Origin of the sequence: Streptomyces sp. MA5143a, assembly GCF_900290235.1 — a bacterium.
GTDB lineage: Bacteria > Actinomycetota > Actinomycetes > Streptomycetales > Streptomycetaceae > Streptomyces.
Map to the genome: position 1 here is coordinate 1 of NZ_OLMK01000098.1, position 57218 is coordinate 57218.

Annotated in this window: 46 protein-coding genes, 1 other RNA gene and 4 pseudogenes; 23 read left to right on the plus strand and 28 right to left on the minus strand. The window is 72.2% G+C overall.

Going from position 1 to position 57218, the window contains the following annotated elements; genetic code table 11:
* Positions 1-62 precede the first annotated feature (62 nt).
* From SMA5143A_RS34840 to SMA5143A_RS34855, 4 genes are all read right to left on the minus strand, one after another.
* Positions 63-350 carry a hypothetical protein gene (locus SMA5143A_RS34840; RefSeq protein WP_055542949.1) on the minus strand — a complete coding sequence of 96 codons (288 nt, stop codon included), beginning with the start codon at positions 348-350 and terminating at the stop codon, positions 63-65.
* 35 nt (positions 351-385) lie between these two features.
* Entirely contained in the window at positions 386-1396 is a 1011-nt protein-coding gene (locus SMA5143A_RS34845; RefSeq protein WP_107466826.1) for an LLM class F420-dependent oxidoreductase, read from the minus strand.
* Positions 1397-1511: 115 nt separating this feature from the next.
* A complete protein-coding gene (locus SMA5143A_RS34850) occupies positions 1512-2348 on the minus strand; it encodes a hypothetical protein (RefSeq protein ID WP_107466827.1) in 837 nt (278 codons plus the stop codon).
* Positions 2349-2520: 172 nt separating this feature from the next.
* Positions 2521-3516: an N-acetylmuramoyl-L-alanine amidase gene (locus SMA5143A_RS34855; protein ID WP_107466828.1), complete on the minus strand. Its 996-nt coding sequence runs from the start codon at positions 3514-3516 to the stop codon at positions 2521-2523.
* Positions 3517-3750: 234 nt separating this feature from the next.
* Here SMA5143A_RS34855 and SMA5143A_RS34860 point away from each other — a divergent pair, with 234 nt between their 5' ends.
* A complete protein-coding gene (locus tag SMA5143A_RS34860; protein ID WP_181362160.1) occupies positions 3751-5868 on the plus strand; it encodes a restriction endonuclease in 2118 nt (705 codons plus the stop codon).
* Between the two features lie 212 nt (positions 5869-6080).
* On the opposite strand, the gene SMA5143A_RS34865 is transcribed toward SMA5143A_RS34860, so the two are convergent.
* Entirely contained in the window at positions 6081-6731 is a 651-nt protein-coding gene (locus tag SMA5143A_RS34865) for a class I SAM-dependent methyltransferase (protein WP_055717311.1), read from the minus strand.
* Positions 6732-6857: 126 nt separating this feature from the next.
* Positions 6858-8345 (minus strand): MFS transporter, encoded by a 1488-nt coding sequence (locus SMA5143A_RS34870; protein ID WP_107466830.1) that lies wholly within the window; start codon positions 8343-8345, stop codon positions 6858-6860.
* A gap of 264 nt (positions 8346-8609) precedes the next feature.
* Here SMA5143A_RS34870 and SMA5143A_RS34875 point away from each other — a divergent pair, with 264 nt between their 5' ends.
* From SMA5143A_RS34875 to SMA5143A_RS34895, 5 genes are all read left to right on the plus strand, one after another.
* Positions 8610-9149 carry a SigE family RNA polymerase sigma factor gene (locus SMA5143A_RS34875; RefSeq protein WP_107466831.1) on the plus strand — a complete coding sequence of 180 codons (540 nt, stop codon included), beginning with the start codon at positions 8610-8612 and terminating at the stop codon, positions 9147-9149.
* Complete coding sequence (locus SMA5143A_RS34880) at positions 9146-10093, plus strand: hypothetical protein (RefSeq protein ID WP_107466832.1); 948 nt, start codon at positions 9146-9148, stop codon at positions 10091-10093. The genes SMA5143A_RS34875 and SMA5143A_RS34880 overlap by 4 nt, the downstream gene beginning before the upstream one ends.
* A 320-nt stretch (positions 10094-10413) precedes the next feature.
* On the plus strand, positions 10414-11274 hold the full coding sequence (locus SMA5143A_RS34885) for a MaoC/PaaZ C-terminal domain-containing protein (protein ID WP_107466833.1): 861 nt from the start codon (positions 10414-10416) through the stop codon (positions 11272-11274).
* A 93-nt stretch (positions 11275-11367) separates the two neighbouring features.
* On the plus strand, positions 11368-12444 hold the full coding sequence (locus SMA5143A_RS34890; RefSeq protein ID WP_107466834.1) for a Zn-dependent alcohol dehydrogenase: 1077 nt from the start codon (positions 11368-11370) through the stop codon (positions 12442-12444).
* Between the two features lie 94 nt (positions 12445-12538).
* A complete protein-coding gene (locus SMA5143A_RS34895) occupies positions 12539-13489 on the plus strand; it encodes a 3-oxoacyl-ACP reductase (protein WP_107466835.1) in 951 nt (316 codons plus the stop codon).
* Between the two features lie 146 nt (positions 13490-13635).
* On the opposite strand, the gene SMA5143A_RS43230 is transcribed toward SMA5143A_RS34895, so the two are convergent.
* Both SMA5143A_RS43230 and SMA5143A_RS34900 read right to left on the minus strand, forming a co-directional pair.
* Entirely contained in the window at positions 13636-13797 is a 162-nt protein-coding gene (locus SMA5143A_RS43230; RefSeq protein ID WP_181362161.1) for a hypothetical protein, read from the minus strand.
* Positions 13798-13940: 143 nt separating this feature from the next.
* On the minus strand, positions 13941-15491 hold the full coding sequence (locus tag SMA5143A_RS34900) for a hypothetical protein (RefSeq protein WP_181362162.1): 1551 nt from the start codon (positions 15489-15491) through the stop codon (positions 13941-13943).
* A 321-nt stretch (positions 15492-15812) separates the two neighbouring features.
* On the opposite strand from SMA5143A_RS34900, the gene SMA5143A_RS34905 reads away from it, so the two are divergent.
* From SMA5143A_RS34905 to SMA5143A_RS34915, 3 genes are read left to right on the plus strand one after another with little or no spacing between them, the layout of a single operon-like run.
* A complete protein-coding gene (locus SMA5143A_RS34905) occupies positions 15813-16688 on the plus strand; it encodes a Nif3-like dinuclear metal center hexameric protein (protein WP_107466837.1) in 876 nt (291 codons plus the stop codon).
* Entirely contained in the window at positions 16685-17428 is a 744-nt protein-coding gene (locus SMA5143A_RS34910; protein ID WP_107466864.1) for a zinc ribbon domain-containing protein, read from the plus strand. The genes SMA5143A_RS34905 and SMA5143A_RS34910 overlap by 4 nt, the downstream gene beginning before the upstream one ends.
* A gap of 47 nt (positions 17429-17475) precedes the next feature.
* Positions 17476-18939 (plus strand): bifunctional RNase H/acid phosphatase, encoded by a 1464-nt coding sequence (locus tag SMA5143A_RS34915; RefSeq protein WP_107466863.1) that lies wholly within the window; start codon positions 17476-17478, stop codon positions 18937-18939.
* Between the two features lie 18 nt (positions 18940-18957).
* Here SMA5143A_RS34915 and eda read toward each other — a convergent pair whose 3' ends face one another.
* Both eda and yaaA read right to left on the minus strand, forming a co-directional pair.
* Positions 18958-19605: a bifunctional 4-hydroxy-2-oxoglutarate aldolase/2-dehydro-3-deoxy-phosphogluconate aldolase gene (eda, locus tag SMA5143A_RS34920; RefSeq protein WP_107466838.1), complete on the minus strand. Its 648-nt coding sequence runs from the start codon at positions 19603-19605 to the stop codon at positions 18958-18960.
* 105 nt (positions 19606-19710) lie between these two features.
* On the minus strand, positions 19711-20493 hold the full coding sequence (gene yaaA / locus SMA5143A_RS34925) for a peroxide stress protein YaaA (protein WP_107466839.1): 783 nt from the start codon (positions 20491-20493) through the stop codon (positions 19711-19713).
* A 242-nt stretch (positions 20494-20735) separates the two neighbouring features.
* Here yaaA and SMA5143A_RS34930 point away from each other — a divergent pair.
* Positions 20736-22237 (plus strand): annotated as a pseudogene (locus SMA5143A_RS34930) (RNB domain-containing ribonuclease).
* Here the strand turns inward: SMA5143A_RS34930 and SMA5143A_RS34935 are convergent.
* Both SMA5143A_RS34935 and SMA5143A_RS34940 read right to left on the minus strand, forming a co-directional pair.
* On the minus strand, positions 22188-22913 hold the full coding sequence (locus tag SMA5143A_RS34935; RefSeq protein WP_258193910.1) for a hypothetical protein: 726 nt from the start codon (positions 22911-22913) through the stop codon (positions 22188-22190). The pseudogene SMA5143A_RS34930 and the gene SMA5143A_RS34935 sit on opposite strands and share 50 nt — an antisense overlap.
* Positions 22910-23719 (minus strand): MerR family transcriptional regulator, encoded by an 810-nt coding sequence (locus tag SMA5143A_RS34940; protein ID WP_107466840.1) that lies wholly within the window; start codon positions 23717-23719, stop codon positions 22910-22912. The genes SMA5143A_RS34935 and SMA5143A_RS34940 overlap by 4 nt, the downstream gene beginning before the upstream one ends.
* Before the next feature lie 342 nt (positions 23720-24061).
* Between SMA5143A_RS34940 and lanKC the strand changes: the two genes are divergently transcribed.
* The 4 genes from lanKC (at position 24062) to SMA5143A_RS34960 (ending at position 30723) form a co-directional block, all read left to right on the plus strand.
* Entirely contained in the window at positions 24062-26701 is a 2640-nt protein-coding gene (lanKC, locus tag SMA5143A_RS34945) for a class III lanthionine synthetase LanKC (protein ID WP_107466841.1), read from the plus strand.
* 6 nt (positions 26702-26707) lie between these two features.
* Positions 26708-26839, plus strand: a complete 132-nt coding sequence (locus SMA5143A_RS34950; protein WP_107466842.1) for a SapB/AmfS family lanthipeptide — start codon at positions 26708-26710, stop codon at positions 26837-26839.
* Positions 26840-26923: 84 nt separating this feature from the next.
* Positions 26924-28906 (plus strand): ABC transporter ATP-binding protein, encoded by a 1983-nt coding sequence (locus tag SMA5143A_RS34955; RefSeq protein ID WP_258193911.1) that lies wholly within the window; start codon positions 26924-26926, stop codon positions 28904-28906.
* Positions 28903-30723 carry an ATP-binding cassette domain-containing protein gene (locus SMA5143A_RS34960; protein ID WP_107466867.1) on the plus strand — a complete coding sequence of 607 codons (1821 nt, stop codon included), beginning with the start codon at positions 28903-28905 and terminating at the stop codon, positions 30721-30723. The genes SMA5143A_RS34955 and SMA5143A_RS34960 overlap by 4 nt, the downstream gene beginning before the upstream one ends.
* A 21-nt stretch (positions 30724-30744) precedes the next feature.
* On the opposite strand, the gene SMA5143A_RS34965 is transcribed toward SMA5143A_RS34960, so the two are convergent.
* The 3 genes from SMA5143A_RS34965 to SMA5143A_RS34975 form a co-directional block, all read right to left on the minus strand.
* A complete protein-coding gene (locus SMA5143A_RS34965) occupies positions 30745-31350 on the minus strand; it encodes a response regulator transcription factor (protein WP_107466843.1) in 606 nt (201 codons plus the stop codon).
* A 168-nt stretch (positions 31351-31518) separates the two neighbouring features.
* Complete coding sequence (locus SMA5143A_RS34970; RefSeq protein ID WP_107466844.1) at positions 31519-32397, minus strand: DUF6924 domain-containing protein; 879 nt, start codon at positions 32395-32397, stop codon at positions 31519-31521.
* An 82-nt stretch (positions 32398-32479) separates the two neighbouring features.
* On the minus strand, positions 32480-33499 hold the full coding sequence (locus tag SMA5143A_RS34975; protein ID WP_181362163.1) for a NucA/NucB deoxyribonuclease domain-containing protein: 1020 nt from the start codon (positions 33497-33499) through the stop codon (positions 32480-32482).
* 306 nt (positions 33500-33805) lie between these two features.
* Here SMA5143A_RS34975 and SMA5143A_RS34980 point away from each other — a divergent pair, with 306 nt between their 5' ends.
* From SMA5143A_RS34980 to rnpB, 3 genes and pseudogenes are all read left to right on the plus strand, one after another.
* Positions 33806-34723: a helix-turn-helix domain-containing protein gene (locus tag SMA5143A_RS34980; protein ID WP_258193912.1), complete on the plus strand. Its 918-nt coding sequence runs from the start codon at positions 33806-33808 to the stop codon at positions 34721-34723.
* A 155-nt stretch (positions 34724-34878) separates the two neighbouring features.
* Positions 34879-35595, plus strand: a pseudogene (locus SMA5143A_RS44850) (DMT family transporter); the annotation flags it as partial.
* A gap of 196 nt (positions 35596-35791) precedes the next feature.
* Positions 35792-36197: RNase P RNA component class A (gene rnpB, locus SMA5143A_RS34995), an RNA gene on the plus strand.
* 72 nt (positions 36198-36269) lie between these two features.
* On the opposite strand, the gene SMA5143A_RS35000 is transcribed toward rnpB, so the two are convergent.
* The 7 genes and pseudogenes from SMA5143A_RS35000 to SMA5143A_RS44855 all read right to left on the minus strand — a co-directional run bounded on the left by SMA5143A_RS35000 (position 36270) and on the right by SMA5143A_RS44855 (position 44284).
* The gene (locus tag SMA5143A_RS35000; RefSeq protein ID WP_181362164.1) at positions 36270-38072 is read right to left on the minus strand and encodes an FAD-dependent monooxygenase; all 1803 of its coding nucleotides are present in this window, start codon (positions 38070-38072) and stop codon (positions 36270-36272) included.
* A 100-nt stretch (positions 38073-38172) separates the two neighbouring features.
* Positions 38173-38841, minus strand: a complete 669-nt coding sequence (locus SMA5143A_RS35005; RefSeq protein ID WP_107466847.1) for a response regulator — start codon at positions 38839-38841, stop codon at positions 38173-38175.
* On the minus strand, positions 38838-40160 hold the full coding sequence (locus SMA5143A_RS35010) for a sensor histidine kinase (RefSeq protein WP_107466868.1): 1323 nt from the start codon (positions 40158-40160) through the stop codon (positions 38838-38840). Before SMA5143A_RS35010 ends, SMA5143A_RS35005 begins: the two co-directional genes overlap by 4 nt.
* A gap of 25 nt (positions 40161-40185) precedes the next feature.
* A complete protein-coding gene (locus SMA5143A_RS35015) occupies positions 40186-41019 on the minus strand; it encodes a hypothetical protein (RefSeq protein WP_107466848.1) in 834 nt (277 codons plus the stop codon).
* Positions 41019-41948: an ATP-binding cassette domain-containing protein gene (locus tag SMA5143A_RS35020; protein WP_107466849.1), complete on the minus strand. Its 930-nt coding sequence runs from the start codon at positions 41946-41948 to the stop codon at positions 41019-41021. The genes SMA5143A_RS35015 and SMA5143A_RS35020 overlap by 1 nt, the downstream gene beginning before the upstream one ends.
* Before the next feature lie 705 nt (positions 41949-42653).
* Entirely contained in the window at positions 42654-43496 is an 843-nt protein-coding gene (locus SMA5143A_RS35030; RefSeq protein ID WP_107466850.1) for a MerR family transcriptional regulator, read from the minus strand.
* Positions 43497-43546: 50 nt separating this feature from the next.
* Positions 43547-44284, minus strand: a pseudogene (locus SMA5143A_RS44855) (putative T7SS-secreted protein).
* A 717-nt stretch (positions 44285-45001) separates the two neighbouring features.
* Here SMA5143A_RS44855 and SMA5143A_RS35050 point away from each other — a divergent pair.
* Both SMA5143A_RS35050 and SMA5143A_RS35055 read left to right on the plus strand, forming a co-directional pair.
* Positions 45002-45697 (plus strand): YeeE/YedE family protein, encoded by a 696-nt coding sequence (locus SMA5143A_RS35050; RefSeq protein WP_107466854.1) that lies wholly within the window; start codon positions 45002-45004, stop codon positions 45695-45697.
* On the plus strand, positions 45697-46113 hold the full coding sequence (locus tag SMA5143A_RS35055) for a YeeE/YedE thiosulfate transporter family protein (RefSeq protein WP_107466855.1): 417 nt from the start codon (positions 45697-45699) through the stop codon (positions 46111-46113). The genes SMA5143A_RS35050 and SMA5143A_RS35055 overlap by 1 nt, the downstream gene beginning before the upstream one ends.
* 425 nt (positions 46114-46538) lie before the next feature.
* On the opposite strand, the pseudogene SMA5143A_RS44280 reads toward SMA5143A_RS35055, so the two are convergent.
* Positions 46539-46724 (minus strand): annotated as a pseudogene (locus SMA5143A_RS44280) (LLM class F420-dependent oxidoreductase); the annotation flags it as partial.
* Positions 46725-46902: 178 nt separating this feature from the next.
* Here SMA5143A_RS44280 and SMA5143A_RS35065 point away from each other — a divergent pair.
* Positions 46903-48405, plus strand: coding sequence for a family 43 glycosylhydrolase (locus SMA5143A_RS35065; RefSeq protein WP_107466856.1), 1503 nt, complete (start codon positions 46903-46905; stop codon positions 48403-48405).
* A 141-nt stretch (positions 48406-48546) separates the two neighbouring features.
* Positions 48547-49992, plus strand: coding sequence for a family 43 glycosylhydrolase (locus tag SMA5143A_RS35070; protein ID WP_181362166.1), 1446 nt, complete (start codon positions 48547-48549; stop codon positions 49990-49992).
* Positions 49993-50072: 80 nt separating this feature from the next.
* Here the strand turns inward: SMA5143A_RS35070 and SMA5143A_RS35075 are convergent, their stop codons facing one another.
* The 5 genes from SMA5143A_RS35075 to SMA5143A_RS35095 form a co-directional block, all read right to left on the minus strand.
* A complete protein-coding gene (locus SMA5143A_RS35075) occupies positions 50073-50750 on the minus strand; it encodes a response regulator transcription factor (protein WP_107466857.1) in 678 nt (225 codons plus the stop codon).
* Between the two features lie 20 nt (positions 50751-50770).
* The gene (locus SMA5143A_RS35080) at positions 50771-52024 is read right to left on the minus strand and encodes a sensor histidine kinase (protein ID WP_107466858.1); all 1254 of its coding nucleotides are present in this window, start codon (positions 52022-52024) and stop codon (positions 50771-50773) included.
* Between the two features lie 116 nt (positions 52025-52140).
* Positions 52141-54348, minus strand: a complete 2208-nt coding sequence (locus SMA5143A_RS35085) for an MMPL family transporter (protein WP_107466859.1) — start codon at positions 54346-54348, stop codon at positions 52141-52143.
* A gap of 238 nt (positions 54349-54586) precedes the next feature.
* Positions 54587-54961, minus strand: coding sequence for a MazG-like family protein (locus SMA5143A_RS35090; protein ID WP_107466860.1), 375 nt, complete (start codon positions 54959-54961; stop codon positions 54587-54589).
* Positions 54962-54997: 36 nt separating this feature from the next.
* Positions 54998-55543 carry a DoxX family membrane protein gene (locus SMA5143A_RS35095; RefSeq protein WP_099964022.1) on the minus strand — a complete coding sequence of 182 codons (546 nt, stop codon included), beginning with the start codon at positions 55541-55543 and terminating at the stop codon, positions 54998-55000.
* A gap of 206 nt (positions 55544-55749) precedes the next feature.
* Between SMA5143A_RS35095 and SMA5143A_RS35100 the strand changes: the two genes are divergently transcribed.
* Together SMA5143A_RS35100 and SMA5143A_RS35105 are read left to right on the plus strand one after the other, a co-directional pair.
* Positions 55750-56076, plus strand: a complete 327-nt coding sequence (locus SMA5143A_RS35100) for a nuclear transport factor 2 family protein (protein ID WP_107466861.1) — start codon at positions 55750-55752, stop codon at positions 56074-56076.
* Between the two features lie 66 nt (positions 56077-56142).
* A complete protein-coding gene (locus SMA5143A_RS35105) occupies positions 56143-57138 on the plus strand; it encodes an aldo/keto reductase (protein WP_107466862.1) in 996 nt (331 codons plus the stop codon).
* Positions 57139-57218: the final 80 nt, after the last annotated feature.

Sequence of the window (57218 nt, forward strand, 5' to 3'; positions counted from 1 at the left end):
ACTCAGCCGCAGTCATCCAGCGGCCGTAACCCGCCCGCGCCCGCTCCGCGAAGCCCTCGCGCTCAGTGTCGGTGCATGCGGTTCGCGATGGCGTGGCCCACGAACAGGTAGACCACGGCGGCGAGCCCGTACCCCGCGACGACCCGCGCCCACTGCTCGTCGAAGGTGAACAGGTCGTGGGACCAGCCGGCGAGCCAGCGGGCCGCGTCATGGACGAACTGCACGAAGTCGTTCGCGCCGTTCGCACCGAGCAGATACATCAGGATCCACAGGGCCAGAATGAAGGCCATCACGTCCGCGACGATCGCGATGACCCGGCCCGCCTGGTTGGAGCCGCTATATCGAGACATGCTTGACGGGTTGCCGCTCACTCGTGGCTGAAACCCTAGGAGTTCAGCTCGGCGAGCACCCGCAGCGTCGGCCGGTCCGGTGACACGACGAGCAGATCCGTCACCGGCCCCTTCCGCCACACCTCCAGCCGCTCGGCGATCCGCTCCCTCGGCCCCACCAGCGAGATCTCGTCGGCGAACGCGTCCGGCACCGCGGCCACGGCCTCCTCGCGACGGCCGTCGAGGAACAACGCCTGGATCCGCCGGGCCTCTTCCTCGTACCCCATGCGTGCCATGAGGTCGGCGTGGAAGTTGCGCTTCGCGTGCCCCATCCCGCCGATGTAGAAGCCGAGCATGATCTTCACGGGCAGCAGCCCCTCGGCGACGTCGTCGCAGAGCTGCGCCCGAGCCATGGGAGCGACGAGGAACCCCTCGCGCGGCTCGCCCAACGACGCCTCGTACACGTCCGTCCGCGTCGGCGACCAGTACAACGGCAGCCAGCCGTCCGCGATCCGCGTGGTCTGCGCGATGTTCCTCGGCCCCTCGGCGCCCAGCAGGACGGGCAGATCGGACCGGAGGGGATGGGTGATGGACTTCAGCGGCTTGCCCACGCCACTGCCGTCCGGACCGCGGTACGGCACCGCGTGGAAGCTCCCGTCCAGTTCGACCGGGGCCTCCCGCCGCAGCACTTGCCGTACGACGTCGACGTACTCCCGCGTCGCGGTCAGCGGCGACCTCGGGAACGGCCGCCCGTACCAGCCCTCCACGACCTGCGGACCGGACAGCCCGAGCCCCAGGAGCATCCGCCCGCCGGAGAGATGGTCGAGGGTGAGCGCGTGCATGGCGGTGGTCGTCGGTGACCGCGCCGCCATCTGCGCCACGGCCGTACCGAGCTTGATCCGCGACGTGTGCGCCGCGATCCAGGTGAGCGGCGTGAACGCGTCCGACCCCCACGACTCGGCGGTCCACACCGAGTCGTACCCGAGCCGCTCCGCCTCCTGGACGAGCGGCACATGATCCGCGGACGGACCACGCCCCCAGTACCCCAGTGCCAGACCGAGCCGCATACGCCGCCTCCTGACGCTCCGTCAGTTCCGCTGACCAGGAGGGCGACTGTACGACAACGGCCCCCCGCTCGGAAGAGCGAGGGGCCGGTCGTACGGCGAGGGTGCGGCGTCGCGCTCAGCCGCGCTGGATGCCGGTGGTGTCCTGGAGGACACCGCGGCGGCCGTCCTGGGTCTGGGCGACCAGGTTGGCGCCGCGCTGCTCGACCGCCAGGTACCAGGTACCGGGGGCCAGTTCGGCGATCGTCGACTGCGAGCCGTCCTCGGCGAACAGGGGACGCGCGACGGGCACGGCGAACCAGAACGGGGAGAAGTCACCCGCGGGCGGCTGCGGAGCGGCCTGCGCCTGCTGCGGCTGCTGCGGCTGACCCCCACCGAACGGCGCGCCCGGCTGCCCCGGCTGGGGCTGGCTCGCACCGAACGGCGCCTGGGCACCGGCACCCGGGTAGCCGTAACCACCGGGAGGCTGGGCGCCGTAGGGCTGCGGGGCCGCCGGACGCGGGGCGCCGACGAGGGCGGCCTTGAGCGCGGGGACGAGGGGGGTGGCGAGGGCCGCGGCGGCCAGGAGCAAGGCTGCGATCAGGCCGAGGATGAGACCGGCCCCGGCGTCGGGCTCCGAACTCCCGAAGGCGCCGAAGAGCTCCTCAACTGCTCCCAGGGGGTCGATGATCGACCAGAACGAGGTCCACGCGGCGAAGATCGTCAGACCCACTCCGAGCTGAGCCACGTCGAGACCGATGAGCTTGGGCGGCTGCGGCAGCGCACGGGAGATGACGATCAGCACCGCACCGATGATGCCGCCGACGTACATGCTCATCACCAGGCCAAGGTTGTCCCAGGCGTTGGGGATGTCGTCTCCGGAGCCGTCGAACGTGTCGAGGAACGACGCGATGAACAGCAATACCGCTGCTCCGATCACGACGCCGTCGCCTCTGGTGAGGGAGCGGATATTCACTTCAGGTCCTTCGTCAGTCGTCTCGTCATCGGTGTGGAGGCGTCGCTGTTCACCGTGGCGCCGTCAGGCTCTGGTGGGAAGCGCGGGGGTGGCCCCTCATCGTAGGGATGACCATATCGTCCACCCGACGTAGGTGTACGTCGGGATTGCCACGATGATCACGACCCTCCCCCTACCCGCGCAGGAAACTCACGATTCCCTCAGAGATCCCCCGCGCGGCCTTCTGCCGCCATGTGCCGGTGGTCAACAGTGCCGCGTCCTTGCTATCGCGCATATTGCCGCACTCGATGAACACCTTGGGAACCGTTGACAGATTGAGACCGCCCAGGTCCTGACGTGTGACGAGACCGGTACCTCCGCCCACGTAGTTGGAGGGAGCGCTGCCCGTCTCGCGGACGAACTTGCCCGCGATGCGCTCCCCGAGGTCACGGGAGGGACCGACGATGGGCCGGGTGTCGGCGGCGCCCTCGTGGACCGCGCCCGGCAGGATGACGTGGAAGCCGCGGTTGCCGGCCGCCGAGCCGTCCGCGTGGATCGACACCACCGCGTCGGCCTCCGCCGCGTTGCCGATACGGGCCCGCTCGTCGATGCAGGGGCCCCACTCCCGGTTGCCGTCCTGCGTGAACTTCACGGTGGCGCCCTGCTGTTCGAGGAGCGCCCGGACCCGGCGCGACACGTCCAGCGTGAACTCGGCCTCCGTGTACCCGTCGTTGGTCGACGTCCCCGTGGTGTCGCACTCCTTCATCCCGGTGCCGATGTTCACCTTGCGGTTGATCTCGGCGGTGTGCCGGAAGTTCCCGGAGTTGTGGCCGGGGTCGATGACGACGACCTTGCCCTTCAGGGGGCCGTCGGCGGCGGCACCGGAGGAGGCCGTAGGGCTCGCCTTCTCGCCGTCGTCCCCCTTCTTCCCGCCCTTGCCCTCGCCGTCCTCGGAGGCGGTCGGCTCGGTTGAGGGCGTCGGCGACGCCGGGGGAGCGGTTCTCGGCTGGTTGCGCGCGGCCGCCCGGTTCGACCCGTCGTCCCCGCCGCCGGGGTCGCCGACGGCCTGCCACACCCCCCAACCGGCCACCGACCCCACCACGACGGCGGCGACGGCCACGGTCAGCGGGCGGCGGAGAGGCGAACGGCGGGGCTGGGGCGGCTCGAAGTCCGGTCCTACGTACGACACGCCTGCCACCATACGGGGCGGGCCGGCGCCGGCGGCTTCACGACGCCGTACCGCCACGCCTCGCGCCCTCCCGCCGCCCCCCTTTCCCCCGTGCGGGGGCGCGGCCCCGAGACAGGGCGTGACCAGCGGATGGGCGGACGCCCGGTCGCACGGTAGAGTCGGCCAATTACTGCTTGTCGTGGGGCAGGGCTCGGCCGGGCGGTGGCAGGGCCCTGGGGGGAGGGCCTGCAAGGGATGAGTCGTCGCTCCAACGGGTTGGTCGGGGTCTGGGCCGAGGCACAGCGCCAGCAACAGCGTCAGCTGGAGGCGCGAGCCAGGCAGCAACGGGAGTACGAGCGCCAGCAGCGCGCGTACCAGCGGGAGGTGGCCCGCAGCCACCGCGAGCAGCAGCAGGCGTACCGGCAGCAGCGTGAGGCGGAGGCCCGGCGGCGTACCGAGGAACTGGACGCGCAGGTCGCCGCCCTCCAGGGACTGCTGGCCGCCGGCTGCCGGGCCCCGGCGTTCCGCGCCGCCTCCCTCACCCGCTCCGAGCGGCTGGAGCCCTTCGCGCCCGGCGCGCTCGCCCAGCCGGTACCCATGCCGGACCCCGGCCAGTACCAGGCCCAGGGCGGCTGGACCGCCGCCCGGCGGGCCCAGGCGCAGGCCGAGGCAAGGGCCCGCTTCGAGCAGGACTGGCACGCGGCACAGGCGGCGGAGGCGCAGCGGCAGCGGCAACTCGACCAGTACCAGCGGCAGTACCAGCAGTGGGCCGACGGGCAACTGGCCGACATCCGGCGCCACAACGCGGGCGTCGCCGAGATGACGACGGCCCTGCGCGCCGGCAGCGACCCGGAGGCCGCCGTCGAGTACTTCTCCGCCGCGCTCTACGCCTCCGCCGCCTGGCCCGAGGGCTTCCCCCGCCAGGTCTCCGCCGCGTACGACGCGGCCGCCCGCGAACTCGTCCTCGACTGGGAACTGCCCCGCTTCGACGTCGTCCCCGAGGCGAAGTCCGTGCGCTACCAGTCCGGCGTCGACCAGGACAAGGAGACGGCCCGGCCCGTCACCCAGCGGCGCGCCCTCTACCGGGACGTCCTCGCCCAGTGTGTCCTGCTCGTGCTGCACGACCTCTTCGCGGCCGACGAGTTCGGCGCCCTGGAGGCGGTCACGCTGAACGGGTTCGTCGACGACCACGACCCGGCGACCGGCCGACGCGCGCAGATCGTCCTCGCGAGCGTCATGGCGCCGCGCGCGGTGTTCACCGGCCTGAACCTGGAGCAGGTCAGCGCCGTCGACTGCCTGCTCGACGGGCTGCGCGGCCAGCTGTCCGCCAAGCCCGACCAGCGCACCGCCGTACGGCCCGGCCGTCGGCCCGCCGACGTCGGCAACGGTGTCGTCACCCACGGCGGCGACGAGGAGCCCGACCTGCTGGAGATGGACCCCGTCGCCTTCGAGGCGTTGGTCGCCGAACTCTTCCAGGCCATGGGGATGCAGGCGGTCACCACCCAGCGTTCCAACGACGGCGGGGTGGACGTCGACGCCCTCGACCCGGCGCCGATCCGCGGCGGCAAGATCGTCGTGCAGGTCAAGCGGTACCGCAACACCGTCCCGCCGACGGCCGTCCGGGACCTCTACGGCACCGTCCAGCACGCGGGCGCCAACAAGGGCGTCCTCGTGACGACGTCCAAGTTCGGACCCGGCTCGCACACCTTCGCCAACGGAAAGCCGCTCGAACTCGTCTCCGGCAGCGAACTCGTCGACCTGCTGCACCGGCACGGGCTGCGCGGCCGCCTGGGCACGGGCGGCGGGCGCGCCGTCCCCGCCCAGCGGACGGCACCCGACCCCCGCCAGGCACTGGCCACGGCCCCGGACTCGCCGCCGGGCGACGCCGACGACCACAGCGTGCTGGGCATGGGCTGGAGCGGCACCGTCGCCCTGGACGTGTGCGCGCTCGTCTGCCACGGCAACCGGGTGCTCAGCGACGACCACTTCGTCTTCTACAACAACCTGCGCACCCCCGACGGCACGGTTCGCGCGCTTCCCCCGGCGGCACCGGACAAGGCCGCGATCCGGGTCTCCTTCGACGCGCTGCCCGCCGAGGCCGACCGGCTCGTCCTCGTGGCGGCGATCGACCCGGCCGTCAACCCCGAGGCCGACCTGTCCGGTTTCACCGACGCCTGCATCCGGCTCCTGGACCCGTCGCGCACCGAACAGGGCCGCCTCGACGTCTCCGACGGCCGCCCCGGCGAGACCGCCCTGGTCCTCGGCTCCTTCCGCCGCCGTACCAACGGAGACTGGGACTTCGTCCTCGGCGGCAAGGGTTACCGCGGGGGCCTGGAGGAACTGGTCCAGGACTACGGGATAGAGGTGGCGTAGGCGTAGGCGTAGGCGACGGGGGCGGGGCCGGCGCGGGGTGCCGGTGCCGGTGCCGACGCGGGACGCTGTGCCGGGTGCCGGGCTCGCGGGGCGCGGCAGGCGCGGGCAGGGCTGAACGGTGCTGTGCGAGCGACGCGGGTCCGCGCCGGTTCGCGGGGTGGCGCGGACGTTGCCGACGGCCAGCCGGTGCCGGGGGCGGCGCGCGTAGGCCGTCAGATGCCGGCGGCCACGCGGCGCAGCACCCGCAGTGAGTCCGTCGCCGAGACCTCCGTGAAGGCGCCGGAGGCGAGGGCGCGCAGGTAGACGCGGTACGGGGCCTGGCCGGTGAACTCGTCGACCGGGTCGGGGAACACGTCGTGGATGACGAGCAGGCCGCCCTCGGCGACATGCGGGGCCCAGCCCTCGTAGTCGGCGGTGGCGTGCTCGTCGGTGTGGCCGCCGTCGACGAAGACGAGACCGAGGGGGGAGTTCCAGACCTTCGCCACCTGCGGGGACCGGCCCACCAGGGCGATCACATGCTCCTCCAGACCCGCCCGGTGCAGGGTGCGGCGGAACGTGGGCAGCGTGTCCATCAGCCCGATCTCGGGGTCGACGGTCTCCGGGTCGTGGTACTCCCAGCCCGGCTGCTGCTCCTCGCTGCCCCGGTGGTGGTCGACCGTGATCGCCGTGACGCCCGCCTCGCGCGCCGCGTCCGCGAGGAGGATCGTCGAGCGGCCGCAGTACGTGCCGACCTCCAGCAGCGGGAGCCCCAGGCGCCCCGCCTCCACGGCCGCCGCGTACAGGGCCAGCCCCTCGCCCACGGGCATGAACCCCTTGGCCGACTCGAACGCGGCGAGGATCTCCGGCTTGGGGGCCGCGGGCATGGGGTCCTCCGTGGTGGCGTAGACGGGTGCGGGTGTCGTACGGGCGTTGCGGGGCCGTACGCACCGGGGGCGCCCCATGCTGCCATGCGGCCCGTCGGCGGTGTCAGGACACCCGGCGGCTCGGCGTCAGGACACCCGCTCGACCGAGCGTTCGACGGTCGCCTTGTCGTCCGCGCTGCTCGCGAGGAGGGTCGGGCCGTTCGCGGGACGGCGGCCGGGGAGGAACACGGCGAGGAGGATGCCGACGGCGACCGCGGCGGTGGCGATCAGGAACGAGACCCGGAAGCCGTGCATGGTGGGGATCGCGACCCCGCCGACGTGGTGCGCGGTGTTGGCGAGCACCATCCCGATGACGGCGCTGGACACGGACGTGCCGATGGAGCGCATGAGGGTGTTGAGGCCGTTCGCGGCGCCCGTCTCGGACGGGTCGACGGCGCCGACGATCAGTGCGGGCAGCGAGGAGTAGGCGAGGCCGATGCCCGTGCCGAGGACCACCGACACCACCACGGTCTGCCAGGCGGCGCTCATCAGGCCGAGGCCCGCGCCGTAGCCGACCGCGATGATCAGCAGACCGAGGATGAGGGTGCTCTTGGGGCCGTACTTGGCGGACAGCCGGGCGTAGACGGGCGCGGTGAACATCATCGTCAGGCCGAGCGGCGCCACGCACAGGCCCGCGACGACCATCGACTGGCCGAGGCCGTAGCCGGTGGCGGTGGGCAACTGGAGGAGCTGCGGCAGGACGAGGGAGACGACGTAGAAGGAGACGCCGACCATGATCGAGGCGAGGTTGGTGAGGAGCACCTCGCGGCGGGCGGTCGTGCGCAGGTCCACCAGGGGCGCGGGGATGCGCAGCTCCAGGACGCCCCACAGCAGCAGCACCAGGGCCGACGCGGCGAACAGGCCGAGCGTGGTCACGGAGGTCCAGCCCCAGTCGCTGCCCTTGGTGATCGGCAGGAGGAAGAGGACCAGGCCGAGGGAGAGGCCGAGGGCGCCGAGGAGGTCGAAGGAGCCCTGCGCCCGTGTCTTCGTCTCGGGCACGGCGACGAGGGTGAGGACGATGGAGAGGACGCCGAGGCCGGCCGCGCCGAAGAAGAGGACGTGCCAGTCGGTGTTCTGGGCGACGGCCGCGGCCAGCGGCAGGGCGAGTCCGCCGCCGACGCCGATGGACGAGCTCATCAGGGCCATCGCGGAGCCGAGGCGTTCGCGGGGCAGCTCGTCCCGCATCAGGCCGATGCCCAGCGGGATCGCGCCCATGGCGAAGCCCTGGAGGGTGCGGCCCACGATCATCGGGATCAGGGCACTGGTGAAGCCGCTGATCAGCGCGCCGACCACCATCACGGCCAGGCTGGCGAGCAGCATGCGGCGCTTGCCGTAGAGGTCGCCGAGGCGGCCCATGATCGGGGTGGCCACCGCGCCCGAGAGGAGCGTGGAGGTCAGGACCCAGGTGGCGTTGCTGGGGGTGGTGTCGAGGAGCTGGGGGAGATCCTTGATCACCGGGACCAGCAGGGTCTGCATCACCGCGACCACGATGCCCGCGAAGGCCAGCACGGGGACGATCCCGCCGTTCGTTCTCGTGGCGGGTTCGTGGGCGACGGGTGTGTGCGGGTGCGTCATTGAGGGGGGCCTCCTGGCCGGACGAAGGTGCGTGACAGGCCAACCTCGTCGACCAGGGCAACTATTCCGATGGTTCGAGTGGCTAATGAATTCTTGACCAGACCATGGGAATGTGATCATCCGTCAGGTTTCGGGACGCCGCCGACCTGCCGCCGCACGGGCCCAGCGCACACACGGACCCGGCGAAGCCGTCCGAAGTTCTCCGCCGGACGAGGCAACGGATCCGGGCCCTCGTGGACTGTTAAAGACATCTAGGAGGTGCTCATGGGGGATCGGAAACAGGCTCGGGACGCGGAGTTCCAGAGCTTCCTCGTCGGCCGCTGGCCAAGGCTGATGCGCACGGCATTTCTCCTCACGGGGGAGCAGCACGCGGCGGAGGATCTCGTGCAGACGACGCTGGAGCAGGTCTACGTGGCCTGGCGCCGAGTCGCTTCGACGGACGACCCGGACACCTATGTACGGCGCGTCATGATCAACGCCCATGCGCGCAGGCACCGCAGACGCCTCAAGGAGTTCCTGGCGCCGAGGACCGACTCGGACCTGGTGCCCGAGGTGCCGGACAGCGGCGACCGCATCGCCCAGGCCGACGACCGCGGCGCGCTCCTCACGGCGCTCTCCCAGCTGCCGCCCCGGCAGCGGGAGGCCGTGGTCCTGCGGTACTGGGAGGACCTGAGCGAGAGCCAGGCGGCGGAGGCGATGGGCTGTTCCGTCGGCTCGGTCAAGAGCAACGCGGCGAAGGGGCTCGCGAAGCTCCGCGCCATACCGGGACTGGCCGAGACGGTGACGCAGGGAGGGTGGAAGTGAGGGACGCGGACGACACACACGGCATCGACGGCGGGCACGGCATCGACGACTCGCACGGCATCGAACGCGGGCACGGGAAGGCGGAGCGGCACATGACTCGGGGCGACGGCACCCACGGCGGCGACGACACGCTCGGCGGCCTCACCGGCAGCAGCGCGCTGGAGAGGGACATCGCCCTGCTGCTGGCGGACGCGGCGGACGAGGTGCGGATCGGCACAGCCCCCTACCAGGCGGTGGTCCGGGGCGGCCGGCGCCGCAAGGCCCGCCGCTGGGCCGTCGCGGCAGCGGTGACGGTGGTGCTCGCGGGCTCCACGGGAGCGCTGGCCTTGGCCGGGGCGGCGGACGGTGGCCGGGTCACGGCGCCCCCGGCCGCCACGGGGTCGGCCGACTCCGGGCAGCGGCACCTCTACCAGCCGCAGCGGACCCGATTGGCCACATGGCGTGAGCAGGGTCGCGACTGGAAGGTCACGGTGGACTGCTGGGACGCCCCGAGGACCGAGAAGGAAGCGGAGAAGCAGCTCGCCGCGATGGCCCTGCGCGGTGACAGGCCGACGGATGTGGACAGTCCCGCCGAACTCACGGGTCGTGCCTGGCACTTCGTGCATCTGTCCGTGGGCCGTGAGCGGACCGACAAGTTGCTCGACGGTGAGGAGTGGACCGCGGCCGGCACGGACCACCAGGCGTTCGCGATGCCGACCGGAGGTCAGGGCGCGGATGGCGCCCTCAAGCGCCTGGTCATAGGCGAGGTCGCCCCGACCGCGCAACAGGTCCGCGTCACCTGGTCCGACGGCACATCCGTCGACGTCAATCGCGACACCGACCTGCCCTGGTACGAGGACCTCCGCAACCCTCGCATCGTCGACGCCAAGGGCTCGCCGGTGAGCTGGTTCGTGGCCCTCGCGCCGAAAGGCGCGGAGTACGAGTCGGTGAAGGTGGTGCGGTGACGCGGGTGAGGCCGCGCCGAGGCTGGGCTGGCGGTGGTGGCCGGGTGGCCTACGGGGGTGGGCGCCCGGCTACGGTCCCACGCCCGGCGGCGGCTCGCGCTCCGCATCTGACACAGCGTCAGGAGTCTTCACAAGTGCACGCGCCTCGGCTATACAGAGGGTCGCCGGACTGGAACGCGTTCTAGAAGGGCGGGTTCCGGCCCCCCGTGACGACCTCGGCGCGGCCGCTGGTGCGGACGGTCGTGCCGAGGTTCCGAGGTTCTTCCCGGAACCCCGAGGTTCCACCCGGAGCCCGGGGTTCTTCCCAGAACAGGAGCCCCATGCCCATCGACGCAGCCAAGGCCCTCGCGGCCGAGCCCCGTTCCGCCGAGATCGCCTGGACCCGCAAGGACGTCCTGCTCTACCACCTCGGCATCGGCGCCGGCATCCCCGCGACCGACCCCGACGAGCTGCGCTACACCCTGGAGTCCCGGCTGCATGTCCTGCCGAGCTTCGCCACCGTCGCGGGCGCCGGCTCACCGGACGTCATCGGCGGCCTGAACGCCCCCGGTGTGGACGTCGACCTCGCCAAGGTCCTGCACGGCGGCCAGCGCGTCGCCCTGCACCGGCCCATCCCCGTCGAGGGCCGGGCGACCGCGACCTCCCGGGTGGCGGCGGTCTACGACAAGGGCAAGGCCGCCGTGCTCGTCATGCGCACCGACGTCGCCGACACCGACGGCCCGCTGTGGACGAACGAGGCCCAGATCTTCGTCCGCGGCGAGGGCGGCTGGGGAGGCGAGCGCGGCCCGTCCGCCCGCCAGGAACCCCCGTCCACCGCCCCCGACAAGGAGGTCGAGCGCGTCGTACGCGAGGACCAGGCGCTGCTCTACCGCCTCTCCGGCGACTGGAACCCGCTGCACGCCGACCCGGAGTTCGCCGCCCGCGCCGGATTCGACCGGCCGATCCTGCACGGGCTGTGCACCTACGGGATCACCCTCAAGGCCGTCGTGGACACGGTGCTCGACGGGGAGGTCGCCCGGGTCCGCTCGTACGGCACCCGCTTCGCGGGCGTCGTCTTCCCGGGGGAGACCCTCCGCATCCGGATGTGGCGGCCGGACGACCGCTCGGTACGGGTGGCGGTGAGCGCCGCCGACCGGGACGACGCGCCGGTGCTGGCGGACACCCTCGTCGAGCACGAATGAGCAGCTCAGCACAACCGTAGGCCAGGTACGCCGGACAGGTTCCGTACTCCTGACGGGTTACCGCCGGCAGGTACTTCTGAGGGGAGCCGCACCATGCGCGCAGCCGTACTGCACGAGATCGGCCAGGACAAACTGGAGGTGCTCGACGACGTCGAGGCCGCGGGCTTCGGGCCGGGCAAGGTGAAGATCCGGGTACGGGCCACGGGGCTGTGCCACTCGGACCTGTCCGCGATGGCCGGGGTGCTGCCGCAGCCGGGCCCGTTCGTCCCCGGACACGAGGGCGCCGGCGAGATCCTGGAGGTCGGGGAGGGCGTGAGCGGCCTGAAGCCCGGCGACCGGGTCGTCGTCTGCTGGCTGCCGGCCTGCGGCAGTTGTCCCGCCTGCAAGCGCGGCCAGACCCAGCTGTGCCTCGCCGGGTTCCTCAACGCCGGCACCCCCAACTTCAAGCGGCCCTCCGGTGACGTCTTCGGCTTCGCGGGCACCGGCACGTTCGCCGAGGAGGTCGTCGTCGACACGGGGTGCGCCGTGCCGATCCCCGACGACGTGCCGTTCGACGTCGCCGCCCTCATCGGCTGCGGAGTGACCACCGGGCTCGGCGCGGCCCTCAACACCGCCGATGTGGAGGCCGGTGCGTCGGTCGCCGTCATCGGCTGCGGCGGTGTCGGCATCTCGGCGATCCAGGGTGCCCGGCTCAAGGGCGCCGCCGAGATCGTCGCCGTCGACCCGGTGGCCGCACGCCGCGAGGCCGCCCTGAGGTTCGGCGCCACCAAAGCGGTCTCCCCGGAGGAACTGGCCGACGCCAAGCAGTCCGTCACCGGGGGCGAGGGCTTCGACTACGTCTTCGAGGTCGTGGGCCGCTCGGCCACCGCCCGCACCGCCTACGAGAACACCCGGCGCGGCGGCACCCTCGTCGTCGTCGGCGCGGGCGCCATGGACGACTTCCTCCAGCTGAGCATGTTCGAGCTGTTCTTCGACGAGAAGCGCATCCTGCCCTCCATGTACGGGGGCGGCGACGTCCTGCGCTCCTACGAGCGGGCCATCGCCCTGTGGCGGGCAGGCCGTATCGACCTGGAGGGCCTCATCACCCACCGGGTGCCACTCGCCGACATCAACGAGGCACTGGACCAGATGCGCACGGGGGCCGCACTGCGGACCTGCATAGAGATCTGACGCCTGCGGCGAGGAGGCCCGGCTCCGCTCCCCGTCGACTCTCCGCCGCTCTCTGCCGACTCATCGGCGAACTCCGACGACTTCGAGGATGCCCATGTCATTGCCACTGGAGGGACTGTCGGCGATCGTCACCGGCGCGGGTCGGGGTCTCGGCCGGGCCGAGGCGTTGGAGTTGGCCCGGCTCGGCGCGGCCGTCGTCGTCAACGACTACGGGCAGCCGGGCCGGGACGGCAGCGGTGGCGCGTCCACCGGACCGGCCGAGGAGGTCGCGGCGGAGATACGGGCCGCGGGCGGCCGTGCCCTCGTCCACACCGGGGACGTCTCCGACCACCGCCAGGCCCGCGAACTGGTCGAGTCGGCGATCGGCGCGTTCGGGAAGCTGGACATCCTGGTCAACAACGCGGGCATCCTGCGGGACCGGATGGTCTTCTCGATGTCCGAGGACGAGTGGGACTCGGTGATCCGGGTCCATCTCAAGGGCCACTTCAACACGATCCGCTTCGCGTCCGCGCACTGGCGGGAGAGGTCGAAGACGGCCGGTGCCCCGGTCTACGGGCGGATCGTGAACACCTCGTCGGAGGCGTTCCTCGCCGGTTCGGCCGGACAGCCCAACTACGCGGCGGCCAAGGGCGGGATCGTCGGTCTGACCACGTCCTCGGCGCAGGCGCTCACCCGGTACGGCGTCACGGCGAACGTCATCTGCCCCCGGGCGCGGACCCGGATGACGGAGGACGTGTTCGCCGGCCTTACCCGCCCCGAGCAGGGCCCCGACCCGCTCGCCCCCGAACATGTCGCCCCGCTCGTCGGCTACTTGGCCTCACCCTCCGCCGGACACATCAACGGACAGCTCCTCGTCGTCCACGGCGGCATGGTCGCGATCGTCGAACGGCCGCGGGTGCGGGCACAGTTCGACACCAAGCAGGACGCGTTCACCTACGACGAACTGGACGGCCTCCTCACCCCGTACTACGCCGACCGCCCCCAAGGGGAGACCTTCGCGGCGACGGAGGTGCTGGCACTCCGTAAGCGCGACGGCACCGACTGACCGACCTCACACATCGCCCCGCCTCACACATGTCCCCACTCCACGCAACAGCCCCGCCCCCTCGGGTGACGGGGCGGGGCCGGGTGTGGCGGTGGTATGCGGTCCAGCGTCGGATTGACGTTTCTTCAGATCGAAGGACCGCGGTGTCAGGCGGCCGTCGTCGTCTCCGCCTGCTCGACCGGCTTGCGGTGACGCCCGCGAGGCGTCGTCTCGGCGTCGTGGGCCGAGATCTGGCCCCGGTGCCTGCCATGGCCTTCCGCCTCGTGGGGGTCGGCAGTGGGCGGCTGAGTGGTGTGCGCGTCGCTCATGGAAAGTGTTCCCCGTCGGCATGATCTTCTTACAGGCGGGTGAGTTTAACGGCCCTTGGCACACGATCCGAAGGCGCCCAAGGGCGTGTCGGCCTCCTCCGTGACGCGTTGGCCGAAACTCGCACAGGCCCGGCACGAGCGCCTCACCCGACGGTCACCTCCTCGCTCACCCGCCCTTCCAGCGGAGCCTGTTGCAGTGGCACCGGCCGGGCGGCGACGGCGAGCCCGCCCGCCACCACACCCTGCGGTTCGGGCTCGGACTCGGGCTCGGGCTCGGGCGAGAGTGCCGAGGTGCCCGCCGCCCCCACCGCCCCGATCGGCTCCACCGCCCCTCCGGATTCACCCGGCGCTCCGGGCTCCTGGAGCGCGCCCACCCCTGATGCGCCGGGCGCGCCCGCCCCATCTGATGCGCTGGGCGTCCCCTCGCACCCCGGCGTCCCCAGCGTCCCCGGCGCACCGCGCACGCCCGGCGGCGCCCCCTCGCGCCCCGGCACCACTCCCACCGCCCCCTCATGCGCCGATCCCTCGTGCGCCGATCCTTCATGCGCCGATCCCTCATGCGCCAATCCCCCGTGCGGCGGTTCGCAGGCGTCCGGCTCGTCCCCCCAAGGCACCCCGACCCGTGCCACGCCGCACCGCACCGTCCCCGTGGCGTACGGCAGTTGCAGCACTCCGTCCCTGGTCCACAGTCCGGCCCCCGTCAACCACCCCTCGGGGGCGGGCAGATGGTGGACCTGCCGGGAGGCCGGGCGCCACAGACCGACCCAGCTGCCCCGGGCGCCGTCCACGCGGAGCGCGACCGCGCAGCTCTCCGGCGTCAGGATCTGGCCCGGCTGGATGGCGAAGGGCGTCATGCGGTGGTCGTCGGGGACCCGCAGGCACTCGGGGAAGCGGACCGGCAGGGTGCTGCCCAGTACGCCCCAGCCGAGCCGGTCGTGGCCGGGTGAGGGCGCGTCCGAACTGATCAGCAGCAGCCCGCTGTCGGGGTCGGCCAGCAGCAGCCGGTCGTCGCTGTCGTCCGCGATCTGGAGGAGGGGCGAGACCTCGCCGCCCTCCAGGTCCACCACGACCGTCTTGGTCCGGCCGTCCGACTCCCGGTCCAGGGCGAGCAGTCGGCCCGCCCCGTCCAGCCAGACCCCGCCCGAGCACCGCCCCGGTACCTCCGCCACCCGCTCCGGCCCGAACGCCCCGCCCGCCACCAGCCACACCGTGGTGGAGCTCCGGCCCACGGCGAGGGCGTAGGCCCACTCCCCGCACGGGCTGGGCGGCAGCAGCCGCAACTCGGTCGTGGGGTCCCCGCACTCGACGGCGCCGAGGAGCAGTTCGCCGGTGCCGGGTCCCGTCGGGTAGAGGAGCGAGAACAGATGCCGTTCGGCCGCCAGCCGGTGGATGAGGACACGGCCGTCGGTCAGGGGGAGGACCTCGGTGCCGGGCTCCTCGGGCTGGTTGGCGGGCAGCGGTACGGCGTACGGCTCGGGGCCGTCGAGGGTCCAGCGCTCGGGGAACCAGGAGTCGTCGCCGACGAGGGCGAGGCGCGCCCCGTAGCTCCCGTCCGCGGTGATCACGCAGCCGGGCGGTGACGCGGACCGTTTCTGCTTCCCGTCGCCGGGGGCGCCTTCCTCACTGTCGTCGTGCCCCTGTCCCGCCTCGTTGCCGTGGCCCGTCGTGGGGGATGGGGATGCACAGGCCGTCATCGTTCGATCACCTCCGGCCACGAAGCTAGTTTTCGCGCGCACAGACGTGGGACAACCGGGCTTCCCCTTCACACATAAGGGTGCTCGTCCAGCGATTCACCTGAGGGAACGGCGAGAGTTGTGCTGCTGGGCATGTCGGGGGGCGCGGACGGAGGCCCGGGAAGAGGGTGGTGGGCGGCCTGGGGTGCGATCGGCGAGGTGGGCGGGGGCGGTGAGTGCGGCGCGTGGGAGGCAGCGGGTCGCGGTGGTCGGATGTCGGGGCGGCTGGTCAAGTGACCCGTGGCCGGTCGGGGACGGCAGTGGTGCAGGTAGCCTTTGTGCGTGCCCCGTCTGTCTGAAGTCATCGCCGAGCTCGACGCCCTCTGGCCGCCCGAGAGGGCCGAGGGGTGGGACGCGGTCGGCACGGTCTGCGGCGACCCCGACCAGGAGGTCACCCGGGTCCTCTTCGCGGTCGACCCCGTGCGGGAGATCGTCGAGGAGGCGGTGAAGCTGGGGGCGGACCTGCTGGTCACCCACCATCCGCTGTATCTGCGCGGGACGACGACGGTGGCGGCCTCCACGTTCAAGGGCCATGTCGTGCACACCCTCATCAAGAACGACATCGCGCTGCACGTCGCCCACACCAACGCGGACACCGCCGACCCCGGCGTCAGCGACGCCCTCGCCGGGGCACTGGACCTGCGGGTCGTACGGCCCCTCGTGCCGGACGCCTCCGACCCCGCCGGGCGGCGCGGTCTCGGCCGGGTCTGCGAGCTGGACCACCCGTTGACGGTACGGGAGCTGGCCGCGCGGGCCGCCGAGCGGCTGCCCGCCACCGCGCAGGGCATCCGGGTCGCCGGCGACCCGGAGGCGCTGGTGCGTACGGTCGCCGTCAGCGGCGGCTCCGGCGACAGCCTCTTCGACGACGTCCGCGCGGCCGGTGTCGACGCGTTCCTCACCGCGGATCTGCGTCACCACCCCGCCTCCGAGGCGGTAGCCCGTACGACGGAGGCCGCCGCCACCCCCCTCGCGCTGCTCGACGCGGCGCACTGGGCCACCGAATGGCCCTGGTGCGAGCTGGCCGCCGCCCAGCTCGACGAGATCTCCGACCGGAAGGGATGGGACCTGCGCGTCCACGTCTCGAAGACGGTCACCGACCCCTGGACCGCCCACGCGGCGTCCACCACCGCCACCGAGAACCTGGGAGCCCCCAACTGAACGCCGCGCCCGCCGACCAGATCCGACTCCTCGACGTCCAGGACCTCGACGTACGCCTCCAGCAGCTCGCGCACAAGCGGAGGTCGCTGCCGGAGCACGCCGAGATCGAGTCGCTGACGAAGGACCTCACCCAGTTGCGTGACCTCCTGGTCGCCGCGCAGACCGAGGAGAGCGACACCGCCCGCGAACAGACCAAGGCCGAGCAGGACGTGGACCAGGTGCGGCAGCGCGCCACCCGCGACCAGCAGCGCCTGGACTCGGGCGCGGTCAGCTCCCCGAAGGACCTGGAGAACCTCCAGCGCGAGATCGCCTCCCTCGCCAAGCGACAGGGCGACCTGGAGGACATCGTCCTGGAGGTCATGGAGCGCCGGGAGTCCGCGCAGGAGCGGGTCGCCGAGCTGACCGAGCGGGTCGGCGCCGTCCAGGGAAAGATCGACGACGCGACCGCCCGCCGGGACGCGACCTTCGAGGAGCTCGACGGCGAGGCCGCCTCGGTGACCAAGGAGCGCGAGGTCATCGCCGCGTCCGTCCCCGCCGACCTCCTCAAGCTCTACGACAAGCTCCGGGAGCAGCAGGGCGGCATCGGCGCGGCCAAGCTGTACCAGCGCACCTGCCAGGGCTGCCGCCAGGAGCTGGCGATCACCGAGCTGAGCGAGATCCGCAAGGCCGCGCCCGACACGGTCGTCCGCTGCGAGAACTGCCGCCGCATCCTGGTGCGCACCTCGGAGTCGGGTCTGTAGCCGGGGGCTGCGAGCGGCCGTAGTCGACAGACCAAGAGGTTGATGTGGTGCGGGAGTTCATCGTCGAGGCCGACGGGGGGTCCCGGGGCAACCCGGGGCCCGCGGGCTACGGTTCGGTCGTCCTCGACGCGGCGACGGGGGAGCCGCTGGTCGAGGCCGCCGAGTACATCGGGGTCGCCACGAACAACGTCGCCGAGTACCGGGGCCTCATCGCGGGTCTGAAGGCGGCGTACGCGCTGGACCCGACGGCCACCGTCCGGGTGCGGATGGACTCCAAGCTCGTCGTGGAGCAGATGTCGGGCCGCTGGAAGATCAAGCACCCCGACATGAAGCCGCTGGCCGCCGAGGCCCTGCGGGTCTACGCACCCGGCCACGTCACGTACGAGTGGATCCCGCGCGACCAGAACAAGCACGCCGACCGGCTCGCCAACGAGGCGATGGACGCGGGCAAGCGGGGCGAGCAGTGGTCGCCGTCCACGTCCACGGCGGACCTGGACACCCGTTCGGCCCGGACGAGGGCGGGGGCCGCCGCGTCCGCCGCCGTCCCCGAGCCGTCGGGCCCGCCCGGGGACGCGGCCGCGGGCGCGGCGAGGGCCAGGGCCGCGCTGGCGGGGGCGCGGGGCGAGACCGGGAACGGGAACGGGAACGGGGGTGGCGCGGCGGGGAGTACGGCCGCGGCCGAGCCCGACGCAGCCGTGCCCGACGCCGATGAGCCCGACGCAGCCGTGACCGACGCCGATGAGCTGGGCGCCGTTGGGACCCGTGAGTCAGAGGTCGTTGAGGCCCGCCCTGCCGAGCCCGGGGCTGCCGTCGGGGCCTCTGCCGCCGGAAAGACCGCCGCTGACATCCGCGCCGCGAAGAACGTCGCCTCCGCGGCCCCCGACCTCGGAACCCCCGCGACCTTCGTGCTGCTCCGGCACGGGGAGACGCCCCTGACGCCCCAGAAGCGGTTCTCGGGGAGCGGCGGCTCCGATCCGTCCCTCTCCGACGTCGGCCGCTACCAGGCGGAACGGGTCGCCGCCGCGCTGGCCGCCCGGGGGACGATCCAGGAGATCGTGTCGTCGCCGCTGGCCCGCTGCCGGGAGACGGCGCAGATCGTCGCGGCCCGCCTCGGGCTCGGCGTGACCCTCGACGACGGGCTGCGGGAAACGGACTTCGGCGCCTGGGAGGGGCTCACCTTCGGCGAGGCGCGGGAGCGGTACCCCGACGACATGAACGCCTGGCTCGCCTCACCGGACGCGGAGCCCACCGGCGGCGGGGAGAGCTTCGAGGCCGTCGCCCACCGGGTCGCCGCCGCCCGCGACCGGCTGACCGAGGCGCACCGGGGCCGCACGGTCCTGCTCGTCAGCCATGTCACGCCGATCAAGACCCTGGTCCGGCTGGCCCTCGGCGCACCCCCCGAGTCCCTGTTCCGCATGGAACTGTCGGCGGCCTCCCTGACGGCCCTGGCGTACTACGCCGACGGCAACGCCACGCTCCGCCTCCTCAACGACACGTCACATCTGCGCTGAGCGGCGACGGCCGCACGCTCACCGCAGGGCCGCCGCGCCGCGCGCCAGCGCCTCGATCCGCCCCCAGTCCCGTGCGGCGATCGCGTCGGCCGGGAGCATCCAGGTCCCGCCGACGCAGCCGACGTTGGGGAGGGAGAGGTACTCGGGCGCGTTGTCGGGACCGATCCCCCCGGTCGGGCAGAACCGGGCCTGCGGCAACGGCCCCGCGAGCGACTTCAGATAGGCCGTACCGCCCGCCGCCTGCGCCGGGAAGAACTTCATCTCCCGTACGCCGCGCTCCAGCAGGGCAACGACCTCCGACGTGGTCGACACCCCCGGCAGGAACGGCACCCCGGACGCCCGCATCGCCGTCAGCAGCGCGTCCGTCCAGCCGGGACTCACCAGGAACCGCGCCCCGGCCCGCACCGCCGCCGTCACCTGTTCCGGTGTGACGACCGTGCCCGCCCCGACCACCGCGTCCGGCACGCCCCCGGTGATCGCCCGGATCGCGTCGAGCCCGGCGGGGGTCCGCAACGTCACCTCGATCGCCGGCAGCCCCCCGGCGACCAACGCCAGCGCGAGCGGCACGGCGTCGGAGGCGTCCTCGATGACGACGACCGGGACGACGGGGGCGAGGTCGAGCACGGAGAACGTCGAGACGGGACCGACGGGCGACGGAGAGGTCATGGGCTCATGCTGCCCGGCCTCAGCAGCATGCGCAAAGGTCGTTGCGCATGCTGCAATGCTCGGCTCGCATGCTGCATTCCCCCCTTGCTTGTGGCCGGCGTCCTGTCAGTGCACCTCGGTCACCAGCACGTCCAGCGTCCACGCCTTCCCCGCCCCGGCCGGAGGCTCCACCTCCACCACGTACCCGAGGTCCCGCAGCGCCTCCACCAACTGGGCGGGGCCCTTGGGCGCCGCGCCGACCGACAGCAGGCTGCGGACGATGCGGCCCTTGGTCGCCTTGTTGAAGTGGCTGACCACCTTCCGGGTCGGCGCGTGCAGCACCCGTACCGTCGCCGTGCGCCCGGCGATCCCACCCTTCGGCTTCCACGCGCCGGCGTAGGCCGAGGACCGCAGATCGAGGACGAGCCCGTCGCCGGCCGCCTCGGGAAGCGCCGACGCCATCGGCGTACGCCAGTGCGTGCCGAGCGCGCCCACGCCGGGCAGTTTCACGCCCATCGAGCAGCGGTACGAGGGGATGCGGTCCGTGACGCGGACGGCCCCCCACAGCCCGGAGAAGACCAGCAGCGAACGCGCCGCCCGCTTCTTCGCGGCGGTGTCGAGGGACGCCAGGTCGAGGGCGTCGTAGAGCACGCCGGTGTAGATCTGGCCGGCCGGGCGGGCCCCCGCCGTCCTCAGCTCCGCGTTCTTGGCGATCTCGCCGCGCAGCCCCTCGCTCAGGCCGAGCACCTCGCGGGCCTTGTCCTCGTCGCTCGCGCACAACTCGACCAGTTCACCGAGCACGGCCTCCCGCGCCTCGGTGAGCGCCGGGAGGGAAAGGGACTCCAGCTTCAGCGGAGCGCCGCCCGCTGAGGGGGCCTTTCCTTCGGACGGGGGCAGCAGGACGAGCACGGGTACTCCTTCGGATAGGGCTCCGCGACAGCGTACGGGGTACGAACCGGGCGTCCCGCGACCCGGTCGGTCGGCCCGCACGAGGCGCCCGCCGGTACGCCGGCCCCGAGCGACCCGAGCGACCCGAGCGGCCCGAGCGACCCGAGCGACCCGAGCGGCCCGAGCGGCCCGAGCGGCCCGGTCGGCCCGCACGAGGTGCCCGTCGGCATGCCGTCCCGCCCGCCCCGACCTAGGCTCGACGCATGCCCCGCCGCCACCTCAGCGTCCTGGCCGCACCCGAGGCCCCCGTGCGGGCGGCCCTGCGCGCGCTCCGCGGTGAACTCGGCGTGCCCGACGCCTTCCCCCTCCAGGTCCTCGTCGAGGCGGAGCGCGCCGCGAAGTCGCCCCGGCTCCCCTCGTACGACGCCACGGACGTCCCCCTCTTCACCATCGACCCGCCCACCTCCACCGACCTCGACCAGGCGATGCACCTGTCCCGCCGCCCGGGCGCGGCAGGCGGCCGGGGCTACCGGGTCCGGTACGCGATCGCCGACGTCGCCGCGTTCTCACCCCCGGCACCGCGCTCGACGCGGAGGCGCACCGCCGGGTCACGACCCTGTACTTCCCCGACGGCAAGGTCCCCCTCCACCCCGCCTGCCTCTCCGAGGGCGCCGCCAGTCTCCTCCCGGACCACACCCGCCCGGCGGTGCTGTGGACGCTGGACCTCGACGCGGACGGCCGTACCGAGAGCGTCGACGTGCGCCGCGCCCTCGTCCGCAGCCGCGCCAAGCTCGACTACGCGTCCGTGCAGAAGGAGATCGACGCGGGCACCGCCGAGGAACCCCTCGCCCTCCTCAAGGAGATCGGACACCTCCGGGAGCGCCTCGAAGTGGAACGCGGAGGCATCTCCCTCCACGTCCCCGAACAGGAGATCGTCGAACGGGACGACATCGGCGGCCACGAAGCCCCGGGGACGTACGCACTCGAACTCGCCTACCGGGCGCCCCTCCCCGCCGACGCCTGGAACGCCCAGATCTCCCTGCTCACCGGTATGGCCGCCGCGGAGCTGATGCTCGGCTTCGGCACCGGGATCCTGCGCACGCTGCCCGCCGCGCCGGACGGCGCCGTCGGCCGACTCCGCCGCACCGCGACGGCGTTGCACATCGACTGGCCGCACCACGTCTCGTACGCGAGCCTGGTCCGCGCCCTCGACCCGCACGAACCCCGCCATGCCGCGTTCCTCCTAGAGTGCACGACCCTGCTGCGCGGCGCCCACTACACGGTCTTCCGCGACGGCGCCGTCCCCGACATCACCACGCACTCTGCCGTCGCCGCGCCCTACGCCCACTGCACGGCCCCGCTCCGCCGTCTCGTCGACCGCTACACCGCGGAACTCTGCCTCGCCGCGGTCGCTGGCACCCCGGCCCCCGAGTGGGTCCTGGCCGCCCTCGACGCCCTCCCGGACGAGATGGCCGGCGGCAGCCGCCTGGCGGGCCGCGTGGAGCGCGAGTGCGTGGACCTCGTGGAGGCCGCGCTGCTCAGGGACAGGGTCGGCGAGGTCTTCGACGGCTGGGTGGTGGACGTGGAGGAGGAGCGGACCGGGAAGGGTGGACCGGCCAGGGGAATCGTCCAGCTGGAGACCCCGGCGGTCATCGGCCGCGTCGACGGCCGGGACGGCGAGCCGCTGCCGCTGGGGGAACGGCTGCGCGTACGGCTCACACAGGCCGAGCCGGGAGTGGCGAAGGTTCGCTTCGTGCCGGCGTGAAGTCCCCCTGGGCCCGGCGGAGTCGGTCGATCTCCCCCACGAGCCGATCGGCGTCGTCCGCGTGGAACCGTACGAGCCGGACCGCCCTGGGCCGCCCGAAGAACGTCACGTACTCGGCTTCGGCGGAGAGTTCGAGGGTGACGGTGGTCTGCGAACCGGCCTCCAGACTCAGCTCGCCGTCCTTCTTCTCGTGCGTCAGGCACAGTTCGCGGCGGACCGAGGAGACCGCCGTGAGCGGGACGAGGAGGTCCACGGTGGCGAAGCGGCGCAGCCGCAGGGTGGTGTCGGTGAGGACGTGGGGGCGGGTCACCGAGGCGGCGTGCAGTCCGGCGACGATCAGGATCGTGTAGAGGTCGAGGGCGAGGAGGATCCGGTGCGCCAGCGGATGGTCCTTCAGGAGCACGGACATGGTGACCGTCTCGACGACGCACACGAACCCGAAGCCGAGCATCATCGCGCCCTGCCCGCGCGCGTACCCGAAGGCCCACCCCTCGCCGACCCCGTGCGGCCGCCGGACCATCCATCGGAACAGGCTGGCCAGCAGCAGGAGTTCGTGCCGGACGAGGGAACGGCCGACCCGGTGGGCATCGATCAGTACGGCAGGTGTCCTCCGCGTCCTCGGTGTCCCTGGCGTCCCTGGCGACCCCGGTGTCGTCGGCGTCCTCGGTGGGTTCATCGGCGGTCCTCCGTGAGTATCCGGAACGTGCGGCGGATGGCCTCCGCCTGGGCTGGAGCGAAGTCGGCGAAGAAGGCCCGCAGGAAGGCGCTGTTGCCGCCGCCGCGCGCGTCTTGGCCGCCGGTGCCGGTGCCGGTGCCATGGCCGAGCCCGAGGTCGGCCGGAACGAGCTCGGTGGGGATGAGGTCGGCGAGGAGCCGGGCCGCCTCGTCGACCCGAGGGTCGTCGAGGCCGGCGTCGACGAGGTCGTCGAGCAGCGCGTACGCCGCGTGCGCCCGCTCCACCGCGCCGGGCGACGCCATCATGGCCTCCAGCCCGGCCAGCAGCTCGGCACGGGCCTCCGGGGGCGCGGTCGTCTCCAGGAGCGCGAACACCTCCCGGTCCTTGGCGGCCATGGGGGACGTGGGCGGAACGGGCCCGAACTTCCCGAAGAGAGCGGCGAGTTCCGGTGAGACGGGCCCCTCGGCGGGCAGCCGCCCCCGCCGCGCGTCCTCCCTCAGGACCCGCAGCCGGGCGCGCCGCTCCCGGAGCGCCGACTCCTGCCGCGCGAGGTCCTCGTCCAGCTCGCCGAGCACCTCGACGAGCTCACGTCCGGCGTCGTCGGCCAGCACGTCACGCACCTCGGCGAGCCCGAGCCCCAGCTCCGTCAGCCGCCGGATCCGCGCGAGCACGACCGCGTGCCGCAGGGTGTAGTCCCGATACCCGTTGGCCCGCCGCTCCGGCTCCGGCAGCAGCCCCAGGTGGTGATAGTGCCGCACGGCCCGAGTGGTCACCCCGACGGCCGCGGCCAGCTCTCCGATCCGCATGGGACCAGTAGAAACGTTGACGTCGCGGCAGGGTCAAGCGGCATCGGGGAAGCCCCGCGGCAGCTCGGGGCGGACGCGCACACGGCGCACGGGCCGCCCCGGCCGCGGGCGGCCACCCGGGTGTGCGAAACGCACGGACGCACCGTGCGGATCCCATGTTCGGCCGATGACAGACGAACGATGTAGGCCCCCGGAGCCTCTGCCATCGTGGGGAAGGACGGCTCGGGAAAGCCCTGAGGCGCACAGGGGAACGTCCTGGAACGCACCGGGGGAACACCCGAGAGGGGCGCGGCCCCACACACCGGGGGACGCCCCGACCGGCGCGGCCCGACTGGAGGCCTCGTGGACAAGAGGTATGAGCTCTACTGCCTCACCGACCCGCGTTTCTACGACACGCCGACGTCCCGGACGCGGATGCGCGAGGGGTTCCGGCAGACGCGGGACCCGCTTCCCGATCTCTGGTTCCGCCAGGAACTCGGCGACTGGCTCGTCTGCCGTCCCACCGACGTGGACCTCCCGCCCCAAGGCTGGAAGATTCACGTCTCGGCGTGCCCGGACAACGCGCAGGAGATCCTCGACGCGGTGTGGGACCACTGCGTGCCCCGCCGCATCCCCTTCAAGTTCCTCCCGAACGTGGACGTCCTCTTCCTCGCCAACATGAAGTACGCGCACCGCGGGTCCAGCGGGAAGTTCGTCACGATCTACCCGCGCGACGAGGTCCAGTGCGAGCGCACGCTCACCGAGCTGGACGCCGTCCTCGGCGGCAGGCCGGGACCGTACATCCTCAGCGACCTGCGGTGGGGCGCCGGCCCGCTCTACGTCAGGTACGGGGCCTTCGACGACCGGTACTGCGTCTCGGACACCGGCGTGGTGGAGCAGGCGGTGGAGGATCCCTCGGGGCGGCTGGTGCCCGATGTGCGCGGCCCGACCTTCCGGGTTCCGGAGTGGGTGCGGCTGCCGGGGTTCCTCGAACCCCACCTCGCCGAGAGCCGTCGGACCACCGTCACCGATCTGCCCTACCGCATCGAGAAGGCGCTGCACTTCTCGAACGGCGGCGGGCTCTACGCCGGTGTCGACACCCGCGATGGGCAACGGGTCGTCCTCAAGGAGGCCCGGCCCCACGCGGGGCTCACCCCCGACGGCGCGGACGCCGTCACCCGGCTCGAACGCGAGCGGGCGGCCCTGGAGCGCCTGCACGGCCTGCCCTGCGTCCCCGCGCTCCGCGACCACTTCGAACTCGGCGGCCACCACTTCCTCGTCGAGGACTTCATCGAGGGGACACCCCTGCACGACCTGTTCGTCGAGCGTTCCCCGCTGGCCGCGCTGGACCCGGATCCGGCGGCGTTCGCCGAGTACACCTCCTGGGCCCTGGACATCGTCCGGCAGGTGGAGGACGCGGTCGCGGCGGTCCACGAGCGGGGCGTCGTGATCGGTGACGTGCACACGTACAACGTTCTCGTCCGCCCCGACGGCGGGGCGGTACTGATCGACTTCGAGGGCGCGGCCGACGTGGAGCGGGCCTCCCACCAGGTCCTCGCGGCCCCCGGTTTCGTCGCCCCGAGCGGGGCCACCGGCTTCGACATCGACCGGTATGCCCTGGCCTGTCTGCGGCTCTGTCTGTTCATGCCCCTGACCGGCCTGATCGAGCTGGACCGCGGCAAGGCCGCACAGCTCGCGCGTGAGGCCGCGCGGCTGTTCCCCGTGCCCCGCCCGTTCCTCGACGAGGCCGTCCGCACCATCACCGGCGACGGTGGGACGACCGCCGGGACGATCACCGGGACGACCGCCGGGGCGGACGCGGAGCCCCGCCTCGAACCGGACCACTCCGGCTGGCTGCGCGCCCGCGAGTCGATCGCCGGCGCCGTCCTCGCCGCCGCCACCCCCGAACGGCACGATCGCCTCTTCCCCGGCGACATCGAGCAGTTCGCGTTCCCGGGCGGAGGCCTCGACGTGGCCCACGGCGCGGCGGGCGTGCTGTACGCGCTGGACGTGACGGGCGCCGGCCGGTATCCGGACCATGAGGAGTGGCTGATCCGGCACGCGCTCCAGCCGGAGCGCGGCACCCACCTCGGCTTCTACGACGGCCTGCACGGCATCGCGTACGTCCTCGAACACCTTGGCCATCACGAGGAGGCCGTCAAGATCCTCGACATGTGCCAGGGCGAACGCCTGGACGCCCTGGCCCTCGACCTCAAGGGCGGCCTGTCCGGCATCGGCCTCACCCTGCTGCACTTCGCGACGACCACCGGCGACAGCGCCTGCCGGGACGCCGCCCACCGCGTCGCGGGCCTGGTCGCCGACCGGCTGGGCCCGGCCGACGGCGTCGCCGAGATCAGCGGCGGCACCCACCCGAGAGCGGGGCTGATGTACGGGTCGTCGGGGCCCGCGCTGCTGTTCCTGCGCCTGTACGAGCAGGGCGGCGACCCGGCGTACCTCGATCTGGCCGCCACCGCGCTCCGCCAGGACCTGCGCCGCTGCGTCGTCCGCGAGGAAGGTTCCATGGAGGTCAACGAGGGCTACCGCACGATGCCCTACCTCGCTGACGGCAGCGTGGGCATCGGCATGGTCCTCGACGACTGTCTGACCCACCGCGCGGACGAGCGGTTCTCGTCGGCCGCCGCGGCGATCCGCAGGGCGGCGCAGGCGAACTTCTACGTGGAACCCGGACTCTTCGACGGCGTCGCCGGAATGATCCTTCACCTCAGCCGCGCCCACCCGCCCGGTACGGCCGCCGCCGAGGACCCCGTGATCGCCGGGCACGTACGCCGCCTGGCCCGCCACGCCTGCCTGCTCGACGGCCGCCTGGCCTTCCCCGGCGACCAGTTGATGCGGCTGTCCATGGACCTGGCCACCGGCGGCGCGGGAGTCCTGCTCGCGCTGGGCGCCGTCTTCCACTCCCGGCCCACCGGCCTGCTGTTCCTGACACCGGACGGGGCCGCACACGACCCTCCGTTCGCCACTCACGCACCAGAGAGGAGGTGAGGATCAATGTCGCTTCTCGAACTGCAGGGTATGACCATCGAGTCCGAGACCGGGCTGAAGCCGCCCCTGGGCAGCCGGGCGAGCAAGGGATGCTTCATCGTAGGAGGCAGCGTGTTCAGCGTCTTCTTCTGCGGCTAGGGGCCCGGCCTCCAACCGCCACTGCGGGGGCACTTCCGGTGCCCCCGCTCCTTCGTTGGCACCGTACGACGACGGGAGCGGCCGGTGGACCGACGGACGGCACCGGACAGGGACGCGGCGGACCACGTCCCCGTGGACCGGCGCGCGGCGGATCGTCTGCTACTGAGCGCGGTGCGCCGGGGCGGCGTCTGGGGCGGTGTCCTCGCCGCCGCGTCGCTGCTGCTGGCCGGCGTCTTCGTCGTCCTGCCCGCCGTGATGGGCCGCGCCGTCGACGCCGTGCTCGGCGACGGCGACGCCACCCTGTGGCTGACCCTGTCCGCCGTGGCCGTCGTACTGCTGGTGGTGTGCGACGCGGCGGACGACTACGCCGGTGCCGTCGCCAACGCCCGCTCCACCGCCTGGCTGCGCCACACCCTGCTCGGCCACGTCCTCGACCTGGGCGCCCGCGCCACCCGCCGCCACACCCCCGGCGAGCTGGTCGCCCGCCTCGTCGGCAACTCCGCCCAGGCGGGCAGCGCCCCGTCGGGCCTGGTGTGGGCGGTGACGGAACTGATCCCGCCGCTCGGCGCCATCGTCGCGCTCGCCCTCATCGACCCCTGGCTCTGCCTGACGTTCGTCGCCGGGCTCCCGCTGATCGTCCTCATCGTCCGCGCCTTCGTCCGTGACGTCTCCGACCTCAACGACCGCTACTTCGCCGTCCAGGGCCGTATCGCCGCCCGCCTCGCCGACGCCCTCACCGGCATCCGCACCATCACCGCCGCCGGAACCACGGCCCGCGAGGCCGACCGAGTCCTGGAACCACTCCCCGAACTGCACCGCCACGGCCGGGGCATGTGGCGCGCCTTCGCCCGCGTCTCCGCCCGTGACGCGGTGATCGTCCCGCTGCTGGAGGTCGCCGTGCTGGCCGTGGCCGGCTTCGAACTCGCCCGGGGCCGCATCACACCGGGCCAGATGCTCGCCGCGAGCGAGTACGTCCTGCTGGCCACCGGCGTCAGCTCACTCGTCGGCTCCGTGAACCAGCTCGCCGTGTCCCGCGCCACCGCGGGCCGCGTCGCGGACGTACTGAACGAGCCGCCGGCCCGGTACGGCAGCCGACGGCTGCCCCCGGAGGGCGGAGGCCACCTGGAGTTCCGCCGGGTGACGGTCCGCACCGCCGACGGCGCCACCGTCCTGAACGGCGTCGACCTCGACCTCGTCCCGCGCACCCTGACCGCCGTCGTGGGCCGCTCCGGGTCCGGCAAGTCCCTGCTGGCGGCCCTGGCCGGACGCCTCACCGACCCCGACGACGGCGAGATACGCCTGGACGGCGTACCCCTGCGGGACGTGGACCGTAGGGAGCTGCGCCGCGCCGTGGCCTACGGCTTCGAACGCCCGGCCCTGCTCGGCGAGACCTTCACCGACGCGATCGCCTTCGGCCCCCGCACCCCGTCGGCGCCGGAGGTACGGGCCGGGGCGTCCGCCGCGCGGGCCGACCCGTTCATCCGCACCATGCCCGACCGCTACGCCACGCCCCTGGCCTCGACCCCCCTGTCCGGCGGTGAGACCCAACGCCTCGGTCTGGCCCGCGCGTTCACGCAGTGCGCCCCGGCCGGCCGCCTCCTCGTCCTCGACGACGTCACCGCCAGCCTCGACACCGTCACCGAGCACCACATCACCCGGGCCCTCACCGACACGGGCCCCTTGGCTGACCGCACCCGCCTGGTCGTCACCCACCGAGCGTCCACAGCGGCCCGTGCCGACCGGGTCGTCTGGCTGGCCGACGGCCACGTACGGGCGGAGGGCACCCACCGGGAGCTGTGGGAGGACCCGGAGTACCGGGCGGTGTTCCGGGGGGAGGGGGAGGAGGCCGCCCCACGGATTGGGCGGGCGGATGAGGGAGCCGTACGGCCGGAGCGGGCGCTCGACGGGACCACGAGGGACGTGCGCCCCGAGCGCACCGACGTGGGGACCGTACGCTCCGCGTGGGCCGACGAGGGGGCCGATGAGTGGACCGACGACCGGATCGCGAGCGGGCCGGCGAGCGGGCCGTACGACCCCGCACGCGGCGTCGACGGGAGAGGGCGGTGAATGCGCTCGCGCTTGGCGCACGACGAGAGCGCGCGGCGCACGCGCCCAGCGCGCGCGGCCTCCTGCGGGCCACCCTGCGCACGCGCCGCCGGCAGTTCCTCCGACTCGCCGGCTGGTCCCTGGTCCAGGCGGTCCCCGCGCTGCTCTCGGGCTGGCTGGTCGCGAAGGCGGTCGACGACGGCTTCCTCGCGGGCAGCACCGCCGAGGGCTTCGGCTGGCTCGGCCTGCTGGCCGGCTCCGTGCTGATCGGCGCCTGGGGCACGCGCCAGGCCACGCGGCACCTCGCGGAGGTCGTGGAGCCGTTCCGTGACGACCTGGTCTCCCTGGTCACCACGGGCGCGCTGCGCCGCTCCGCGCACCTGGGCAACCCCGCGGACACGGCAGGGGTGGCCCGCCTGACCGAGCAGGTGGAGATCGCCCGCGAGTCCTACGGCGCGGTCGTGATGTTCGTCCAGACGTTCACGGTCACGGCGGTGAGCGTGCTGCTGGGCCTGACGGCCCTGGACCCGGCGCTGCTGCTGTTCGTCGTCCCGCCCCTCACCGCCGGGCTCACCCTGTTCCTGCTGGCCCTGAGGGCACTGGCGGCACGGCAGCGGGCGGTGGTCCTGGCGGACGAGGCCATCGCGGAGCAGGTGCACACGGTGGCCGGCGGCCTCCGCGACGTGACGGCCTGCGGCGCAGAACACCTCGTACGCACCCGCACCGGCGCCCGCATCGACAGGGCGGCCGAAGCGACGAGGGCTCTGGCCCGCCTCACGGCGCTGCGCACGGCGGCCCTCGGCGTGGGCGGCTGGCTCCCCCTGGCCCTCATCCTGTTCGGTGCGCCGTGGCTGGTGGACCGGGGGGTGACGGCGGGCGCGATCCTGGGCGCCCTCACCTACATCTCCCAGAGCCTCCAGCCGGCTCTCCAGGGCCTGGTCCAGGGCGTGGGCGGCAGCGGCCTGTGGCTCCTGGTGACGACGACCCGCATCCTGGAGACGACAGAGGAGCGGGTCACAGCGCCGAAGGCGACCCTGACGAAAACCGCCCCGGAGCCGACGACCGCTCCACCCCCGCCCCCACCCACAACCCCGTCCCACCCCGCTGACGGTGCCCTGGAGCTGCGACACGTCACCTTCTCCTACGCCCGCACCGCGGAACCGGTGGTGAAGAACCTCGACCTGACCCTGCCCCCCGGCACCTACCTGGCGGTGGTGGGCCCGAGCGGCGCGGGCAAATCGACCCTGGCCGCCCTGATCGCGGGCCTCCTGGAACCCCGGACCGGCGACATCCACCTGGGCGGCGCGGAGGTCGGCGCCCTGGACCCCGCCCACCTGTCCGACGCCCGCGTACTGATCCCACAGGAGGCGTACGTCTTCACCGGCACCGTCCGCGAGAACCTGACGTACCTCCACCCGGCCGCATCGCCGACGACCCTGGACTGGGCGGTGGAGGAGATAGGCGCGACGGCCCTGGTTGAACGCCTGGGCGGCTACGAGGCCCCGATGGACCCGGGTCGCCTCTCGGCGGGCGAACGCCAACAGATAGCCCTGGTGAGGGCCCTGCTACCCCCCACCCACCTGCACGTCCTGGACGAGGCGACCTGCCACCTGGACCCCCCGGCGGAGGCCCGCGCGGAGCGCGCCTTCGCGTCCCGCCCGTCCACGTTGATCGTCTGCGCCCATCGCATCAGCTCGGCCCTGCGCGCCGACCTGACCCTGGTGCTGGACGGCCCCCGCCACGACCTGGGCACGCACGACGAGCTGATGACGACCTGCGCGCTCTACCGGGACCTGATAGGCCACTGGGACAGGGCGACGACGAGCGTGCCGTCCTGACGCTCGAAGGGCCGCGGCCGGTCACAACCACCCGGCCTCCCGGGCGATCCGAATGGCGTCGATCCGATTCCGCGCGCCGGTCTTCCGGGAGACGGCGTTGAGATGATTGCGGACGGTCCCCACGGACAGGGCCAGCCGCTCGGCGATCTCGCGGGTGGGCATGCCTTCGGCGGCGAGCCGCAGCACCTCGCTCTCGCGGGCGGTCAGGGGGCTCTCCTCCGATGACAGGGCGAGCAGAGCGAGGTCGGGATCGATGAACCGCTCACCGGAAGCGACCTTGCGCACCCCGAGGGCGAGCAGATCGCTGGGGCTGTTCTTCCCGATGAGCCCCATGACCCGCAGGGCGAGCGCCCGCCGGAGGAACCCGGCGCTGGCGGACTCGGTCACCAACAGGGTCCGGCACTGGGGCAACCGCACGGCCAACTCACGCGAGGTCCCGAGCGCCCCGTCCTCACCCCCGTCGACATCGATGACGACGACATCGGGCCGATGCGAAAGAGCCCGGGCCACGGTCTGCTCGTGCCCCGGCGATGCAGCCACGACCTCGATGTCCTCCTCCCGGGCCAACAGGGCCGCCAACGCCCCACGCACGAGCCCGGTCTCCTCCACCAGGAGAACCCGAATCACATCACTCCCACCCGACCCCACTCGGCCTCCCTCACCGGCACTCCGGAATGCCCGCACTCCGGAATACCCGAAGACGACATGGGAAGTATCGCCGACCATCACACCATATGCCGGGAAAGCCCTGCTCCGGCCCGAGGGGTACCTCGTGAAGCCTGGTCCGGCGAGCCGTCAGTAGTGCTCTTCTCGGTAGACGCCGTCCGCCTCGACACCGCCGGCCCACTCACCGAAGTCGGTGTTCGCCAGCTCCATGTTGTCGACGAAGGAACCGGCGGCCGCGAGGGTGATCCTGAACGGGGCGTCGTCCTCGTCGGGCAGGTTGTTCACGGCCAGCAAGGGGAACTCCGCGGAGCCCAGTGCCCGCTCGTCGGCGATGAGGACGAGCGTGCTGTCCGGCCAGTCCTCGTCGTCGCGGCCGATCCGGGCCAGAATCTGCTCCGCGGTGAAGCCCGAGTAGGCGCGGTTGTCGACGACGGTGATCGACTCGATCGGCTCATGGCGCTCCGAGCCCTCTTCGATGGCCTGGAGCAGGCGTGCCCACTGGCCCGGCTGCTCGAAGGACGTCCGCACCAGGAGCGGCCCGGCGGCCTCCTCGATCGTGGCGGAGGGCGGCTCGGGCTCGGCGCCCGTACGGTCGCCGGGGAAGACCTGGATCAGGAAACGGGGCCGCTTGTCGTCCACCGAGCGGTCGCTGGCGTGGACGCGGACCAGATAGGTGCCGGCTCCCGCGGTGGCGAGATTCTCCTTGCGCAACGGCTCGTACCCGCTGTCGCACAGGGTGAGGAAGCCGGTCGTGGAGACCACGGTGATCTCCTCGACCTCGTCCCAGCCGTCCTCCGCGCCCGGGTCCTGACCGGCGTACAGGGTGACGATGGGGTTCTCCAGAGCGCTCCCGGCGTCGATGTGCAGCCAGTCCTTCTCGGCGGACAGGAACCCGCGTCCGCGCGGCGGCTTGCCGGCGTCGGGGTCCATGACGGCCAGGTCCCCCCACTCCTTCAACTTGAGCGGCCGGGTACGACCGTCGAGGAGCGGCCAGGTGGAACGCTGCATGGAGAACCCCCATCGTGCTTCTGTGCCCGCCGGTTACGTCTCGGAAGCGTAGACGGGCACGGTGGAAGGCGAGTCGCGTGCCTTACTGGATGTGGACGTAGTAGGCGTCACCGTTGAGGACGCGCTGGCTCTTGTAGAAGCCGCCGAGACGGGCACCGGCGCTGCGGTTGTCACCGGCGGAGATGATGCGGGTGCTGCCGAGGGCCGGGTTGCCCCCTTCCTTGCTGGCCGCGAAGGGGTACTCGTCGCAGTCGTACTTCTTGGGGTCGGGGTTGGGCACGTTCCCGCACATGGCCTTGCGGTTGGCGTTGATGGTCTTCTCGTTGGTGATGCGGTGCAGCGGGGTCGAGGCACCCGGATGACCGGCGATGCTGGTCTGCGCGTCGAGAATGTGCTGGGCGGACTCCTTCACCTTCGCGTCGCCGCGCGAGAGGGAGAAGACCGGTGAGGCGCCGGGGAAGACGCAGCCGGGGTTCTTGGTCCGCTTCTTGGGGCCCCAGAACGTGTCGTCGCACCGGTACTTGGCGGACTTGTAGGTGAAGCCGCCCGTCGAGTAGCCGGGCTTGGTGAAGGTGAACCGGTACGAGGCGGGACTGGCCAGCTGCTTCTTCTTCGCGACTCTGGCGGCGTAGCCGACGGTTCCCTTCCGGGCGGGCCCGAGCGCGGATCCCTGCGCGAACTTCACGGCGGTCTTGACACCTTTGCCGCCACCGACAGAAACATTTACGCGTATGCCGCCGGCGTTGACCAGCCTGGCCTTGCCGACGGTGAAGCTCTCCGCCCACTTCAGTTTGTCGGTCTTCAACGTCATGGAGTGCTTGAGGGCGAAGGTGGCGGAGCCGACCGGCCTGCCGTTCCTGAGGACGTCGACACGGGCGTCGACGTACAGGCACATGCTGGTGCGGGTGATGTTGATGGTGTTGATCTTGCAGCTCGCCGCGGCGGCCGTGTCGGCGTGGACGGTCCTGACGTTCGACACCTGAGCGGCGGTGAGGCTGTAGTGCGCCGACGCGGCCTGCGCGGTGGCGGCGCTGACGCCGGTGAGGAGGAGCGTGCCGAGACAGGCACCTATGACGACTTTTCCGGGCGCGCTGATGCGCATGGCTGTGCGTCCCCTCGTCGATGGAAGGACGACACCGCCCCGCGGCTGCCGTCCGTGAGGCAAGCACATTAGGGACGGCAACTGGCCTGTCTCTATTGGCCGTTGGGACACTGCCCCGTAGGACAGGTCCGGTTCGGCCAGGAGGGGGCGGCGGGGATCGCGACAACGGAACCGCTTGGTGACGGGGCCTAGGGGGCGGGGGCTGGTGACGGGGCTGTGTCACCGCCCACCGCGGTCGGCGGGGAAGGGAATCGAGCCACTCGCGCGTTGCACCGTCGGAGACGACCGTCGAAGGGGGCGCGGGACGTGGGCGGCACGGAACAGCAGGCGCGTCAGACGCAGGCACAGCAGACACATCAGGCGCAGCGGCAAACACCACAGGCCCCACAGGCCTCTCAGACCCCGCAGGCCCCTCAGACCCCACAAACCCGGTGGACAAGGGCGACCCTCGGCCGTCCCGACCGCCCCCTCGACCTGCTGACCGCCCGCTTCGACCGCCACCGCTACGCCCCGCACACCCACGAGGAGTTCAGCGTGGGCATCTGTGTGCTCGGCGCCTCGTGCATCGAGTACCGGGGCGGCGCCCTCACCGTGGGGGAGGGCTCGATCGTCGTGCTGGCCCCCGGGGAGGTCCACACCGGCGAGTCGGCATACGGCACCTACGCCTACCGCGCCCTCTACCCGGCCCCCACCCTCCTCACCGACGGCATCCTCGGCGGCACCCCGCACTTCCGGGAGCCCCTCCTGCACGACCCCGAACTCGCCGCGGCCCTGCGCAACGCCCACACCGAGCTGAGCACCTGCCCCGACCCGCTGGAGGCGGAGTCCCGCGTCCCCTGGCTGCTCACGGCCCTGACCCGCCGCCACTCCACGGCCCGCCCCACCTCCGACACGGTCCCCGGCGCCGGCACCATCGCCCTCGCCGTACGCGACCGCCTGGCCGACGAACTCCAGGCCCCGCCGTCCCTCGCGGACCTGGCCGCCGACCTGGGACTCTCCCGCTACCAGTTGCTGCGCGCCTTCCGTACGACGATGGGCATGCCCCCGTACGCCTGGCTGGCCCAGTACCGGGTGAGCCGGGCCCGCGCCCTCCTGGAACTCGGCGGACGCCCGGCGGAGGTCGCCGGCCAGGTGGGCTTCGCCGACCAGGCGCACATGACCCGCTGGTTCGGACGGGTCCTGGGGGTGACTCCGGCGGCGTACCGGACGGGCGTACGACAGTAGGCCCGGAGGGGCGGCCCGAATAAGCCCGGAGGGGCGCGTCCCCCGCAACAACGTTCAAGACCCGGACCCCCCACCGGCCGGACACTGATCCCATGACTGCACGCGGCTGGTTCCTCTTCTCGCTGATGGGAGTCCTCTGGGGCATCCCCTACCTGATGATCAAAGTGGCGGTGGACGGCGTGTCCCCGTCGATGGTGGTGTTCGTCCGCTGCGCCCTGGGCGCGGCACTCCTGCTCCCCTTCGCGATCCGCCAGGGCGGACTGGCCGCGACCGTACGGACCCACTGGCGCCCCATGCTGGCCTTCGCGGTGATCGAGGTGATCGGCCCCTGGTGGACCCTGACCGACGCCGAACGCCACCTCTCCAGCTCCACGGCCGGCCTGCTGATCGCGGGCGTACCGATCGTGGCCGTGCTCCTGACCCGCTTCTTCGGCGACACGGAGCACCTGGGCGCGCGGCGGCTGACGGGACTGATGCTGGGCCTGGCCGGAGTAGGGGTCCTCACGGTCCCGCACCTGACCGGGGGCGACGTCCGTTCGCTGGCGGAGGTGGCGGTCACGGTGATCGGCTACGCGACGGCCCCGCTGATCATGGCCCGCCATCTGAAGCAGGTCCCGACGTTGCAGCTGATCGCCCCGGTGCTGCTCCTGTCGGCGATCGTCTACGCCCCCGCGGCGGCCCTGACCTGGCCGACGACCATGCCCTCGACCTCCGTCCTCGCCTCGCTGGCGGGCCTGGGAGTGATCTGCACGGCGCTCGCCTTCGTCGTCTTCCTGGAACTGATCCGCGAGGTGGGCCCGACGAGGGCGACGGTCTTCACGTACGTCAACCCGGCGGTGGCGGTGGCGGCGGGCGCGCTCTTCCTGGACGAGAGGCTCACGACCACGGTCCTGCTGGCGTTCGCCCTGATCCTCGCGGGCTCGTTCCTGGCGACGGCGACGGCGACGGCGACGGCGCCGGCGGGGCCGGGACGGAAGCGGACAGGGCGAGGGCTGTCGCGCCCCTCACGGCCGACGCCGGCCGGACCGGAGCGCCCCAGCCGCCGGGTAGCATGGTCGACACGGCAGACGAGCCGGGCGGACGGCCGCGTGAAGTCCCTCTAGGGGCTTCCCGAGGAACGTCCGGGCTCCACAGGGCAGGGTGGTGGCTAACGGCCACCCGGGGTGACCCGCGGGACAGTGCCACAGAAAGCAGACCGCCGGGGACCTCGGTCCTCGGTAAGGGTGAAACGGTGGTGTAAGAGACCACCAGTGCCCAGGGTGACCTGGGCAGCTAGGTAAACCCCACCTGGAGCAAGGTCAAGAGGGGCCGCCGTCAAAAGCGACCCTGCGCGGACGTTCGAGGGCTGCCCGCCCGAGTCCGCGGGTAGACCGCACGAGGCCGGTGGCAACACCGGCCCTAGATGGATGGCCGTCGCCCGGGGCTCCGCGAGGAACCCCGGGAACAGAACCCGGCGTACAGCCCGACTCGTCTGCCGCTCAGTGCCTCTGACCGGCTGACGGCCGTATCGGCCGCGGCCGAGTGCCGGCAGAGCACCTCCTCGGGGTCACTCCATCGACGGGACCGCGGGCACGGGCTGTGTGGGCTGGAGGCCGAGCACCGAGCACACGCTCCGGCGGAGTTCGGCGGGGCGGTCCTCGGACCAGTCGGGTGCCCGCCAGGCGATGTGCCGGTCCGGGCGGACGAGCAGCGCCCCACTGCTGTCGATCTCGCGGACGGCGGCCCATTCGCCGTCGGGGTCGGTCCATTCTGAGCCGGTGCCGGTGCCGATGACACGGACGTGCACGGTCGCTCCGGTGTCGCCCGCCGCCTGCGTGGCCTCGGCCCACCGGTGGGCGTGCTCGGCGTTCACGAGCAGGGTGAGGCCGCGTGGGGCGATCAGCCGGTGCACGGACTGCCGGGATCCGCCGTGGCTGAGCCAGGCGTGGGGCAGATGGTGGCCGGGCCGTGTGGTGGGCACGTAGTCGCGCAGTGGGTGCTTTCCCTCTGGCGCGGGTGTGCCGTCGGGGACCAGCGCACCCGCGTCGTAGTGATAGCCGAGTTCCACCGCGAGCTGACTGAAGTCGTCGGCGTTGCTCGCGACGGCTTCGGTGACCGCGGCACGTTTGGCGTCGCCCTCGGCGGTGTCCGCGAACCACTCGGTGACGGCGTCCCAGCCTTCTTCCTCGCTCTGGTCGGCTCGCAGACCGAGTGCCGCGGCGATGCGGGCGTGTCCGCCGGCGTTGGTGAGGCAGTGCCGGACGTTGAACTCGCCCACCGGGCGGCGTTCGGTCTCGTAGCTGTCGAGCAGGGCGTCGGTGGCCTGGCCGGACAGGACGGCGTCCAGCTTCCAGACGAGGTTGTGCGCGTCCTGGACCGCGGTGTTCAGACCCAGACCGCCCGTCGGCGGGTGCCGGTGGGCCGCGTTGCCGGCCAGGAAGACGGGGCCCTTGCGCTGACGCCGCGCCACGACACCCTCCAACTCCCAGTGGCTGACCGCGTGCACCTCGATGTCCAGGTCGGGGACGCCGAGCATGCGGCGGATGCGGCAGAGGACCGCGGGCAGGTCGTTGCGGTCGGCGTCGGTGGTGCGGTAGCCGACGTGCGCGGCCCACTCGGTCGTCTCGCGCCCCCAGCGATCGGGGCCCATCGCGCACAGGGCGCCGGCGAAGGAACCCCGGCCGTCGGGGTTGATGAAGTAGTACAGCAGCGTCTCGTCGTCGGAGATCCACTCCGACAGGTCCATGGTGGCGCGCACGGTGACCATGTCGAGCAGCCCCGTGGGCCCGTCCATTTCGATGCCGAGCAGGTCGGTGCAGGTCCGGCCGCCGTCCGCCGCGACGACGTACCGGGCGTGGACCTCGTAGGACTCGTCGCTGTCCCGGTCCCGGACGGTCGCCACGGCACCCTCGCCCGCACCGTCATCGGAGAGGGAGAGGGCGGTGAGCTCGTGGTGGAAGCGGATGTTCTCCGGTCCGCACACGGCCTCCGCCCGGGTCCGCAGCAGGGGGTCGAGGCGCAGCTGTGGCACGTTGGCGTAGCGGCTGGGGCTGGCGCGGGCGTAGCGCTCGGTGTCCGGGCCGCCGCCCCAGGCGGGGAGTGCCCCGATCCTCTGTCCGAACGGCACGGCCGGTCCGGCCAGCGTGGTGTGCCACGCCACCCGGTGCCAGCGGTCCTCGGGCGGGGAGAGCGCGTACACGGCGTCGGCCACGCCCACGTCGGTGAAGATCTCCATCGTGCGCTGGTTGAGCAGATGCGCCCGAGGCAGCTTCGAGGCGTCCGGATGCCGTTCGACCAGGAGGACGTCGACACCTCTCAGGCCGAGCAGGACGGCGGCGGAGAGTCCGGCAGGGCCGCCACCGACTATCAAGACCGCTGGCTCACAATGGAGTTGACTGCTCATCACATGCTTCTCCTGGTCAAGCGGGATGGTCTCATCCGACCCTCTGCCCGCGGCAGGCCCTGGCGGGCTACGACTTGGCCCTGACCAGCCCGGTGTCGTACGCGGTGATCACGGCTTGGACGCGGTCGCGGGCGCCGATCTTGGCGAGGACGCGGCCCACGTGTTTCTTGACGGTGGATTCGGTCAGGACGAGGCGCTCGGCGATCTCGGTGTTGGTCCAGCCCTGGCCGATGGCGACGAGGACTTCGCGTTCGCGGTCGGTGAGGCTCGTCAGGCGGGGGTCCTCGGCGGGTGGGGTGTCCGTGGGGGCCAGGACCCGGTGGGTGTAGGCGTCCAGCAGGCGGCGGGTGAGGCGGGGGGCGACGACGGCGTCTCCGGTGGCGACCGCGTGGATGCCGGCGACGAGTTCCTCGGGGCGGGCGTCTTTGAGGAGGAAGCCGCCGGCTCCGGCGCGCAGGCCTTCGTAGGCGTACTCGTCGAGGTCGAAGGTGGTGACGATGAGGACGCGGGTGCGGCCACCGGCGGCGATGATGCGGCGGGTGGCCTCGATGCCGTCCATGCCGGGCATGCGGATGTCCATGAGGACCACGTCGGGGCGGAGTTCGGCGGCCATGCGGACGGCCTCGGCGCCGTGTGCGGCCTCGCCGACGGGGGTCAGGCCGGGGGTGCCCTCCAGAAGCATGCGCACGCCCATGCGTTGCAGGGGCTGGTCGTCGGCGATGAGGACGGTGGTCATGGCTGGTGATCTCCCGGGGGTACGTCGAGTACGACGTCGACGAGCCAGCCCTGGCCGGTGGCAGACGGGCCCAGGGTGACGGTGCCGCCGTACATGGCGGCCCGCTGGCGGATGCCGACGAGGCCGTGCCCGGTGTCGCCGGACGCAGCCCCGGCGGCGGCTGCGCCGGTGTCGGCGACCTTGACGTGCACGGTGCCGGTGTCCTTGGTGACGGTGACGTCGGCCGTGGAGCCCGGGCCGGCGTGTTTGAGGGTGTTGGTCAGGGCTTCCTGGACGATGCGGTACAAGGTGAGCTGAACGCCGCTGCCGAGGGCGTCGAGGTCGCCCATGGTCCGGTAGGTCACGGGCAGCCCCGCCGCGCGCACGCGCGCCAGCAGCGGGTCCAGGTCGCGGATACCGGGTTGCGGGCTGAGCCGCCCTTCCTCGTCCTGATCCTCGCGCAGCACGCCCAGGACGCGCCGGAGTTCGCTCATGGCCTGGCGGCCGGTATCGGCGAGGATGCGCAGGGCGTCGGCGGACGTCTCGCCGCGGTTGGTGGCGAGGGTGGCGGCGCCGTCGGCGACGCTGACCATGACCGAGAGGTTGTGGCCGACGATGTCGTGCATCTCGCGGGCGACCCGGGAGCGTTCGGCGGCGGCGGTGAGCCGGACGCGCTGCTCCTGCTCGATCTCCAGGCGTCTGGCGCGGTCCTGTAGGGCCTCCAGATACATCCGGCGGATACGGAGGGTCAGACCGAGGGTGACGGCCGCCGTCGTCGTGCCCAGCATGAAGAAGCCGCCGAGCACCGGATGTTCGATCGGCACCAGGACGAAGATGGCCAGCAGCAGTTGGCCGACGGCCAGTGCGACGGCCCAGCCCAGCATGCGCAAGGAGCCGTTGCGCGCCAGGGTGTACAGGGCGATGAGCGCGGCGACGCCCGTCGGCAGCCAGACTCCCAGGGACCACTGGGTGAGCGACGCCGCCGCGATCACGAAGTACGTGACGGCCGGTGCCCTGCGCCGCCACCACAGCGGCACGATGAGTGCGGCGACGAGGGCGAACCGGACGGCGGGCGGCAGCTGGTCGCGGGCGTCCTTCAGCCCGAAGGGGGTGTCGCCGTCGCCCCGGAGCAGGCCGGGCAGGGTGACGGCTACCACGAACAGCATCACCGCGGTGTCGAGCAGCCACGGATGCCGGCGGTCCAGCCGCTGCCGGCGGCTCTGGTCGCGCAGCAGCCGGCCCAGGAGCGGGTGGGCCCAGGCCGCCTCGAACCCGGGGGGCGGCCCGGCCGCCGTCCCCCGGGCCGGGGCCGCGGCGGCTGCCGCACGGTTCGCAGTCATGGACATCATTGTCCTCGTGCCCGGGTCAGGCTTCGCTCTTGAGGAGCCGCCAGGCGGCGCCGACGAGGACGAGGGCCACCCACCCGGCGAAGACGGCGAGTCCCGCACCGGGGGAGAGGGCATCGGAGGACTGGTGCAGTGCGTACATCGCCGAGCCCGCGTTGCTGGGGAAGTAGGGGTTGATGTTGTCGTAGAGGGAGTCGGGCAGCAGGGAGGCCAGGCCCGGGAGAATGAGCAGGACGCCGACCAGGACCGCGATCGCCCCGGCGCTGGACCGCAGCAGCATGCCCAGGGCGACACCCGCGACGGCGACCAGGGCGAGGTAGAGGCCGGCACCGGCCAGGCTGCGCAGCACACCGTCGTCGCCAGGGGACAGGGCGATCTTCTCGCCGTCCAGGCCCAGGGTGCCCAGCTGGAACGCGGCCAGGGCGCCGAGCGTGGTCAGGACCAGGGTGATGGGGCCGATCACGGCGGCCTTGGACCACAGGACCGGCAGACGGCGGGGGACGGCGGTGAGGGTGGAGCGGATCATGCCGGTGGTGTACTCGCCGGCCGACAGCAGGACGCCGAGCACGCCGACGGCCAGCGACGCGAACGTCACCCCCAGCAGGGCGAGGCTGACCGCGTTCTGGTCGCCGGAGCCGGGTCCGGGCGGCCCGCCCTGCGTGGCCCCGTCGGGGCTGTAGGTGGCCGAGGCGATCGCGCCGAGGGCGACCAGCAGGACCACGGCGACGCCGAGGGTGATCCAACTGGAGCGCAGCGACCAGAACTTGGACCACTCCGCGCGCAGCACCCGCGGACCGGTGACCTTGTAGGCCCGGGGGTTGGCCCGGGTGGGGGAGAGTTCGGTGACGGTCATCAGGCTGCCTTTCGCTCGGTCTCGGCCGGATGGCTCTGGTACTCGACGACGTCCCTGGTCAGGTCCATGAACGCCGCCTCCAACGAGACGGCCTGGGGGGTGAGTTCGTACAACGCCACCCCGTGCTCGGCCGCGATCCGCCCGATCTGGCGGGCGTCGCACCCGGTGACCAGGAGTTCCTCGGCGGACGAGGAGGAGATCGTCACGTCCGGGCCCGCCAGCAGCGAGCGCAGCCTGGCGGCCTCGGCGGTGGCGACCTTCACGCCGCCGCCGCTCGCCTGCCGGGTGAAGTCGTCCACGGTGGTGTCCGCGAGGAGCCGCCCACGGCCGATGATCACCAGATGGTCGGCGATCAGCGCCGTCTCGCTCATCAGGTGCGAGGAGAGCATCACCGCCCGGCCCTCGTCGGCGAGCCCGCGCAGCAGGTTGCGCACCCACAGCACGCCCTCGGGGTCCAGGCCGTTGACCGGCTCGTCGAGCATGACGATCGCGGGATCGCCGAGCAGGGCCGCCGCGATGCCGAGCCGCTGGCCCATGCCGAGCGAGAAGGCCCCGACCCGCTTGCCGGCCACGCTGGTCAGACCGGCCAGTTCGATGACCTCCTCGACCCGGCGGCGCCCAATGCCGTGCGTGTACGCGAGCGCCATCAGATGGTTGAACGCGCTGCGGCCGGGGTGGACGGACTTGGCCTCCAGCAGGGTGCCGATCTCGTGCAGCGGTGCCGTGTGCCTCGCGTACGACTTGCCGTTGACGGTGACCGTGCCCCTGGTGGGGGCGTCCAGGCCGACGACCATGCGCATGGTGGTGGACTTGCCGGCACCGTTGGGACCGAGGAAGCCGGTGACCTCGCCGGGCTTGACGGTGAAACTCAAGGCGTCGACGACGGTCTTGTCGCCGTACCGTTTGGTCAGCTCACGCGCTTCGATCATGGTGTATGTCCTTCGCCTCGGACGCGGCCGGGCGAGCGCCGCGGCCTGTGCAGTCGACGTTAGAAGCGCGGTCGGCCCTGGCCCTGGGACCACGGGAGATACTTGACCCGCCGAGTGGTACCGCGGTTCCACTCGGCGCCGATCACCGGTACGCCTCAGGTATGACACGTCGGCGGGTGGGCGTCGGCCTGCGGTCGCACACCACGGGCAGCAGGACGGGCACCGCGCGGCACACGCTTCAGCCGGTGTCCCGGCACGGCCGCAGCCAAACGACCAGGGGCACGCGACCCTGCCGCCTCGTGGTGCACGCGGGACCCAGGTGGCCGGTGGAGTTGAAGTCGATGTCGGTCGATTTAGGGGCCACCCGGTGCGTGCGCGGGTGGCCTTGTTGCTGCACGCGCAGTTCCGCTCAAACGGTTTTGCCCGGGGCGGCATGGCGAGGGGTGACGCCCCAGTCGTCCGAAAGGGCGGCGACGAGGAGCAGGCCCCGGCCGGACTCGGACAGCGAGTCGGTCACCGGAGGGCTGGACCGAGGCTGCTTCTCGGCGCGGGTGTCGGTCACCCTCGACCCGGACGATGCCCTCGCCCCGTACGGCCAGCTGTGATGTCACTTTTCGTTACGGCCGGGCTCGACGTCTGGTACGACCCGCACATATGGATGAACGCGACCGGCTGTCGGGCCACATCGGTGCCGGCCGCGGGCGATCAGCTGTCTGCGGAGTGGATGTCGGCGAGGAGTTGTGCCGTGAGTTCCAGACAGCGCATCCGGGCGGGAGAGAAGTCGTAGGGCATCTTGGTGGTCGCTGCGGAGGCGCTCATCTGCATGTCTTCCTCGCCTTTCAGGTCAGCGTCGTAGATCTCGAAGAGCTTCTCCTCGGCCGTGCCAAGACCAGCAGCCTCGATGGCCTGCTCCAGGGCCATCTGCTGGGCGCATCGCTGTACGGCGATCTCTTCGACGCGCGGGTCGTCGGGTTCGACGCCGTCGTCGAGGGAGGCCTCGACCGCGTCAAGACGGTCCTGCTCGGCCCGCAGGTCCGGATGGGTAGCCAGCACGATGAACACGCTGGCCTGGATGGCGGCGCCCAGCGGCCCGAAGATCCGCTCCGTGACCAGCAACTCTTCCACGTCCGACGGTCGCAGTGCGCCCGGGGGCAGGTGGCTGAGCCGGTCCGTGACCAGTTCGGAGAGCAGCCCCAGCGGACTCCCCACCACCACCAGGCGCTGGACAGCCGCGCGCCGACGCTTGATGGCGGCCTCCTGCGCCGCTAAGGCTTCCTCCAGTCTGCTCAGGATCTCCTCGATCCCCCGGGCCTCGTCGAAGGCGGCCCGTATGTCGTCCAGGCCGATGCCGGCTTCTGCCATCCTGCGGATCCACAGCAGGCGGATCATGTCGTCGTAGCCGTAGAGGCGACGGCCGTCCCGGCCGCGCTCGGGCTCCGGCAGCAGACCGATTTCGTGGTAATGGCGGATGGCGCGAGGGGTGGTCCCGGCGAAGGCGGCAGCATCACCGATCCTGACCTGACGGGGAGGCGTGACGGAGGGGTACATCGCAGACAGAGCCTTTCGTGCATGTGGTGCCTCGACCCCACCACATGCCGCTACGGCAGGTGCAACCACACCATCCAGGTGTCACCGGATCCAGGCCCTGGCTGCCGCCGGGACCGATCGAGAGGGTGAGCTTCGGCCGGCTTGGGGCCGGGGTCCTCACCGGCCTTCACCTTCGCGTTGTAGGCGTCGACCTTGGTGGTGTACGCCTCCACCGCCGCCTTCGACGCCTTCACGCCCGCCTGGTGGGCGTCGATGGCGTCCTGGGCCTGGCCCTGGGCCCACTTGACCGTGTCCGCGTACGAGTCGAGCGCCTTCGCGGCCTTGTCGCAGGCGTCCGCCGCGTGCAGCCACTTCTTGGGGTGCATGGCGAACTTCTCACGGAAGGTGTCGGCGGCTTGGCCCTTCCAGTGGGAGGAGTCCAGCTTGCGCATGCCGTCGCCGACCTTGTCGAAGGCCGTGTGGAAGTCCTTGAGGTGCTTGGCGCTCTCCTGGATGCGGCCGACATTGCCGTGGATCAGTTCGTCGGCCTGCTCGGTCTCCCCGAGCTGCTGTTCGCCGGGGGTGGCGCCCAGGGCGGAAGCGGCGCCGTCGCCTCAGTCCTCCACCTTGTCCGCCGCCTGGTGGAGACCCATCTCGTCCAGGCGCTTGCCGGCGTAGTCGGTGCCCTCGTCGATGGCCCTGCCGACGACCTCCTTACCGTCGTCGTAGACCTCTTCGGCCTTGCCGACGACGGCGTTGGCGGCTCCCTTGAGCTTGTCCTCCACACCGTCCGGGATCCAGCCACCCATCAGCTGCCGTCCCCGCTCTGCCGCTGTCCCTCGGCCTGGGCCGCCTGCTCGCGTTCCTCGCGGGAGGGGCCGTCGCCCTGCACCGGACCGGTGACCACCTCTCCGCCTGGGAGACCGCCCGAAGCGATGCGGACCTCGGACAGCGACCCTTCACGGTCGCGAGCCGGCACCTGCTGGACGCCTGCCGGTCAGGGCGATGGCGGCCCTGGCGCTCACGGCGGGGCGGGTCCGGGTCGCCCCGCGGACGGGGCGTGAAGGGGCAGAGAGTGCGGGCGCCGCGAACCCATTGCCCATGTCGGGGCAGTCCGTCGCGCGCGCAGTGAGGTCCACCGTGTGAAGACGGCGCATCAGGCTTCAACTGCCCATGCTTGTCGGCTGGTTGGGATGGTGGTTGGATCATTCTGTGGGTTGCTTACATGCTTCGACGTGTCCTCTCTTCCCCCATCTCAACCAGAGTCTGGCGGGCTGGCGCAGCTGCTATTGCGACAACGAGGACAGCTGGCGCGACTGTGCGCGCTACCAGGTGGCACTCACCGGCGAGCGGGTGCCGATCACCCTGCTGCCCAACGGGCGGCACGCCCATCACCTGGCGCCGAGTCCCGCGCCCACCGCTTCCGAGAGGCGAGGTGCCGGCCCCGCCGAACAGCCGCCGGCGGCCCCCGACGAGCCCGAACGGGGTTGGTGGGCCCGGTTGGCCGAGTGGATGAGAGGCAACGCATGACCGCTTACTGGCCCTGGTGGGCGGGTGCTGTCGGGCTCGCCGTACTCACCATCGGCTACACCCTCGCCACCGACCGGTCCTTCGGGGTGTCGGGTGCCTGGGAGCGAGTGCTGCACTGGCGGCGTGAGGCCGAACTGGAGCGCAGGGAGGCGGAGTTCGCCGACGAACAAGCTCTTGTCGCCGCTCTCGGTGCGGCCACCGCCGAACATTTCGGCACCGCGGCCGTCGCCCCAGTGGCCGCCCAGACCGTGCCCGTCGCGCCCATGCCCGTCGCGCCCGTGTCCGCCGCGTCTGCGCCCGTCGTGCCCCCGGGGGCGCCCGGCGCACCGGCCACGGACGGACGCCGCCGAGGCGCGCACCCGCGCCCCGCTCCGCTGGTCACCCAGGCCGTCCTGCTGGTCTCGATCTTCGTGGGCGGACTGATCGCCGCCGTCACCTCCGGGCAGTTCCACGTCCGCTCCGACATGGGCGCGGGCTACCGGCACCTGGTGACCGGCAACCCGGTCGCCATGGTCGCCCTGCTCTTCGTGGGAGGCGTGCTGGTCGGCTTCGGTACCCGGCTGGCCGGTGGCTGCGTTTCGGGGCACGGGCTCAACGGCTGCGGTCGGCTCAGCCCCGTCAGTCTCGTCGCGACGGCCACGTTCTTCGGTACCGCCGTCGTGGTGTCGTTCCTCCTGTGGAAGGTGATCTGATGCGTAGCCGGGGCGCAGTCCTGCTCGCCAACCTCCTCACCGGGCTCGCTCTCGGCTTCACCGTGACCCGCATCGGGTTCGGGGACTACGCCGAGCTGAACCGCATGCTCACCTTCCAGGACTCGCGGATGCTCCTCGCCGTCTTCGGCGCCATCGTGATCATCGCGAGTGTGTTCGCCCTGCTGCGGGTGCGCCGGGGCGCGGGGCGCCTCCACGCGGGCGTCGTCCCCGGCGCGGTCCTGTTCGGCATCGGCTGGGCGATCTCCGGCGGATGCCCCGCGATCCCGCTCGTCCAGGTCGCCAGTGGTTACCTGCCCGCCCTGGTCACCATCGCGGGCATCGTCGTCGGGGTCAGGCTGTGTCACTGGGCCGGCGGCCGGTTCTTCCGTATCGACAGAGGCTCCTGCGAAGGGTGAGCGACAGGGCCGGACCGGGCCCTCACGGCGTCGCCTCCGCCGGGTGCGGGGCGGTGGCCGGCGTTCGGCTGACCGTGGGATTGGCCCGTCGTACCTGTCACCGCCTACCCGAGCGGCGCGCGGAAGGAAGCGACGTGCGAACGGGGACGGGCCGTGCCCGGCTCAGAGCTACACGACCACCACGCGGTCGGCGCACGGTTTGCGCATGTCGCCCTCGTCCGACGTGAACATGGTGACCGGGCCCGTGAACATGGTGACCGGGCCGGGCTGCCGCCTGGTACCGAAGGCGCGAGGGAGGGGCGGCTCGGCAGAGGTCGGCCCAGCAGCGCCGCCAGCCGCCGCCACCCCTCCCTCGGGAGCGCGTCGCCCGTGCCCCGTCGATCAGCCGCAACGCCACATGGTGCGCCCCCGCCGCGTGGAACTCGGATGCTCTGAATGCCCGTGGTCACCGCGAGCCGGGTCGCCGCCTCGATCAGCGGGACGGCGTGGCGTACGGCCGAACTGCCTCCCAGCCAGACCGTGCCGAAGCCGAGTTCTTCCAACTCGCCCGCCGCTTCCGCCAGTTCACCGCGCCGCGCGAGATCGCCGTGTATTCCGCGTTTTCCGCGTATTCCGCCGAAGCCGTCCCTTCGGGCTCCTGGGACGCATCCGCCACGAAAAACAATGTCCGATCCATTGACGCCCCTCCTGCCTCACGCTTACCTTCTGGCCGAAGTTACGCACAGTGTTCGCCATGTCGAACATCTCCCACATCTCCCCCCGCTGAGCCGCTCCCGGAAGGGACTTGCCGTGGTCCGCATACGCGTCCGCCACTGGGTGACCTGGGGGGCCGCGCTGCTGGCCCTCCTCGCGTCGCTCCTCACCGTCCAGCCCGCCGGCACCGCCGCCGCGGCGGACGGCAAGCCGTTCACCAACCCGGTCAAGTCGCAGAAGGGCGCCGACCCCTGGCTGGAGTACTACAACGGCGACTACTACCTGGTGACGACCTCGTTCACCGGTGAGCTGACCATGCGGAAGTCGCCCACGCTCGCGGGGCTGAGCACCGCGCCGAGCGTCCAGGTGTGGTCTGACAGCACCGCCACCCGCAACTGGAACATGTGGGCCCCGGAGATCCACTTCTTCGACGGCAAGTGGTACCTCTACTACTCCGCCGGGCCACGCGGCGCCGCCTGCTGCGACGGTCAGCGCACCCACGTCCTGGAGAGCGCCGGGTCCGACCCGATGGGGCCGTACACCTACAAGAACACCCTCACCGGCGCCAACACCACCCCGGGCGGCTGGCTCATCGACGCCAGCGTGCTCAAGCACGGCGGCAAGCTGTACCTGGTGGGCAGCGGCTTCGTCGGCGGCGGCAAGCAGAGCCTCGTCATCGCGCCGCTCAGCAACCCGTACACGCTGGCCAGTTCCACCTTCACCGTGATCTCCAGCCCGACGCTCAGCTGGGAGACCCAGGGCGGTGAGGTCAACGAAGGGCCCGAGCCCCTCTACCGCGACGGGCGCACCTTCCTCGTCTACTCCGCCAGCGCCTGCTGGGGCCCCGACTACAAGCTCGGGCAGTTGGAGCTGACCGGTTCCGACCCGCTGCTCGCCTCCTCCTGGACCAAGAAGCAGACCCCCGTGTTCCAGCGCAGCGACGCGGCCGGGGTCTACGCTCCCGGCCACAACGGCTTCTTCACCTCGCCCGACGGCACCGAGAACTGGATCGTCTACCACGCCAACGACGCGGCGAGCGACGGCTGCGACAACGGCCGGACGACCCGCGCGCAGAAGTTCACCTGGAACGCGGACGGCACCCCGAACTTCGGCACTCCGGTCGCCCTCGGCACCACCCTCTCCGGCCCCTCCGGTGAGACGGCGACGACCCCGAAGGCGTACACCATCGTCAACCGCAACAGCGGCAAGTGCCTGGACGTCGATGGCGGCAAGGCGGCCGACGGCACCAACATCTTCCAGTGGACCTGCAACGGCGGCGCCAACCAGAAGTGGCGTATCGAGGACCGCGCCGACGACACCAGCCGCCTCGTGAACGTCGCCACCGGCAAGGTCGCCGACGTCGCCGAGTGCGCCACCGCCGACGGCACCGACATCCGCCAGTGGTCCTGGCTGAACAACAACTGCCAGAAGTTCCGCATGGTCTACCTCGGCGGCGACTACGTCCGGATCGTCAACGCCGCCACCGGCAAGGTCATGGACGTCGCCGACTGCCGCACCGCCGACGGCACCGACGTACGCCAGTGGTCCTGGCTCAACAACAACTGCCAGCAGTGGCGGCTCGTCCCCACCACCGCATGACCGCACGCATGACCGCACGCATGACCGCACGCATGACCGCCTGACCGCCTGACCGGCGGACGGCTCCGGTGTCACGTACGCCGACAGCCGTCCGCCGTTCCGCTCCACCCCGCACATCCGAACCCCGAAGGGCCGCACAACATGAGACGACTCGTCAGACGGGCCGTGGTGGCCGCGGCGGCGGCGCTCGCCGTGCTCACCGGCGTGACCACTCCCGCCCAGGCCGCCGCGCCCGCGTCCCCCGCCGTGACGTTCACCAACCCGATCGCGCTCCAGCGCGCCGACCCGCACATCTTCAAGCACACCGACGGCTACTACTACTTCACGGCCACCGTCCCCGCCTACGACAAGATCGTCATGCGCCGGGCCACCACCCTCCAGGGCCTCGCCACGGCCCCGGAGACCACGATCTGGACCAAGCACGCCAGCGGTGAGATGGGCGCCCACATCTGGGCCCCGGAGATCCACTTCATCGACGGCAAGTGGTACGTCTACTTCACGGCCGGCGCCTCCAACGACATCTGGAAGATCCGCCCGTACGTCCTGGAGTCCAGCTCCGCCAACCCGCTCACCGGCACCTGGACCGAGAAGGGCCGCATCGCACTGCCGCTGGACACCTTCTCGCTGGACGCGACGACCTTCGTCCACAACGGCACCCGCTACCTCAGTTGGGCGCAGAACGACCCGGCGGTCGGCAGCGGCACCAACCTGTACCTGGCGAGGATGTCCAACCCCTGGACCATCAGCGGCAGCCCGGTGATGATCTCCAAGCCGGAGTACTCCTGGGAGACCGTCGGCCACCGCGTCAACGAGGGCCCGGCCGTCCTCCAGAAGAACGGCAAGGTCTTCGTGACCTACTCGGCCAGCGCCACCGACGCCAACTACTGCCTCGGCCTGCTCACCGCCGACGCCACCGCCGACCTGATGAACCCGGCCTCCTGGGCGAAGACCTCCACGCCGGTCTTCAAGAGCAACGACAACACCGGCCAGTACGGCCCGGGCCACAACACCTTCACGGTCTCCGAGGACGGCAAGTCGGACGTCCTCGTCTACCACGACCGCAACTACAAGAACATCAGCGGCGACCCGCTCAACGACCCCAACCGCCGTACCCGCTACCAGAAGATCTACTGGAACGCCGACGGCACACCCAACTTCGGCATCCCCGTCGCCGACGGAGCGACCCCGGTCCGGCTCTCCTCGTTCAACTACCCGGACAAGTTCATCCGGCACTGGGAGTACCGCGCGAAGCTGGAGGGCAACGTCACCAACCTCGCCGACTCGCAGTTTCGGATCGTCACCGGTCTGACGGGCAGCGGCACGGTCTCCCTGGAGTCGGCGAACTTCCCCGGCTACTACCTCCGCCACAAGAACAACGAGCTCTGGGTGGAGAAGGACGACGGCTCGGCCCTGTTCGACGCCGACGCCTCCTTCCACGAGCGGGCCGGTCTCGCCGATCCCGCGGCCGTGTCGTACGAGTCGTACAACTTCCCCGGCCGCTACATCCGGCACTTCAACAACCTGCTCTACACCCAGCCGGTCAGCACGACCCTCGACCAGCAGGACGCCACCTTCTACAAGGAGTAGCAGGCCTCCACGGGCGGGCTTCCGCGAGCCGGCCTCCGTATTCGGTGCACCGTGTCCCCGTCGGGGGCGCGGTGCACCGCTCATTCCGGGGGTACCACCTGCACCAGGCCCGACTGGTACGCCATCACCACCAGTTGCGCCCGGTCGCGGGCGCCGAGTTTCGTCATCGCGCGGTGGATGTGCGTGCGCACGGTCAGCGGGCTGACGTAGAGCTTCTCGGCGATCTCGTCGTTGGACAGGCCCTCCGCCGCCAGGGACATCACCTCGCGTTCCCGGGAGGTGAGCGTGGCGAGCTGCTCGGGCGCGGCCAGCGGGGTGCCGGGGGCGGGGGCGGTGAGGAAGCGGGTGATCAGCGTGCGGGTGGCGGTGGGGGAGAGCAGGGAGTCCCCGGCGGCGACCGTGCGGATGCCGTCGAGGAGGGCGTCGGCGGTGACGTCCTTGCCGAGGAAGCCGCTCGCGCCGGCCCGCAGCGCCTGGGCGACGTACTCGTCGATCTCGAACGTCGTCAGGATCAGCACGCGGGTGTCGGACAGGTCCTCGTCGGCGCAGATCACGGCCGTCGCGGCGAGTCCGTCGGTGCCGGGCATCCGGATGTCCATGAGGACCACGTCGGGGCGGTGGACGCGGACGAGGTCGACCGCCTCCCGGCCGTCGGCGGCCTCACCGACGACCTCCAGGTCCGGGCAGGAGTCGATGAGGATGCGGAAGGTGGCCCGCAGCAGGGCCTGGTCGTCGGCGAGCAGCACACGAATGGTCATGGGAGTCGGTCCGCCTTCGGTCATGGGGTCGGTCCGCCTTCGAGCTGGGGGATGCGGGGGCGGGGGCGCAGCGGAAGGTCGGTGGTGACCTCGAAGCCGCCTTCGGGCCGGTGACCGGCGCTCAGGGCGCCGCCGACCGACTGGGCGCGCTCGCGCATGCCGATGAGACCGAAGCCGCGGCAGTTGTCGAACACACTGGTGGGCGGAGCCGTGGTGCCGCCGCCGTCGTCGGTGACCGTGATCGTCAGGTGCGACTCCCGGTAGGCGAGGCGGATCCGGGCCGCGTCCGCGTCGGCGTGCTTGCTGACGTTGGTGAGGGCCTCCTGCACGATCCGGTACGCGGTCAGGTCCACGCCCGGGTCGAGCGGCCCCGGCGGGCCCTCCGTGGTCATGGTGACGGTGAGGCCCGCGGACTCGCACGCGGCGACCAGGTCGGAGAGCTGGTGCAGGCCGGGGGTGGGGGCCAGGGGCGCCTCCGGGTCGTCGGGCTGGCGCAGCACACCCACGGTGGCCTTCAGCTCCCGCAGCGCCGACGACGTGGTGGCGGTCAGGTCGGTGAGGATCCGGTGGGCCTGCTCGGGGTCGACGCGGGTGAGGTGCGCGGCGGTGCCCGCCTGGGCGTTGGCGAGCGCCAGATGGTGGGCCACCACGTCGTGCAGGTCGCGGGCGATACGCATGCGTTCCTCGGCGACCCGGAGGCGGGCCTCCTCCTCACGGGTGCGCTCCGCGTGCTCGGCGCGGGCCTGCACCGACTTCAGATAGGCGCGCCGCACCTGGGTGGCCTTGCCCGCGGCGAGGGGCAGCAGCAGCCAGAAGACGGGGCCGATCGTCCTGATCAGCAGGGAGAAGTGGTCCATGGAGTCGGTGAACACCGCCGCGAGTGTGGTCGCGCCGATGGTGGTGAGGCCGTAGACGCGGGTGGTGTTCCGGTCGGTCTGGGTGGACAGCCAGTACAGGCCCCCCATGACCGGTGCCAGCAGCAGGGGGGTGACCAGATAGCCCAGGGAGACCGCGACGATCGTGCACAGTGCCGTGATGACCAGCGCGGTGCGCGGGTGGGCGCGGTGCTTGAGCAGGGCGAGGCAGGACACGCCCATGAGGGCGACGCCGACGTTGTCCTGGTCCGGCGGGTCGGCGCCGGGCAGGGTGAGGGCGCTGCCGAGGGTCGCGCACGCCATCAGCATCGCGGCCATCACCAGATCGATGAGGAAGGGGTGGCTCTCGGAGAACTCCTCCAGGCGGTCGGCGTAGCGCCGGTCCAGGCTGATGCTCATCGGGACTCCGGTCGGTGGGACTGGGAACCATGGTGGTCGACGTCGGGCGCGCACGCCCCGGGGGCCGCCCGTGGCGTTCGCCACGGACGGCCCCGGTGGGGGGCGGTGCGGTGGGGTCAGACGCGGGCCGCTTCGGGTTCGGCGGGCTCCGCCGGGCCGGGCTCCGCCTCGGGGCGGCGGCTGAGCGCCTCGCCCTCCACGTCGACCCGGGGCAGCGCGCGGTCCAGCCACTTCGGCAGCCACCAGGCCCGGTCGCCGAGCAGCGCGAGCACGGCCGGCACGATCGCCATCCGCACGACGAACGCGTCGAACAGGACCGCCGAGGCCAGCCCGAAGCCGATCATCTTGATCATGGAGTCGCTCTCGCCGATGAACCCGGCGAACACCGCGATCATGATCAGTGCGGCCGCCACGACCACCCGGGCGCTGTGCCGGAACCCGCTGGTGATCGCCTCGTCGGGCCGGTCGCCGTGGACGTACGCCTCCCGCATCCGGGAGACGAGGAACACCTCGTAGTCCATGGCGAGACCGAAGACGATGCCCACCAGGAAGATCGGCATCAGGCTCATGATCGGGCCGGTCTGCTCCACGCCCAGCAGCTCCGCGCCGTGGCCCTGCTGGAAGACCAGGACGACCACGCCGAGGGAGGCGAGCACCGACAGCAGGAAGCCGAGGGCGGCCTTCACCGGGACGAGCAGCGAGCGGAAGACGACGAGCAGCAGCAGGACGGCGAGGCTCACCACGACCAGCAGATAGGGGACCAGCGCCGACTGCACCTTGTCGGAGATGTCGATGTTCAGGGCGGTGGTGCCGGTGACCTCGTAGGTCGCGCCCGTCCTCGACTCGATGCCGGGCCGCTCGTCGCGGATGACCGTCACCAGGTCCTTGGTCTTCTCGTCGGTCGGCGCGGTGGCGGGCACGGCGGAGAAGACGGCGGTGTCGCCGGCCTCGTTGAAGCGCGCGGGGGAGACGGACACGATGCCCTCGGTGGCGCCGATGTCCTTCGCGACGGTCTCGGCGGCGCTCTTGGCGTCGTCGGCGCCGCGGGCGTCCACGACGATCGTCAGCGGCCCGTTGAACCCGGGCCCGAAGCCCTCGGCGAGCGCGTCGTAGGCACGGCGCTCGGTGGTGGAGGTCGGCTTGGCCTCGTCGCCGGGCATGCCCAGCTGGAGGTCGGTCATCGGTACGGCGAGCGCGCCGAGACCTATGACGCCGAGGAGCAGGACGGGCACGGGGCGGCGCAGCACGAACCGGGACCAGCGGGTGCCGCCGTTGTCGCCGCTCGACTCCAGCCGGCCGCTCTTGCGGGCCTTGCGGGCCAGGACCGCGTTCGGCCAGAACCCGAGGACGGCCGGGACCAGGGTCAGCGCGATCAGCACGGCGACGACGACCGCCCCGGCGGCGGCCAGCCCCATCTTCGTCAGCATCGGGATGCCCACCACGGCCAGTCCGGCCAGCGCGATGACGACGGTGAGCCCGGCGAACACGACCGCCGATCCGGCGGTGCCGGTGGCGAGGGCGGTCGCCTCCTCGGGCGTACGGCCCTTGGCGCGTTCCTCGCGGTAGCGGGAGACGACGAACAGGGCGTAGTCGATACCGACCGCGAGGCCCAGCATCATCGCGAGGGTGCCGGTGGTGGTGGACAGGCCGAGCGCGTCGGACAGGGCGAGGATGCCGGCCATGCTGACGCCGACACCGACCAGCGCGGTCAGCAGCGGCAGCCCGGCCGCGGCGAGCGAGCCGAAGGTCACCAGCAGTACGACGGCGGCGATGGCGACACCGATCACCTCGGCCGCACCGCCCGCGCCGCCCTGCTCGGAGACCGCGTCGCCGCCCGCCTCGACGGTCAGCCCGGCGTCCTGGGCCTGGTGCAGGGCGTTCTCAAGGTGCGTCCTGCCGGCATCGGAGAGCTGGTTGGCGCCGACCTTGTAGGTGACGGTCGCGTACGCCGTCGAGCCGTCCTCGCTGACGGCCCGCGCCTGGAACGGGTCGACGGCGTTCGCGACCTGCGAGCCGTCGGCCAGGTCGGCCACGGTCTCCTCGATCGCCTTCTTGTTCCCGGCGGCGGTGACCTTCTCGCCGCCCGGCGCGACGAACACGACCCGGGCGGTGGCGCCGTCGGCGGTCATGCCGGGGAAGCGCTGCTCCAGCAGGTCGAACGCCTTCTGGGACTCGATGCCCGGCATGGAGAACTCCTCGTCGGAGGCTCCGGGGGCCTGGACGGCGCCGAAACCGACGGCACCGAGGACCGCCACCCACACGAGGGTGACGTACCAGCGTTTGCGGAAGGCCAGCCGGCCCAGCCGATAGAGGAAGGTTGCCATGGGGCGCAGGTCTCCACGTCAGATGTCTGGGATACCCGCACAGACTCCCGTTCCGAGGCCCTCCGGGTCGTCGTGCGGCTGCCGACAATCCCGGGTACTCGAATCGCAGTACGACCCGGCCGACGGATCACCCCCCGGTATGACGGTGCGGAGCCCGCGCCGCTCCCACATGGTGTGCTGGGCGTCGCGCGACGCCTTGCCGGGCAGCCCGGATCGGGCGGCGGTCCAGAAGGCGTCGTCAGCCACGGCGGGTGTCCAGGGAGCGTTCCGCGACCCCGGCCAGATGGGCGGCGAGGACCGCGCGGGCGTCCGGGGCGAGGGTGCGCAGCGCCACCATCGCCGTGATGATCACATCGCACAGCTCGGCCCGCACGTCGTCCCAGGTGTGGGTGGTGCCCTTGCGCGGGTTGGACCCGGTGACACCGATCACCGCCTCGGCGACCTCGCCGACCTCCTCCTGGAGCTTCAGCAGCCGCAGCAGCAACAGCTCACGGCCGTTGTGCACAGGGTTCGACTCCAGCCAGGAGTACAGCAGTTCCACGGCCGGCCAGGGGTCGCCGGGGGCGTCGCCGGACTGCCGGGGGTCGCCGGGGGCGTCGCTCCGCTCGCTCATGGGCGCAGCTTGTCACGCCCGTACCGGGCGGGGAGGTCACTCCTCGAACAACGGCTCCTGCTCGCCCTCCTTCTGCCGACGCACCCGCTTGGTCCGGGCGCCGATCACCAGCGCCGTGGTGGCCGCCGTGAACGCGAGCGCCGACGGCACCATCCAGCCCCGGTCGACGACATGGCGGAACGCGTGGTCGAGGGAGAGCCTGCCGGGACCGGCGATCGCGAGTCCCGCGGCGGCCAGGCCCAGGGTCGCGGCGTACTCGTAGCCGCCGTTCGCGTTGAAGAAGCCGTTGGGGGTGTGGACGGCGGCGGCGCCCGCCATCGCGCCCGCGGCGGCGGCACCGGCGGCGGGGGTCGCGAGACCGAGGGCGAGCAGGGTGCCGCCACCCGTCTCGGCCAGCCCGGACGCGGTGGCGCTGGCCTTGCCCGGCGCGTACCCCACCGACTCCATGAAGGCGCCGGTCCCCTCGATGCCGTGCCCGCCGAACCAGCCGAACAGCTTCTGCGTCCCGTGCGCGGCGAGGACCCCGCCCGCGCCCAGGCGGAGGAGCAGCAGGCCCAGATCACGTCGGTCGAATGTGGTCACGGTGACTCCCGGAACGGACGGTGGCGCTCGGACGTTTTCCCCTCCCGCGTATCCACCGTCGCACCGATGACACGCCTCGGGGCTGCCCGCGCGGCCGTTCGAGTGGCGGGCCCGGAACGCGCCGTCGGCGACGCCGGTCCAGCCGCGACCACTCAGCCGGGCGCCTCCGGTGGCGGGCGTGTACCGGCGGTGTGAGGCTGACCGGCATGACGATCGCACCCGCCAGACTCAGTGATCCGACCGTCCGCGCCTTCGTCAACGCCGTGAACGCGCAGGACCGCGACGCCTTGATGGCCCTCCTCGCCGACGACGCGACCATGTCGGACGACGGCTCCGACCGGGACCTCGCGGACTGGACCGACCGGGAGATCTTCTCCTCCCACGGCCACATGGAGGTCCAGCGCGAGTCCGACGGCGGCCGCTCCCTGGTCGCCAACTACCGCAACGACACCTGGGGCGAGATGCGCACCGCCTGGCGTTTCACGGTCTCGGACGACGGCAGGATCTCCCACTTCGAGACCGGCCAGGCCTGACCCCGCCGAAGTTTTCCCCGCGATGGCTTGCCTTCGCGTGCGCTCCAACTCCTACCGTCCTCGGGCATGGAGACGAACACGTACACGAGGTCCCTCGGCCGCAGCGGCATCCAGGTCAGCGCACTCGGCTTCGGCTGCTGGGCCATCGGCGGAGAGTGGCGGTCCGCCGACGGGCAGCCGCTCGGCTGGGGCAGTGTCGACGACGAGGAGTCCGTACGGGCCGTGCGCCGCGCCCTGGACCTCGGCGTCACCTTCTTCGACACGGCCGACGTGTACGGGGCCGGCCACAGCGAACGCGTCCTCGGCCGCGCTCTCGGCCGGCGCCGCGCGGACGTCGTCGTGGCCACCAAGTGGGGCAACGTCTTCGACGAGCGCACCCGCACCCTCACCGGTCAGGACGACACCCCGGCCCACGCCCGCCGCGCCCTCACCGCCTCCCTCGACCGCCTCGGCACGGACCACATCGACCTGTACCAGCTCCACCTGTCCGACGCCGACCCCGAGCGGGCGGCCGAACTCCGTGACCTGTGCGAGGAGTTCGTCCGTGAGGGGCTCATCCGGGCGTACGCGTGGAGCACCGACGACCCCGAACGGGCCGCCGTGTTCGCGAAGGGCGCGCACTGCACGGCCGTCCAGCACCGGCTGAACATCCTCCAGGACGCCCCCGAACTCCTCGCCCTGTGCGAGGAGTCGAACCTGGCGAGCGTCAACCGCAGCCCCCTCGCCATGGGCCTGCTCACCGGCAAGCACACCCCCGGGCGCGCCCTGGCGGCCGGTGACATCCGCAGCACCCCGCCCGCCTGGCTGCCGGGCTTCACCGCGGACGGCGGGGCGGACCCCGAGTGGCTCGGCCGGGTCGAGGCGCTGCGGGAGATCCTCACCAGCGAGGGCCGGACGCTCACGCAGGGCGCCCTCGCCTGGCTCTGGGCCCGCAGCCCGCGAACGGTGCCCATTCCCGGCTTCCGCTCGGTCGCCCAGGCCGAGGAGAACGCCGGCGCCCTCGCGAAGGGACCGCTCACCGCGGACCAACTGGCCGAGGTCGACCGGGTCCTGGGGCGCTGAGCCGCCCGTACAGGAGTCGCCCGCCATGGGAGGGCGGTATGGCGGGGCAGCCGTCCCGTGCCCCGGTGCACACCTCGCGG

What these genes read in the sequence shown, in the direction of transcription:
- SMA5143A_RS34840 (WP_055542949.1), bottom strand. Translation starts at nt 350, where the DNA reads ATGTCTCGATATAGCGGCTCCAACCAGGCGGGCCGGGTCATCGCGATC.
- SMA5143A_RS34845 (WP_107466826.1), bottom strand. Translation starts at nt 1,396, where the DNA reads ATGCGGCTCGGTCTGGCACTGGGGTACTGGGGGCGTGGTCCGTCCGCG.
- SMA5143A_RS34860 (WP_181362160.1), top strand. Translation starts at nt 3,751, where the DNA reads ATGAGTCGTCGCTCCAACGGGTTGGTCGGGGTCTGGGCCGAGGCACAG.
- SMA5143A_RS34865 (WP_055717311.1), bottom strand. Translation starts at nt 6,731, where the DNA reads ATGCCCGCGGCCCCCAAGCCGGAGATCCTCGCCGCGTTCGAGTCGGCC.
- SMA5143A_RS34870 (WP_107466830.1), bottom strand. Translation starts at nt 8,345, where the DNA reads ATGACGCACCCGCACACACCCGTCGCCCACGAACCCGCCACGAGAACG.
- SMA5143A_RS34875 (WP_107466831.1), top strand. Translation starts at nt 8,610, where the DNA reads ATGGGGGATCGGAAACAGGCTCGGGACGCGGAGTTCCAGAGCTTCCTC.
- SMA5143A_RS34885 (WP_107466833.1), top strand. Translation starts at nt 10,414, where the DNA reads ATGCCCATCGACGCAGCCAAGGCCCTCGCGGCCGAGCCCCGTTCCGCC.
- SMA5143A_RS34890 (WP_107466834.1), top strand. Translation starts at nt 11,368, where the DNA reads ATGCGCGCAGCCGTACTGCACGAGATCGGCCAGGACAAACTGGAGGTG.
- SMA5143A_RS34895 (WP_107466835.1), top strand. Translation starts at nt 12,539, where the DNA reads ATGTCATTGCCACTGGAGGGACTGTCGGCGATCGTCACCGGCGCGGGT.
- SMA5143A_RS43230 (WP_181362161.1), bottom strand. Translation starts at nt 13,797, where the DNA reads ATGAGCGACGCGCACACCACTCAGCCGCCCACTGCCGACCCCCACGAG.
- SMA5143A_RS34900 (WP_181362162.1), bottom strand. Translation starts at nt 15,491, where the DNA reads ATGACGGCCTGTGCATCCCCATCCCCCACGACGGGCCACGGCAACGAG.
- eda (WP_107466838.1), bottom strand. Translation starts at nt 19,605, where the DNA reads ATGACCTCTCCGTCGCCCGTCGGTCCCGTCTCGACGTTCTCCGTGCTC.
- SMA5143A_RS34935 (WP_258193910.1), bottom strand. Translation starts at nt 22,913, where the DNA reads ATGAACCCACCGAGGACGCCGACGACACCGGGGTCGCCAGGGACGCCA.
- SMA5143A_RS34940 (WP_107466840.1), bottom strand. Translation starts at nt 23,719, where the DNA reads ATGCGGATCGGAGAGCTGGCCGCGGCCGTCGGGGTGACCACTCGGGCC.
- SMA5143A_RS34950 (WP_107466842.1), top strand. Translation starts at nt 26,708, where the DNA reads ATGTCGCTTCTCGAACTGCAGGGTATGACCATCGAGTCCGAGACCGGG.
- SMA5143A_RS34970 (WP_107466844.1), bottom strand. Translation starts at nt 32,397, where the DNA reads ATGCAGCGTTCCACCTGGCCGCTCCTCGACGGTCGTACCCGGCCGCTC.
- SMA5143A_RS34975 (WP_181362163.1), bottom strand. Translation starts at nt 33,499, where the DNA reads ATGCGCATCAGCGCGCCCGGAAAAGTCGTCATAGGTGCCTGTCTCGGC.
- SMA5143A_RS35005 (WP_107466847.1), bottom strand. Translation starts at nt 38,841, where the DNA reads ATGACCACCGTCCTCATCGCCGACGACCAGCCCCTGCAACGCATGGGC.
- SMA5143A_RS35010 (WP_107466868.1), bottom strand. Translation starts at nt 40,160, where the DNA reads ATGACTGCGAACCGTGCGGCAGCCGCCGCGGCCCCGGCCCGGGGGACG.
- SMA5143A_RS35015 (WP_107466848.1), bottom strand. Translation starts at nt 41,019, where the DNA reads ATGACCGTCACCGAACTCTCCCCCACCCGGGCCAACCCCCGGGCCTAC.
- SMA5143A_RS35020 (WP_107466849.1), bottom strand. Translation starts at nt 41,948, where the DNA reads ATGATCGAAGCGCGTGAGCTGACCAAACGGTACGGCGACAAGACCGTC.
- SMA5143A_RS35030 (WP_107466850.1), bottom strand. Translation starts at nt 43,496, where the DNA reads ATGTACCCCTCCGTCACGCCTCCCCGTCAGGTCAGGATCGGTGATGCT.
- SMA5143A_RS35050 (WP_107466854.1), top strand. Translation starts at nt 45,002, where the DNA reads ATGACCGCTTACTGGCCCTGGTGGGCGGGTGCTGTCGGGCTCGCCGTA.
- SMA5143A_RS35055 (WP_107466855.1), top strand. Translation starts at nt 45,697, where the DNA reads ATGCGTAGCCGGGGCGCAGTCCTGCTCGCCAACCTCCTCACCGGGCTC.
- SMA5143A_RS35070 (WP_181362166.1), top strand. Translation starts at nt 48,547, where the DNA reads ATGAGACGACTCGTCAGACGGGCCGTGGTGGCCGCGGCGGCGGCGCTC.
- SMA5143A_RS35075 (WP_107466857.1), bottom strand. Translation starts at nt 50,750, where the DNA reads ATGACCATTCGTGTGCTGCTCGCCGACGACCAGGCCCTGCTGCGGGCC.
- SMA5143A_RS35080 (WP_107466858.1), bottom strand. Translation starts at nt 52,024, where the DNA reads ATGAGCATCAGCCTGGACCGGCGCTACGCCGACCGCCTGGAGGAGTTC.
- SMA5143A_RS35085 (WP_107466859.1), bottom strand. Translation starts at nt 54,348, where the DNA reads ATGGCAACCTTCCTCTATCGGCTGGGCCGGCTGGCCTTCCGCAAACGC.
- SMA5143A_RS35090 (WP_107466860.1), bottom strand. Translation starts at nt 54,961, where the DNA reads ATGAGCGAGCGGAGCGACGCCCCCGGCGACCCCCGGCAGTCCGGCGAC.
- SMA5143A_RS35100 (WP_107466861.1), top strand. Translation starts at nt 55,750, where the DNA reads ATGACGATCGCACCCGCCAGACTCAGTGATCCGACCGTCCGCGCCTTC.
- SMA5143A_RS35105 (WP_107466862.1), top strand. Translation starts at nt 56,143, where the DNA reads ATGGAGACGAACACGTACACGAGGTCCCTCGGCCGCAGCGGCATCCAG.